The organism is Vibrio sp. Y51_MX_L26, assembly GCF_024181935.1.
GTDB classification, from domain to species: domain Bacteria; phylum Pseudomonadota; class Gammaproteobacteria; order Enterobacterales; family Vibrionaceae; genus Vibrio; species Vibrio diabolicus.
Window position 1 is genome coordinate 223,254 of record NZ_JAMZAS010000002.1, and the last position, 57,353, is coordinate 280,606.

Annotated in this window: 58 protein-coding genes, 1 riboswitch and 1 other annotated feature (1 of these 60 only partly in view); of the genes, 34 read left to right on the forward strand and 24 right to left on the reverse strand. The window is 44.4% G+C overall.

Annotated elements, in window-relative coordinates; translation table 11 throughout:
- A protein-coding gene (gene bioA, locus NL645_RS07155; RefSeq protein ID WP_253651483.1) for an adenosylmethionine--8-amino-7-oxononanoate transaminase crosses the window boundary here: on the reverse strand, positions 1-884 show its 5' portion. The gene continues 397 nt to the left of window position 1, outside the view; 884 of the gene's 1,281 nt are visible here — the first part of the coding sequence; the start codon lies at positions 882-884; its stop codon lies beyond the left edge, outside the window.
- 130 nt (positions 885-1,014) lie between these two features.
- On the opposite strand from bioA, the gene bioB reads away from it, so the two are divergent.
- From bioB to bioD, 4 genes are read left to right on the forward strand one after another with little or no spacing between them, the layout of a single operon-like run.
- Positions 1,015-2,067, forward strand: coding sequence for a biotin synthase BioB (gene bioB / locus NL645_RS07160; RefSeq protein WP_253651484.1), 1,053 nt, complete (start codon positions 1,015-1,017; stop codon positions 2,065-2,067).
- Positions 2,054-3,205 carry an 8-amino-7-oxononanoate synthase gene (bioF, locus tag NL645_RS07165; protein ID WP_253651485.1) on the forward strand — a complete coding sequence of 384 codons (1,152 nt, stop codon included), beginning with the start codon at positions 2,054-2,056 and terminating at the stop codon, positions 3,203-3,205. The genes bioB and bioF overlap by 14 nt, the downstream gene beginning before the upstream one ends.
- Entirely contained in the window at positions 3,205-4,011 is an 807-nt protein-coding gene (gene bioC, locus NL645_RS07170; RefSeq protein WP_253651486.1) for a malonyl-ACP O-methyltransferase BioC, read from the forward strand. Before bioF ends, bioC begins: the two co-directional genes overlap by 1 nt.
- Positions 4,008-4,694 carry a dethiobiotin synthase gene (gene bioD, locus NL645_RS07175; protein ID WP_005390831.1) on the forward strand — a complete coding sequence of 229 codons (687 nt, stop codon included), beginning with the start codon at positions 4,008-4,010 and terminating at the stop codon, positions 4,692-4,694. Before bioC ends, bioD begins: the two co-directional genes overlap by 4 nt.
- A gap of 75 nt (positions 4,695-4,769) precedes the next feature.
- On the opposite strand, the gene NL645_RS07180 is transcribed toward bioD, so the two are convergent.
- Positions 4,770-4,937 (reverse strand): hypothetical protein, encoded by a 168-nt coding sequence (locus NL645_RS07180; RefSeq protein ID WP_005378215.1) that lies wholly within the window; start codon positions 4,935-4,937, stop codon positions 4,770-4,772.
- A gap of 508 nt (positions 4,938-5,445) precedes the next feature.
- Here NL645_RS07180 and htpX point away from each other — a divergent pair.
- From htpX to NL645_RS07225, 9 genes are all read left to right on the forward strand, one after another.
- Complete coding sequence (gene htpX / locus NL645_RS07185; RefSeq protein WP_005390832.1) at positions 5,446-6,315, forward strand: protease HtpX; 870 nt, start codon at positions 5,446-5,448, stop codon at positions 6,313-6,315.
- Positions 6,316-6,539: 224 nt separating this feature from the next.
- Entirely contained in the window at positions 6,540-6,959 is a 420-nt protein-coding gene (locus NL645_RS07190; RefSeq protein WP_253651487.1) for a nuclear transport factor 2 family protein, read from the forward strand.
- On the forward strand, positions 6,956-7,681 hold the full coding sequence (locus NL645_RS07195; RefSeq protein WP_253651488.1) for an SDR family oxidoreductase: 726 nt from the start codon (positions 6,956-6,958) through the stop codon (positions 7,679-7,681). Before NL645_RS07190 ends, NL645_RS07195 begins: the two co-directional genes overlap by 4 nt.
- 12 nt (positions 7,682-7,693) lie before the next feature.
- Positions 7,694-9,004 (forward strand): NAD(P)/FAD-dependent oxidoreductase, encoded by a 1,311-nt coding sequence (locus tag NL645_RS07200; RefSeq protein WP_074191108.1) that lies wholly within the window; start codon positions 7,694-7,696, stop codon positions 9,002-9,004.
- 1 nt (position 9,005) lies between these two features.
- The gene (locus NL645_RS07205) at positions 9,006-9,824 is read left to right on the forward strand and encodes a DUF1365 domain-containing protein (protein ID WP_065645363.1); all 819 of its coding nucleotides are present in this window, start codon (positions 9,006-9,008) and stop codon (positions 9,822-9,824) included.
- Positions 9,818-11,074 carry a cyclopropane-fatty-acyl-phospholipid synthase family protein gene (locus tag NL645_RS07210; protein WP_253651489.1) on the forward strand — a complete coding sequence of 419 codons (1,257 nt, stop codon included), beginning with the start codon at positions 9,818-9,820 and terminating at the stop codon, positions 11,072-11,074. The genes NL645_RS07205 and NL645_RS07210 overlap by 7 nt, the downstream gene beginning before the upstream one ends.
- Positions 11,075-11,080: 6 nt before the next feature.
- Entirely contained in the window at positions 11,081-11,593 is a 513-nt protein-coding gene (locus NL645_RS07215; protein ID WP_046874769.1) for a DUF2878 domain-containing protein, read from the forward strand.
- On the forward strand, positions 11,553-12,146 hold the full coding sequence (locus NL645_RS07220; RefSeq protein WP_046874770.1) for a chalcone isomerase family protein: 594 nt from the start codon (positions 11,553-11,555) through the stop codon (positions 12,144-12,146). The genes NL645_RS07215 and NL645_RS07220 overlap by 41 nt, the downstream gene beginning before the upstream one ends.
- Before the next feature lie 11 nt (positions 12,147-12,157).
- A complete protein-coding gene (locus NL645_RS07225; protein ID WP_047008804.1) occupies positions 12,158-12,679 on the forward strand; it encodes a DUF3833 domain-containing protein in 522 nt (173 codons plus the stop codon).
- A 115-nt stretch (positions 12,680-12,794) separates the two neighbouring features.
- Here the strand turns inward: NL645_RS07225 and purB are convergent, their stop codons facing one another.
- From purB to mnmA, 3 genes are all read right to left on the reverse strand, one after another.
- A complete protein-coding gene (purB, locus tag NL645_RS07230) occupies positions 12,795-14,165 on the reverse strand; it encodes an adenylosuccinate lyase (RefSeq protein WP_005390853.1) in 1,371 nt (456 codons plus the stop codon).
- Between the two features lie 147 nt (positions 14,166-14,312).
- Positions 14,313-14,930: a high frequency lysogenization protein HflD gene (gene hflD, locus NL645_RS07235; protein ID WP_046874772.1), complete on the reverse strand. Its 618-nt coding sequence runs from the start codon at positions 14,928-14,930 to the stop codon at positions 14,313-14,315.
- Between the two features lie 10 nt (positions 14,931-14,940).
- Entirely contained in the window at positions 14,941-16,065 is a 1,125-nt protein-coding gene (gene mnmA / locus NL645_RS07240) for a tRNA 2-thiouridine(34) synthase MnmA (protein ID WP_005390857.1), read from the reverse strand.
- Between the two features lie 188 nt (positions 16,066-16,253).
- Between mnmA and NL645_RS07245 the strand changes: the two genes are divergently transcribed.
- Positions 16,254-16,523, forward strand: coding sequence for a hypothetical protein (locus NL645_RS07245; protein WP_005390859.1), 270 nt, complete (start codon positions 16,254-16,256; stop codon positions 16,521-16,523).
- Positions 16,524-16,640: 117 nt separating this feature from the next.
- Positions 16,641-17,945 carry an inosine/guanosine kinase gene (locus NL645_RS07250; RefSeq protein ID WP_005390861.1) on the forward strand — a complete coding sequence of 435 codons (1,305 nt, stop codon included), beginning with the start codon at positions 16,641-16,643 and terminating at the stop codon, positions 17,943-17,945.
- Positions 17,946-18,074: 129 nt separating this feature from the next.
- On the opposite strand, the gene NL645_RS07255 is transcribed toward NL645_RS07250, so the two are convergent.
- Entirely contained in the window at positions 18,075-18,482 is a 408-nt protein-coding gene (locus NL645_RS07255; protein WP_005390863.1) for an H-NS family nucleoid-associated regulatory protein, read from the reverse strand.
- 582 nt (positions 18,483-19,064) lie between these two features.
- Positions 19,065-19,247, forward strand: a riboswitch (Lysine riboswitch).
- 109 nt (positions 19,248-19,356) lie between these two features.
- Between NL645_RS07255 and tet(35) the strand changes: the two genes are divergently transcribed.
- A complete protein-coding gene (gene tet(35) / locus NL645_RS07260) occupies positions 19,357-20,958 on the forward strand; it encodes a tetracycline efflux Na+/H+ antiporter family transporter Tet(35) (RefSeq protein WP_005390865.1) in 1,602 nt (533 codons plus the stop codon).
- A 324-nt stretch (positions 20,959-21,282) separates the two neighbouring features.
- On the opposite strand, the gene NL645_RS07265 is transcribed toward tet(35), so the two are convergent.
- On the reverse strand, positions 21,283-22,236 hold the full coding sequence (locus NL645_RS07265) for a sigma-54-dependent Fis family transcriptional regulator (protein ID WP_005390867.1): 954 nt from the start codon (positions 22,234-22,236) through the stop codon (positions 21,283-21,285).
- A 365-nt stretch (positions 22,237-22,601) separates the two neighbouring features.
- Positions 22,602-22,739 (forward strand) — a sequence feature (His leader region).
- Between the two features lie 53 nt (positions 22,740-22,792).
- On the opposite strand from NL645_RS07265, the gene hisG reads away from it, so the two are divergent.
- From hisG to hisIE, 8 genes are all read left to right on the forward strand, one after another.
- On the forward strand, positions 22,793-23,689 hold the full coding sequence (gene hisG, locus NL645_RS07270; protein WP_005390869.1) for an ATP phosphoribosyltransferase: 897 nt from the start codon (positions 22,793-22,795) through the stop codon (positions 23,687-23,689).
- 5 nt (positions 23,690-23,694) lie between these two features.
- Positions 23,695-24,987: a histidinol dehydrogenase gene (hisD, locus tag NL645_RS07275; RefSeq protein WP_253651490.1), complete on the forward strand. Its 1,293-nt coding sequence runs from the start codon at positions 23,695-23,697 to the stop codon at positions 24,985-24,987.
- An 18-nt stretch (positions 24,988-25,005) separates the two neighbouring features.
- Positions 25,006-26,046: a histidinol-phosphate transaminase gene (gene hisC / locus NL645_RS07280; RefSeq protein ID WP_253651491.1), complete on the forward strand. Its 1,041-nt coding sequence runs from the start codon at positions 25,006-25,008 to the stop codon at positions 26,044-26,046.
- Between the two features lie 65 nt (positions 26,047-26,111).
- Positions 26,112-27,185 (forward strand): bifunctional histidinol-phosphatase/imidazoleglycerol-phosphate dehydratase HisB, encoded by a 1,074-nt coding sequence (hisB, locus tag NL645_RS07285; RefSeq protein ID WP_006743043.1) that lies wholly within the window; start codon positions 26,112-26,114, stop codon positions 27,183-27,185.
- 26 nt (positions 27,186-27,211) lie between these two features.
- Positions 27,212-27,826, forward strand: a complete 615-nt coding sequence (hisH, locus tag NL645_RS07290) for an imidazole glycerol phosphate synthase subunit HisH (protein WP_047008596.1) — start codon at positions 27,212-27,214, stop codon at positions 27,824-27,826.
- Positions 27,827-27,838: 12 nt separating this feature from the next.
- A complete protein-coding gene (gene hisA / locus NL645_RS07295; RefSeq protein ID WP_005390889.1) occupies positions 27,839-28,576 on the forward strand; it encodes a 1-(5-phosphoribosyl)-5-[(5-phosphoribosylamino)methylideneamino]imidazole-4-carboxamide isomerase in 738 nt (245 codons plus the stop codon).
- The gene (gene hisF, locus NL645_RS07300; protein ID WP_004749837.1) at positions 28,558-29,331 is read left to right on the forward strand and encodes an imidazole glycerol phosphate synthase subunit HisF; all 774 of its coding nucleotides are present in this window, start codon (positions 28,558-28,560) and stop codon (positions 29,329-29,331) included. The genes hisA and hisF overlap by 19 nt, the downstream gene beginning before the upstream one ends.
- Entirely contained in the window at positions 29,328-29,963 is a 636-nt protein-coding gene (gene hisIE, locus NL645_RS07305) for a bifunctional phosphoribosyl-AMP cyclohydrolase/phosphoribosyl-ATP diphosphatase HisIE (protein WP_104969276.1), read from the forward strand. The genes hisF and hisIE overlap by 4 nt, the downstream gene beginning before the upstream one ends.
- Positions 29,964-30,245: 282 nt before the next feature.
- Here the strand turns inward: hisIE and NL645_RS07310 are convergent, their stop codons facing one another.
- The 4 genes from NL645_RS07310 to NL645_RS07325 all read right to left on the reverse strand — a co-directional run bounded on the left by NL645_RS07310 (position 30,246) and on the right by NL645_RS07325 (position 33,453).
- Positions 30,246-30,761 carry a YchJ family protein gene (locus NL645_RS07310; protein ID WP_253651492.1) on the reverse strand — a complete coding sequence of 172 codons (516 nt, stop codon included), beginning with the start codon at positions 30,759-30,761 and terminating at the stop codon, positions 30,246-30,248.
- Between the two features lie 86 nt (positions 30,762-30,847).
- Complete coding sequence (locus NL645_RS07315; RefSeq protein WP_005378158.1) at positions 30,848-32,062, reverse strand: EAL and HDOD domain-containing protein; 1,215 nt, start codon at positions 32,060-32,062, stop codon at positions 30,848-30,850.
- Positions 32,063-32,160: 98 nt separating this feature from the next.
- Entirely contained in the window at positions 32,161-32,898 is a 738-nt protein-coding gene (lpxH, locus tag NL645_RS07320; RefSeq protein WP_006743038.1) for a UDP-2,3-diacylglucosamine diphosphatase, read from the reverse strand.
- A 60-nt stretch (positions 32,899-32,958) separates the two neighbouring features.
- Complete coding sequence (locus NL645_RS07325) at positions 32,959-33,453, reverse strand: peptidylprolyl isomerase (protein WP_005390900.1); 495 nt, start codon at positions 33,451-33,453, stop codon at positions 32,959-32,961.
- Between the two features lie 203 nt (positions 33,454-33,656).
- On the opposite strand from NL645_RS07325, the gene cysS reads away from it, so the two are divergent.
- Together cysS and NL645_RS07335 are read left to right on the forward strand one after the other, a co-directional pair.
- Positions 33,657-35,039 carry a cysteine--tRNA ligase gene (gene cysS / locus NL645_RS07330; protein WP_150918431.1) on the forward strand — a complete coding sequence of 461 codons (1,383 nt, stop codon included), beginning with the start codon at positions 33,657-33,659 and terminating at the stop codon, positions 35,037-35,039.
- An 87-nt stretch (positions 35,040-35,126) separates the two neighbouring features.
- Positions 35,127-35,705 carry a thymidine kinase gene (locus tag NL645_RS07335; RefSeq protein ID WP_005378154.1) on the forward strand — a complete coding sequence of 193 codons (579 nt, stop codon included), beginning with the start codon at positions 35,127-35,129 and terminating at the stop codon, positions 35,703-35,705.
- Positions 35,706-35,766: 61 nt separating this feature from the next.
- On the opposite strand, the gene NL645_RS07340 is transcribed toward NL645_RS07335, so the two are convergent.
- From NL645_RS07340 to NL645_RS07350, 3 genes are read right to left on the reverse strand one after another with little or no spacing between them, the layout of a single operon-like run.
- A complete protein-coding gene (locus tag NL645_RS07340) occupies positions 35,767-36,405 on the reverse strand; it encodes a YdcF family protein (protein ID WP_253651493.1) in 639 nt (212 codons plus the stop codon).
- Positions 36,402-37,229 (reverse strand): NAD-dependent epimerase/dehydratase family protein, encoded by an 828-nt coding sequence (locus NL645_RS07345; RefSeq protein WP_161445668.1) that lies wholly within the window; start codon positions 37,227-37,229, stop codon positions 36,402-36,404. Before NL645_RS07345 ends, NL645_RS07340 begins: the two co-directional genes overlap by 4 nt.
- Before the next feature lie 22 nt (positions 37,230-37,251).
- Positions 37,252-38,130, reverse strand: a complete 879-nt coding sequence (locus tag NL645_RS07350; protein WP_005390908.1) for a LysR family transcriptional regulator — start codon at positions 38,128-38,130, stop codon at positions 37,252-37,254.
- A gap of 89 nt (positions 38,131-38,219) precedes the next feature.
- On the opposite strand from NL645_RS07350, the gene NL645_RS07355 reads away from it, so the two are divergent.
- A complete protein-coding gene (locus NL645_RS07355; RefSeq protein WP_005390910.1) occupies positions 38,220-38,678 on the forward strand; it encodes a PACE efflux transporter in 459 nt (152 codons plus the stop codon).
- Between the two features lie 36 nt (positions 38,679-38,714).
- Here the strand turns inward: NL645_RS07355 and NL645_RS07360 are convergent, their stop codons facing one another.
- Positions 38,715-38,948, reverse strand: coding sequence for a TIGR02647 family protein (locus NL645_RS07360; RefSeq protein ID WP_005378148.1), 234 nt, complete (start codon positions 38,946-38,948; stop codon positions 38,715-38,717).
- Between the two features lie 299 nt (positions 38,949-39,247).
- On the opposite strand from NL645_RS07360, the gene focA reads away from it, so the two are divergent.
- Positions 39,248-40,108: a formate transporter FocA gene (gene focA / locus NL645_RS07365; RefSeq protein WP_005393324.1), complete on the forward strand. Its 861-nt coding sequence runs from the start codon at positions 39,248-39,250 to the stop codon at positions 40,106-40,108.
- Between the two features lie 83 nt (positions 40,109-40,191).
- On the opposite strand, the gene NL645_RS07370 is transcribed toward focA, so the two are convergent.
- Together NL645_RS07370 and NL645_RS07375 are read right to left on the reverse strand one after the other, a co-directional pair.
- Positions 40,192-40,329, reverse strand: a complete 138-nt coding sequence (locus NL645_RS07370) for a hypothetical protein (RefSeq protein WP_005378145.1) — start codon at positions 40,327-40,329, stop codon at positions 40,192-40,194.
- A gap of 354 nt (positions 40,330-40,683) precedes the next feature.
- Positions 40,684-41,496: an ABC transporter permease gene (locus tag NL645_RS07375; protein WP_253651494.1), complete on the reverse strand. Its 813-nt coding sequence runs from the start codon at positions 41,494-41,496 to the stop codon at positions 40,684-40,686.
- Between the two features lie 462 nt (positions 41,497-41,958).
- Here NL645_RS07375 and torE point away from each other — a divergent pair, with 462 nt between their 5' ends.
- The 4 genes from torE (at position 41,959) to NL645_RS07395 (ending at position 47,800) form a co-directional block, all read left to right on the forward strand.
- Positions 41,959-42,138, forward strand: coding sequence for a trimethylamine N-oxide reductase system protein TorE (gene torE, locus NL645_RS07380; RefSeq protein WP_005378141.1), 180 nt, complete (start codon positions 41,959-41,961; stop codon positions 42,136-42,138).
- Between the two features lie 50 nt (positions 42,139-42,188).
- Positions 42,189-43,373, forward strand: a complete 1,185-nt coding sequence (torC, locus tag NL645_RS07385) for a pentaheme c-type cytochrome TorC (protein ID WP_006742852.1) — start codon at positions 42,189-42,191, stop codon at positions 43,371-43,373.
- A gap of 25 nt (positions 43,374-43,398) precedes the next feature.
- Entirely contained in the window at positions 43,399-45,861 is a 2,463-nt protein-coding gene (torA, locus tag NL645_RS07390) for a trimethylamine-N-oxide reductase TorA (RefSeq protein ID WP_041156583.1), read from the forward strand.
- 199 nt (positions 45,862-46,060) lie between these two features.
- On the forward strand, positions 46,061-47,800 hold the full coding sequence (locus tag NL645_RS07395; protein WP_253651495.1) for a glycoside hydrolase family 36 protein: 1,740 nt from the start codon (positions 46,061-46,063) through the stop codon (positions 47,798-47,800).
- Positions 47,801-47,877: 77 nt separating this feature from the next.
- On the opposite strand, the gene NL645_RS07400 is transcribed toward NL645_RS07395, so the two are convergent.
- Positions 47,878-49,092 (reverse strand): putative manganese transporter, encoded by a 1,215-nt coding sequence (locus NL645_RS07400; protein WP_085343077.1) that lies wholly within the window; start codon positions 49,090-49,092, stop codon positions 47,878-47,880.
- A 186-nt stretch (positions 49,093-49,278) separates the two neighbouring features.
- Here NL645_RS07400 and NL645_RS07405 point away from each other — a divergent pair, with 186 nt between their 5' ends.
- Together NL645_RS07405 and NL645_RS07410 are read left to right on the forward strand one after the other, a co-directional pair.
- The gene (locus NL645_RS07405; RefSeq protein WP_005393312.1) at positions 49,279-50,184 is read left to right on the forward strand and encodes a manganese-dependent inorganic pyrophosphatase; all 906 of its coding nucleotides are present in this window, start codon (positions 49,279-49,281) and stop codon (positions 50,182-50,184) included.
- Positions 50,185-50,252: 68 nt separating this feature from the next.
- Entirely contained in the window at positions 50,253-50,642 is a 390-nt protein-coding gene (locus NL645_RS07410; RefSeq protein ID WP_012841946.1) for a DUF2750 domain-containing protein, read from the forward strand.
- Between the two features lie 82 nt (positions 50,643-50,724).
- Here NL645_RS07410 and NL645_RS07415 read toward each other — a convergent pair whose 3' ends face one another.
- The 6 genes from NL645_RS07415 to pspF form a co-directional block, all read right to left on the reverse strand.
- Positions 50,725-51,516, reverse strand: coding sequence for an ATP-binding cassette domain-containing protein (locus NL645_RS07415; RefSeq protein WP_005393308.1), 792 nt, complete (start codon positions 51,514-51,516; stop codon positions 50,725-50,727).
- Positions 51,513-52,508 carry an oligopeptide/dipeptide ABC transporter ATP-binding protein gene (locus tag NL645_RS07420; protein ID WP_005378126.1) on the reverse strand — a complete coding sequence of 332 codons (996 nt, stop codon included), beginning with the start codon at positions 52,506-52,508 and terminating at the stop codon, positions 51,513-51,515. Before NL645_RS07420 ends, NL645_RS07415 begins: the two co-directional genes overlap by 4 nt.
- Positions 52,508-53,395, reverse strand: coding sequence for an ABC transporter permease subunit (locus tag NL645_RS07425; RefSeq protein ID WP_005378123.1), 888 nt, complete (start codon positions 53,393-53,395; stop codon positions 52,508-52,510). Before NL645_RS07425 ends, NL645_RS07420 begins: the two co-directional genes overlap by 1 nt.
- Positions 53,382-54,344, reverse strand: coding sequence for an ABC transporter permease subunit (locus tag NL645_RS07430; RefSeq protein ID WP_046874787.1), 963 nt, complete (start codon positions 54,342-54,344; stop codon positions 53,382-53,384). The genes NL645_RS07425 and NL645_RS07430 overlap by 14 nt, the downstream gene beginning before the upstream one ends.
- Positions 54,344-55,963 carry an ABC transporter substrate-binding protein SapA gene (gene sapA, locus NL645_RS07435; RefSeq protein WP_005393298.1) on the reverse strand — a complete coding sequence of 540 codons (1,620 nt, stop codon included), beginning with the start codon at positions 55,961-55,963 and terminating at the stop codon, positions 54,344-54,346. The genes NL645_RS07430 and sapA overlap by 1 nt, the downstream gene beginning before the upstream one ends.
- Positions 55,964-56,168: 205 nt before the next feature.
- Positions 56,169-57,179 carry a phage shock protein operon transcriptional activator gene (gene pspF, locus NL645_RS07440; RefSeq protein ID WP_253651496.1) on the reverse strand — a complete coding sequence of 337 codons (1,011 nt, stop codon included), beginning with the start codon at positions 57,177-57,179 and terminating at the stop codon, positions 56,169-56,171.
- Between the last annotated feature and the right edge of the window lie 174 nt (positions 57,180-57,353).

Genomic DNA, 57,353 nt, shown 5'->3' on the forward strand with positions numbered 1-57,353 from the left:
CCACAAACAGTGTCTGCTACGTGTTTGCTCGCGAGGGTCGCAGAGAGGGTCATGTAGCCGCCAGTGAGTGCTTTCCCGACACACAGAATGTCTGGTTGAATATCTGCATGTTCGCAGGCAAACAATTTGCCTGTGCGTCCAAAACCGGTAGCGATCTCATCTGCAATCAATAACAAACCGTATTTGTCGCAAAGTCTACGCACGCCTTTGAGAAATTCGGGATGGTAGATGCGCATGCCACCTGCGCCTTGAACGATAGGCTCAAGGATCACCGCAGCAAGTTCTTGATGGTGCGTTTCAATCTTGTGCTCGAAGTCGGTAAGGTCTTCTGGCTTCCATTTATCCCAATAACCACAAGTTGGTGACTCCGCAAAGATATGCTCAGGCAAAAAGCCTTTGTAGAGAGAGTGCATTGAGTTGTCAGGATCGGTAACCGACATCGCCGCAAACGTATCGCCGTGATAACCGTGTCGCAAAGTAAGAAACTTCGGTCGGTGTTCGCCTTTTGCATGCCAATATTGCAGTGCCATTTTTAAGCTGACTTCTACGGCAACGGAACCTGAATCGGCAAGGAATACATGTTCAAGATTACTTGGGGCTAGGGGTAGCAACTTCTTACACAAACTGATTGCTGGCTGGTGGGTAATCCCGCCAAACATCACATGAGAGACCTGATCGATTTGCTGGTGAGCGGCTTGATTTAAGTGCGGATGGTTGTAGCCGTGGATCGTCGACCACCAAGAAGACATGCCATCGACCAGCTCAGTACCGTCTTCCAATTTAATGTGAACACCATTTGCCGATGCCACTGGGTAGCAGGTCAGAGGTGTCAATGTTGAAGTGTAAGGATGCCAGATATGCTGGCGGTCGAAGGCGAGATCCATGTGCGATTCCAATAATAGCCTAGAATGAAAAGTATACAGATGTAAACTTTGTTGTTTTGTGTTGTGTTGACAGTTTATCGAGACTCAGTAGACTGTCAACACAACAACAAAAGTGACTAAAGGAATACACGTGGAAGTTCGTCATAACTGGACGCATGCTGAAGTGCGCGATCTCATGGAAAAACCATTCATGGATCTCCTATTCGAAGCGCAGCTTGTACATCGTCAATATCAACAAACCAACCATGTTCAAGTAAGCACGCTTCTGTCGATTAAGACAGGTGCTTGTCCAGAAGATTGTAAGTACTGTCCTCAGAGTGCTCGTTACACCACAGACATAGAGAAAGAGCGTTTGATGGAAGTAGAACGCGTACTCGATGCTGCGCAAAAAGCCAAAAATGCTGGTTCTACTCGATTCTGTATGGGTGCAGCATGGAAAAACCCGAAAGAGCGTGACATGCCGCATTTGACCGACATGATCAAAGGCGTGAAGGGCATGGGTTTAGAAACGTGTATGACATTAGGCATGCTGACGCCAGATCAAGCAAAGCAATTGGCAACCGCAGGTCTGGATTACTACAACCACAACCTAGATACCTCTCCTGAGTTTTACGGCAACATCATTACCACACGTACTTACCAAGACCGTTTAGATACGCTTTCTCACGTTCGTGATGCTGGTATGAAGATTTGTTCCGGTGGCATAATCGGCATGGGTGAGAGTGCCAATGACCGAGCTGGTTTGTTGGTTGAACTGGCTAACTTGCCGGTACACCCTGAAAGCGTGCCAATCAACATGCTGGTTAAGGTGAAGGGTACACCATTAGAAGAAGTGGACGACGTTGAGCCGTTCGACTTTATTCGTCTGATTGCAATAGCACGAATCATGATGCCTCAATCAGCCGTTCGTTTATCCGCTGGCCGTGAAAACATGAACGAACAAATGCAAGCGCTATGTTTTATGGCGGGTGCAAACTCCGTCTTCTATGGCTGCAAACTTCTGACGACACCAAATCCTTCTGAAGATAAGGACATGATGCTGTTTAATAAGCTTGGCATTAACAGACAAGAAGTGTCTCAAAAACCTGATGAAATCGAAGAAAACGAGTTGCTGGATCGCGTTCTAGAGCGCGTTGCTGCTCGTCCGACAAAAGACGACCTTTTCTACGATGCCAGCGTTTAAATCTCGTATCGAGTCCGCCCTTGCCGATCGTAAAGCGCAGGGGCTGAATCGTTCGATGAATGTGGTGTTTTCCGGCAACCAATCGATTTTGGAATACGAAGGCAGACGCTACATCAACTTCTCAAGTAATGATTATTTAGGCTTGGCTAATGACCAAGCGCTTGTTCGTGCTTGGCAGCAAGGTTTAAGCGTATATGGTAGTGGCAGTGGAGCATCACCGATGGTGACTGGTTTTAGTGCCGCGCACAGCAATTTAGAAGCGGCACTAACCGAATGGCTGGGTTACGAAAGGGCAGTCCTGTTTGGCTCTGGATTCAGTGCTAACCAAGCTTTGTTATTCACCTTGCTAGAAAAGTCAGACGTACTCATCCAAGACCGTTTGAACCATGCCTCGTTGATGGAAGCGGGGGCGTTGTCACCAGCTAAGATGAAGCGCTTCAAGCACAATGACATCGAACACCTGAAGTCGCTGATTAATAGCGAAGACAACCATCTAGTTGTGACTGAAGGGGTATTCAGCATGGACGGTGATTGTGCACCACTTGCTGATATCGCTGACGTCACCGGTAATCATGATGCATGGCTTGCTGTAGACGACGCTCATGGTATCGGTGTTCTAGGGGAATCTGGCGGTGGCTCATGTGAATTAGCGGCGGTTAATCCTGAGATACTGATCGTTACTTTCGGCAAAGCGTTTGGTATGTCCGGCGCGGCTATTTTATGTGACCACGCAACGGGGGACTTTTTAACTCAGTTTGCTCGTCATCATGTGTATTCCACGGCGATGCCTCCGGCACAAGCCTATGCGCTCACGCATGCTGTCTCGATGGTTCAAGAGCAGTCTTGGCGACGTGAAAAGCTCACAGAGTTAAGTGAAGTGTATCGAGATAGCCTCAGCGACGTTGAGGGCTTTGTTGATACTCAAACTTCGATTAAGCCGTTTGTGATTGGTGAATCTGATTTGGCTTTGCGAGTAGCAGGTGCTTGTCGCCAAAACGGTATTTGGGTTACTGCTATTCGTCCTCCAACAGTTCCGAAAGGGACGTCTCGTCTGCGAATCACACTCACTGCTAATCACACTAACGAACAAGTTAAAACGCTTTCAATGGCATTGAAGCAAGCATTAGGAACGCAGTAATGGATAATGCAGAGCAAATGAAGTTGGATTGCTTACTGCCTAATAAACAAGCGATCGCCGCTTCCTTTAGTAAAGCAGCTAACACGTACGACAAACATGCCGCTTTCCAGCGTGATGTCGGCCATCGCTTACTAGACAAACTTCCGAATGACTTAACTCATAGACGTGTTTTGGATTTAGGATGTGGTACGGGCTATTTTTCTCAACTTCTTCAAGAGCGTGGCGCTGAAGTGTTTTGTGTGGACATCTCTCAAGAGATGTTAAGCAAAGCTATGGTGCGCTGTGGCCATGAACGAATGAATTATGTGCTAGCCGACGCAGAAAACTTGCCTTTCGACGATACAAGCTTCGACTACGTATTCTCTAGCTTGGCTTTGCAATGGTGTGCCGATTTAAGTTACCCCCTGAGAGAAGTTCGTCGTGTACTAAAAGCTAATGGGAAGGCGGCTTTTTCTACCCTAGCTGAAGGGTCACTGTGCGAGTTGCGAGCATCATGGAAAAAAATTGATGCATATCAACACGTCAATAACTTTCTATCGCTCAATCAGGTAAAAATTGCGTTAGCGCAATCTCGATGTGACAACCATCAACTAGACTTGACCACCATCACAGTTTGGTACGACTCAGCATTTTCAGTTATGCGTGACCTCAAAGGTATAGGTGCAAATCACGTAAGCGGGCGCTCACATGGTTTAACCAGTCGAGAGACTTTGTTGCAAGTTGAGCATGAGTACCAAGCGTTTAAAAATGATCAAGGTCTTCTACCTGCAAGTTATCAGGTTTGTTTTGGAGTAATACATCTATGATTGATGCTTTTTTTATTGCTGGTACGGATACTGATGTAGGAAAAACGGTAGCGTCTAAAGCCATTTTGCAAGCGTTGGCAGCAAAAGGACTAAACACTATTGGTTATAAACCAGTGGCAGCAGGGAGTGATAAGACTGAAGCTGGATGGCGTAACTCTGACGCCTTACATTTACAAGCGGCCGCGACACTTGATGTCGCTTATGATGATGTGAATCCATACGCTTTAGAATTGCCAGCTTCTCCTCACATCGCGGCAAAACATGAACATGTCGAAATAAAATACGAACTCCTCAGTGAAAAGCTGGCTCAACACAAGCAGCAAGCTGATGTCGTTCTCGTTGAGGGCGCTGGTGGTTGGCGTGTGCCTGTGTCAGATACCGACTGTTTATCTACTTGGGTACAAGCAGAGCAGTTACCCGTGGTCTTGGTGGTTGGTATTAAATTAGGTTGTTTGAGCCATGCTTTACTCACGGCTGAGAGTATTAAAGCGGATGGCTTGAATCTTGTTGGTTGGGTGGCAAACCGAGTGAACCCTGGCACCGAGCACTATGCTGATATTATCGAGATGCTTGAAGCGCGTATCGGTGCGCCTAAGCTTGGCGAAATCCCATACATTCCAAGTGCTAAGCGCAAAGAGCTGGGCAAGTACATTAATGTCGAGCCTTTGCTAAATACTGACTGATTGTGTTTAAAATACTAAAAACCAAAGGGCTGCGTAATGCAGCCCTTTTTTATTGGTGTAATCTATAACATCAGATTACTTATCTTGGCTAAGCCCCATCAATGCTTGCTGAGTTTCTGCAACACGCTGAGACATATGATGATCGGTTGAAATACCAAGTTGTTGCTTCGCCTCATCCTCTGAGATGCCTAGATGACAACGTAGTAAATCAATAGCCATTTGATAGTCGTTAGTTTCTACCATGGTTTTTCCCTCAATACATGGAAGTTTTGAGCTCGCCTAATGTACCTTTTTAATGTACTTAGAGTGGCTCTGTTTTGTTCATCTCGTTTGAATCTAGCATGTCCATGTCACCGCACAATAAGACCAAAGTCTATAGCGGGGCTAACATACTGTTTTTGGTCTAGTAAAATATTTCTAGCTAAGTTGCCTAGAGGTGATAGATTTAACATCAAGGTCATCCATTGATAGATGAGGTGCGATTCAAAGTACTTTTCATTACGGAAAGGAATGAATATGAATGGAGGTAATGGCTCTTATCAGAACGTGCCTAGAAATCGCTTGAACATAATCTTTCAGTCTCGAAAACAAATGTTGCAATTTATTGCTTAACCTTGTTTTTATCGCGGATAGACTATATCTATAACGCACGGAGCATGAAACTTAGCGGAATTGGCTTTTACAGCGATTACCACCTGTTCCTTATAACAATCCGTTTTAAAAAAACGATAAGCTTCCTCGGAGAAAAGTAATGAAGCGAATTATGTTATTCCTAGCAACTAACCTAGCTGTCGTGCTAGTGCTTAGTGTTGTTCTGAATATTGTTTACGCTACCACTGGAATGCAACCTGGCAGTCTTTCTGGTTTGCTAGTTATGGCCGCCATATTTGGTTTTGGTGGTGCACTGATTTCGTTGATGATGTCAAAGGGCATGGCACTGCGCTCGGTTGGCGGTATGGTCATTGAAAGTCCGCGTAACGAAACTGAGCATTGGTTAGTCGAAACTGTGGGTCGTCAAGCTCAGCAAGCGGGTATTGGTATGCCAACGGTGGCTATTTATGACTCACCAGATATCAATGCATTCGCTACGGGTGCAAAGCGAGATGACTCTCTTGTCGCGGTTTCCACTGGCCTTTTACACAATATGACTCGTGATGAAGCAGAAGCGGTACTGGCCCACGAAGTGAGCCATATTGCAAATGGTGACATGGTCACGATGACATTGATGCAAGGCGTTGTGAACACGTTTGTTATCTTCCTATCCCGTTTTATCGCCAATATTGTGGCATCGAACGATGATGAAGAAGGTCAAGGTACAAACATGATGGTTTACTTCGGTGTATCTATGGTGCTTGAGCTAGTGTTTGGTTTCTTAGCAAGCTTTATTACCATGTGGTACAGCCGTCATCGCGAATTCCATGCCGACGCAGGTGCTGCTCACTTAGTTGGTAAAGAGAAAATGATCGCGGCATTGGAACGTTTGAAGATGAGTCACGAATCTCAACTTGATGGCACAATGATGGCATTCGGTATCAATGGCAAGCAGTCATTGACTGAGCTACTGATGAGCCACCCTCCGCTAGATAAACGTATTGCAGCGTTACGTAGTCAGCAATACTAGTTGTAAAAACTGACAGCGCACGCGAAAGTAATCGTTAATTTCCTGAAAAGGCTTGGTTTTGACCAAGCCTTTTTTTTGATCGATTGATCGCTTGCGAGATCCATCACGTATCTACCTACAGAAACAAAGTTATACAAAATTATTTTTGTACAACTTTTAAAGAATGAACTATCTTGTACATATAATAATTTTGTACAACTTGATGGGCATGTAGGAGTAAACACATGGACATACAGTCTGTTGGCAATATCTATCAAAAGCTGAATAAAGCGAACTTACATCTGCTTAAAGACGCATATCACCAAGATGTCGTCTTTGAAGATGCTGCTCATCGTTTAGAAGGGTGGCCTGCACTTTCAGATTACTTCACATCATTATATGCCAACGTCATAAGCTGTGACTTTGTTATCCACGAACATCAACAAGTCGGAGATACTGGCTTCCTAACGTGGACCATGGATCTTCAGCATCCCAAACTTCAAAAAGGTGCACCTATTCTCGTTAATGGTGTGTCGCATCTTAAGTTCAGTGAAGGCCAAGTTATTTATCACCGAGATTACTTTGATCTCGGAGAAGTGCTTTACGAAAACTTACCTTTACTTGGCTCAGTCGTAAAAACCATCAAGCAGAGGTTAGGACAATGAACAATACTATCTTAATCACTGGCGCTACCTCCGGAGTAGGGAAGCAATTGGCTTTAGATTACGCGAACTCTGATTGGAGCGTTATTGCTTGTGGACGAAACAAAGACGTTCTTGCTGAATTGGGGGCTGCTTCTTCTAATATCCATACATTACAGTTTGACGTGACAAACCATGAACAAACTCAGCATGCGCTGTCCAGTTTGCCTTTCACGCCGAGTACCTGGGTTTTTAATGCAGGGGATTGTGAGTATATGGATAACGGTGTGGTTGACGCGAAACTCATGGCGCGTGTGATGAATGTAAACGTCGTTGGTGTTGCTAACTGCGTAGAAGGTTGCCAACCACACTTAGATAAAGGGCATCGCATCGTTATCGTGGGTTCTATTGCTTCAGAAGTTGCGTTGCCAAGGGCTGAAGCCTACGGCGCTTCTAAGGCTGCTGTGAGCTACTTTGCTCGCACATTAGCTGTTGATTTGAAGAAGAAGGGCATTCAAGTGGTGACCGTGTTCCCAGGCTTTGTGGAAACCCCGTTAACTGACAAAAATGACTTCGAAATGCCGATGATTATTTCTACGCGGCAAGCCTCGAACTCTATCAGAAAACAGTTGGCTGCCAACAAGACTCACATCTATTTCCCCGCGAGGTTTACCAGTATTTTACGTTTTATCTCGTTACTTCCATACAGTTGGCAAGCTCGCCTAACTGCTAAACTCGTGTCATAAGAAGGAATAAAAATGAAAACAGCAGGAAGAAAGAAGATAGCGATTGTGGGGACCGGAATTTCTGGCCTTACGTGTGGTTACTATCTACATAAAGAGCACGATGTCACCGTATTTGAAGCTAACGATTACATTGGCGGGCACACCGCGACGGTGGATGTAAAACTCGATGGTAAAGAATATGCGATTGATACGGGATTTATCGTTTACAACGATCGCACTTATCCTAATTTCATCAAAATGATGAACGAGATTGGTGTCGAAGGATTGCCAACCCAGATGAGCTTCAGCGTAAGAAACGACGGCAATGGCTTGGAATATAATGGTCACACCGTGTCGACATTATTTGCTCAAAAGCGCAATTGGGTAAATCCTAAGTTCTATCGTTTTATCTTTGAGATCCTTCGTTTCAACAAACTTGCCAAAAGCGTCGCTAGCAAACAATCGAGTCATTCTCAGACGCTAGGTGAGTTTCTTGATGAGCACAACTTCAGTACTTTCTTTTCAGATAACTACATTTTGCCGATGGGCGCTGCAATTTGGTCTTCGACTTTAGCGGATATGCGCGCATTTCCGCTGATGTTTTTCCTTCGCTTTTTCTTAAATCACGGATTGCTTGATGTCACTAACAGGCCGCAATGGTATGTAATTAAAGGTGGCTCTCGTGAGTACATTCCACCTTTGACTCAAGGTTTTATCGATAAAATTCGACTCAATAGTCCGGTAGAAAAAGTGCTACGTAGTGAGAATGGTGTGGGTTTAAAAGTCAACGGTGAAATGCATTGGTTTGATGATGTCATCTTTGCTTGTCACAGTGATCAAGCGATGAACATGTTAGGTGACATTAGCCCAGTCGAGCAAGAGGTGCTGGGTAATATGGCTTATCAAGCGAATGAAGTGGTGCTTCACACTGATACGAGTTTACTTCCAAAGCGTAAAGCGGCGTGGGCTTCGTGGAACTACCTACTGGAGGGCAGTGAAGACGAACAGCAACGTCTCCCTTCGCTTACTTACAACATGAATATTCTCCAACATGTTCAATCTGAGCACACATTCTGTGTCACGCTAAATAGCACTGAGCAGATCGAACCGAGCAAAGTATTACGGACGTTTACCTATCACCATCCAGTGTTCTCCACCGACTCTATCGCTGCACAGCAACGTAAAGAAGAGGTGCAAGGGCTGAACAATACTTGGTTCTGCGGCGCTTATTGGTACAACGGTTTCCACGAGGATGGCGTTCGCAGCGCATTGGACGTAGTGAAAGGGCTTGAAGAGAAATATCGCGTTCAAACTGCTGTCAACTTAGAAAAAGGTGCAGCGTGATATGGATAGCCAAATGAACAGCCAGTTGTTTGTTGGCAACGTTCGACATCGCAGGTTCACGCCGATAAAACATGAATTGAACTACTCATTGTTTATGCCAGCTATTGACGTCGATGAGCTAAAAAAACTAGAGGAAAAAGTTTGGGGTTTTGGCTCTCGTTGGTGGCATTGGGCACGCTTTAAACGCAGTGACTATGTTGGTGAGGGCTGCTTAAAGGTGGCCGTGCACGACAAAATTGAAGAGTTAACAGGTGTTCGTTGTACCGGCAAAGTCATCGCTGTTTGTCATTTGCGCTATTTAGGACTTTATTTTAGTCCGGTGAATTTCTACTACGTTTATAACAAAGAAGGGGAATGGAAATACCTCTTAGCTGAAGTCAGCAATACACCTTGGAACGAGCGTCATTACTACGCAGTCGCTGCTGAGCAAAACGATGAAAACTTTGGATGGGAACAAGAGAAAGCCTTTCATGTTTCTCCGTTTAATCCAATTGACCAACAGTATCACTGGAAGATTAAACCACTGACGGACAAGTTAAGGATTCATCTTGAATGCCACAAAAGCGAAAAGCACTTTGATGCGACGATGACAATGAAAGCTCAAGTGTTTTCGAGCAAAAGCTTATCGAAGTGTTTGATCGTTACGCCAATACAGACGGTAAAAGTAATGGTTGGTATTTATTGGCACGCATTAAAACTTTGGGTGAAAGGCGCGCCTTTTTATTCTCATCCTAAATATTCAACACACGACGAAATAGAAGCCGACACTAAAAAAACAGACAAAAAAAATAAAAAGCACAAGGAGAATTCTGCATGTTAAATACCAGTTCTATGACATTGCCGCGCAAATTGACGACAACACAAAAGGCGGCTCGCGGAGTTATTTTTCAATGTCTGCAAAAAATGGAAATCGGCAGCTTAACTGTTATTGAAAGCTTTAAGACGGAAACGAAAGAAAGAAGCGAGCGCTTTAATGCGCCCAACGGTGAATACAGCGGTCAGCCTGTTGTGGCGACGATTGAGGTAAAGCATCCTGGCTTTTACTCGCGAATCTTGCAAGGTGGCAGCATTGCGGCGGGTGAGGCTTATATGGATGGTTGGTGGGACAGCCCGGATCTAACCTCGTTAATGAAACTTATGGCTCTCAATATGCGAGCGCTAGATAAACTTGAAGAGAAAGGAAGTTGGCTGACTAAAATACTGTACAAGTTCAGTCATTGGACCAACCGCAATTCTCAAGAGAACTCTCGTAAAAACATTCATGCGCATTACGACTTGGGCAACAATTTGTACGAGTCATTTTTAGACGACAACATGCTGTACTCATCGGCCTTATATGTGCAAGACAACGATACTTTGGAACAAGCGCAAATCAACAAAATGGATCGTTTGTGCCAGCAACTTGAGCTTCAACCATCCGATCGAGTGATTGAGATCGGTACAGGGTGGGGGGCTATGGCCATTTACATGGCAGAGCAATATGGTTGTCATGTAACGACAACGACGATTTCTGAAGAGCAGCATGCTTACGCTGAACAAAAAATTAGAGAGCGAAATTTGGGCGACAAGATCACTCTATTAAAACAAGACTATCGAGACCTTTCGGGTCACTACGATAAGTTAGTCTCGATAGAAATGATCGAAGCGGTTGGAAAACAATTTTTGCCTTCCTACATCAAGCAATGCCAATCATTACTCAAGCCGGGTGGTTTAATGGCAATTCAAGCCATCACTATCGCTGACCAGCGTTATGATTACTACAGTAACAACGTTGACTTTATCCAGAAATACATCTTTCCAGGTGGGTTCTTACCTTCGGTTACATCTTTAACTCAAGCTGCGACCAAATACAGTGACTTGGTGGTGAGAGACTTATTTGATATTGGCTTGGACTATGCGAAAACCTTGAGCGAGTGGCACTCTAGATTTAATCAAGCTGAAGAGCACGTACGCTCTCTCGGTTATGACGACCGCTTTGTCCGCATGTGGCGCTATTACCTGAGCTATTGTGAAGGCGGCTTTTTAGCTCGAAGTATCAGTGCCGTTCACATGACATTCCAGCGACCTTAAACCGTTATGAAGTTGCTGATTGCCTCTACATGGTTCCAGCTCTGTTGGTTCTCTGCAGTGCTTGGGACCTATCAATGGCAGTGGCTAACACTGATCTTAACATTTATTACTCTTGTCTATTGTTGGAGGACGGACGCTTCTGCCTTGAAGCACATCGCGAGTATCGTTTTGGCGGGTGTAGTGCTCGATACGCTCAATCAACAGTTTTCTGTTTTTGTCTTTCCAACACAATGGTTACCCATTTGGTTGTTGTGCCTTTGGGTTCTGTTCTCTTGGTATGCCTATCAGCTCAAGCCTGTTTTGTACCGTTTCCCAAAAATCTACGTATCAATTGTAGGTGGCGTTGGAGGAACCGTCAGTTACTACGCCGGTTACAAGCTCCAAGTCGTTGAATATGGATTTAATACCAGCGTTACGTTGGTCATTCTATTTGCTGAATGGTTTGCCATGACGCTTTTGATACTCAAGGTATACGGATATGAAAAGCTTGAAGAGAGATTTAACCCAGAGGCTGATTAAGGTAGTTGCTTCTCTAGTAGTTATGGGCTCCTTTGCTCTACAAGCTCAGCCAGTTGGAAACAGTGAAAACGCAGATAAGATGTCGAGTTGGGAGGGGTGGAAAACTGTCGGTGAGGCACAACTCACATGGTTCATCTTCGATATATATCAGTCTCGACTAAAAGCACCCGATGGAAAGTTCATTGTAAATGGCGATGTATCACCACACCCTCTGGCATTGGAAATTAACTATCAAAGAGACATCAGCAAGCAGCAGTTGCTTGATGTAACTGATGAGCAATGGGCAAAACTTGGTTTTACTGAATCATATCGAAAAAGTTGGATCAGTGAACTAAACCGTATGTTCCCTGATATAAAAAAAGGGGATGAGCTTACTTACTTAACCGATGGTAAAACTGGTCAGCTTCTTTACCGACAAGCTGGCATTGCACAAATCAAGACAGTCGGCTTCGTTCAAGATGAGCGAATGAACGATGCGTTTTTGTCTATATGGTTGTCACCTAATACAGAGTTCCCAAAACTTCGAAAACAATTAATAGGGCAGGTTAGATAGTGCTTAAACGAATTTTAAAATCAGTCGCCTTGGCTGCTGCGGCCTTACTTTCAGCATGCTCAGCAGGTATCGATAATTATCAATCATCTACACCGACTTTTGATTTATTCGGCTATTTTGAAGGCGAAACAAAGGCGTGGGGGATGGTCCAAGATTACACTGAACAACAAACTCGTCGTTTTGAAGTCGACATCGTGGGTACTGTGGAAGGTAACACGTTGACGCTGGTGGAAGACTTTGTGTTTGATGATGGAGAAGTTGACCAGCGAATTTGGGTTATTACCAAATTAGAAGATGGACGCTATGAAGGTAAAGCAGAGGATATTATTGGTGTAGCAACAGGGGCTGAGCAAGGCAATGCGTTGCAGTGGCGGTATGACTTTGAGTTGCAAATGGATGACTCAACAGTAACGGTCGCTTTTGATGATTGGCTTTATCGTCAGGACGAGAAGCATGTTTTCAACCTCACCAAAATTAAAAAGTTTGGTATAGAGGTCGGGACAATAACCTTATTCTTCCAAAAACAGCCATAATAGTTGAGGGGTTTATCCTCTGTATTACTACCAAATAACCGAAATTATTTCTTCCTAACTAAAAAGGTTGACGCTTTCACGTCAACCTTTTCAATTGCAGATCATCAAGGTGTGATTACAGCTTATCTGTCAGCTCAACCGCTTGACCAATGTAGTTCGCTGGCGTCATCTCTTTCAGACGTGCTTTCTCGTGCTCAGGGAGCTCAAGCCCGTCGATGAAGTTGCGCATTGCTTCGCCGTCTACACGCTTACCACGAGTTAGCTCTTTTAGCTTCTCATATGGCTTCTCGATGCCGTAACGACGCATAACTGTTTGTACTGGCTCTGCTAGTACTTCCCAGTTTTTATCTAGTTCAGCAAGAAGCGCTTCACGGTTTACTTCTAGCTTGCTGATACCTTTTAGCGTAGAAGTGTAAGCGATGATTGCGTAGCCAACACCAACACCAAGGTTACGTAGAACCGTTGAGTCAGTCAGGTCACGTTGCCAACGAGAGATAGGCAGCTTTTGTGCTAGGTGGCCGAATACTGCGTTCGCAAGACCTAGGTTACCTTCAGAGTTTTCAAAGTCGATTGGGTTAACTTTGTGCGGCATTGTTGAAGAACCGATCTCACCAGCAATGGTTTTTTGCTTAAAGTGGCCTAATGCAATGTAACCCCAAACGTCACGATCGAAGTCAATCAGGATAGTGTTGAAACGAGCGATAGCGTCGAACAGCTCAGCGATGTAATCATGCGGCTCGATTTGTGTTGTGTAAGGGTTCCAAGTTACGCCTAGAGACTCTGTAATGAATTCTTCAGAGAACTTGTGCCAATCTAGCTCTGGGTAAGCAGAAAGGTGTGCGTTGTAGTTACCTACTGCACCGTTGATTTTCGCTAGGATCTCAACGTTTTCGATTTGCTTGAATTGACGCTCCATACGGTACGCCACGTTTGCCATTTCTTTACCCATTGTAGATGGAGAAGCAGGCTGGCCGTGTGTACGAGATAGAAGAGGAATGTCGCGGTATTCAACTGCGAGTGCTTTGATAGCGTCAATTAGGTTACGGATTTCTGGAAGAATCACTTGCTCACGTGCTTCTTTTAGCATTAACGCATGAGAGGTGTTATTGATGTCTTCAGAAGTACATGCAAAGTGGAAGAACTCATTAACAGCGTGCAGTTCAGGAACGTCTGCTACTTTCTCTTTTAAGAAGTACTCAACCGCTTTAACGTCGTGGTTAGTTGTACGCTCGATTTCTTTAATACGGCGTGCATCTTCTTCAGAGAAGTTAGCAGCAAGGTCGTCTAGGAATTGGTTAGCTTCTGCGCTGAATGCTGGCACTTCTGCAATTTCAGCAGTAGCCGCTAGCTTCTGTAGCCAACGAATTTCTACGATAGTACGGTATTTTAGTAGACCGTACTCGCTGAAAATTTCGCGTAACGCAATCGTCTTACTTCCGTAACGGCCGTCTACTGGTGAAACAGCAGTCAATGCTGACAGTTCCATGATGTTCTCCTGAATTGGGTTTCTAAATTTCGTGAGCGTTATACCAATAACTGTGGCAATTGTCACGAATATTGCGCAAACGTTTGCGCGGGATTTGTTTTATTCGAAAAAAAGTAGCTCGCGATAAACGCGAGCTAGCAGAGTATTCTACATTCTGGCTAACAGGATTTGAGCCTGTTCGACCATTTTCTTTCGGCCAAAAATTAGATGACGACGTTTACCGCCTACTTGGCGCCACAGAACAGCACTACGAATGCCAGATAGCAGTAGAGCACGGACTTTGTGTTGGCTGGCCGTTTGTTGCAGTACAGAAGGCGTGCCTGTTACTTGAATGCGTGGTCCAATAGGGCTAACAACATCCAAGTAGATGCTCGCTAAATTGCTGATCATTTGATCATCGAGCAGTTCAAAATGCTCTGACTGACGTTTGGCCATTTGGATACGGTCACCAAGCTGGGACATGGCATCGTTGCGAGCGCTTAACTTACGTTCTAGTGCCATTAAGCTAATGATGTAACGAGTGATCTCACTGCCTGATGGGGTGCTATCAATCCCTTTAACCAGACACTCCAGACCGAGCTTTAGATCGGCTTCGCGACCGAATACGCCAACGGTGTTAGCAGGGTTTGTGTTCAAAATAGCGTTGATTGATGTTTCAAAAGCATCTTGATCACAATGCCCGTTTCTCGCAACTTGTTGAACCAAAGCGACAGCTTGGCAAATACCAGCGAAAGCGATAGTACGGTCATAAAGTGTATTCGCCACGTAACGACTCCTAAGCTTGAGAATATTTAATGCGTTGCTCGATGATGCCGCCACCTAGACATACGTCATCTTTATAAAACACTGCTGATTGACCAGGCGTCACTGCAATTTGTGGTTCATCAAAGATCACTTTAATGTTTTCATCATCGATCGGGATGATTGTACAAGGAATATCTTCCTGACGGTAACGAGTTTTCACTGTGCACTTCATAACATCGCGAATTGGCTCACGATCTACCCAGTGAAGTTGTGACGCAAGTAGACCTTCTGATTTTAGCATCGGGTGGTCTTTACCTTGGACTGCGATTAGCACGTTACGCTCTAGGTCTTTTTCACCAACAAACCACGGCTCTTCATTACCACCGCCGCCTTTACGGCCACCGATGTGTAGACCTTTACGCTGACCTAGTGTGTGGTACATCAAACCTTGGTGTTGACCGATCACTTCGCCTTCTGGCGTTTCGATATTACCAGGCTGAGCAGGAAGGTAACGACCTAGAAAGTCGGTAAATTTACGCTCACCGATGAAACAAATACCTGTCGAGTCTTTCTTCTTCGCTGTTACTAAACCTTGCTCTTCCGCAATACGGCGTACTTCAGGTTTCTCTAAATCACCAACAGGGAAGAGGCTACGGCCAATTTGTTCGTGGCTTAGTGTATATAGAAAGTAGCTCTGGTCTTTGTTGCCATCTAGGCCACGCAACATCGCTGGTTTCTCACCGTTATCCGGGAAAGAGCGACGTACGTAGTGACCCATTGCAATGTAGTCAGCATCAAGCACTTCATCAGCGAATTCTAGGAATGCTTTGAACTTGATTTCTTTGTTACAAAGAATGTCAGGGTTCGGTGTACGACCCGCTTTGTATTCAGCAAGGAAGTACTCAAATACGTTATCCCAGTATTCGGCAGCAAAGTTGATGGTGTGTAGATGAATGCCTAGCTTGTCACATACTGCCTGAGCATCAGCAAGATCTTCTGCTGCTGTACAATATTCTTCGTTGTCATCTTCTTCCCAGTTCTTCATGAACAGGCCTTCTACTTGGTAGCCTTGTTGCTTGAGAAGATACGCAGAAACAGATGAATCAACGCCGCCGGACATACCGACGATGACTTTCTTTTGGCTGTTATCAGACATTACTAAACACCACTTAAATAAACGGGATGCAGATTCTATCAGAATCCACAGACCGGTGACAGATCCGAGATCGAAATCACAATTCGTTTCGCTGCATTTTTCTTCAACAGAAATTCGAACGGGCAATTTCGCAAGTATAGAAGAGGTATATATGGCATAGTTGGCAAAAATCCAAGAGGAAAGTCCAAATGACCGAAGAAAACCAGTTTATGCAAGAAGCCGAGTTGATTGAAATTGTTGAAAACCAACTTGAGGACGGCAATCCATTAAAAGTTAAAGAGACGCTAATGCGCTTAATGATGACAGGGACACCTAGAGAAGAAGCGGTTGCAATGATGGCATGTGCCATGTCGATTGAAATTTTCGATGTGATGAAAAATGAAGGTGAGTTCAACCTAAAGCGTTACTGCGAGCACCTTGAGCAACTGCCAGATCTAAGTTTTATGGAAGGTGAATAAGGAGTCTAGAAGAAAAAAGTGGCTAGCAAACGTTTGCTATAATTGCTTTTATTGCCGCTTTATTATTAGCGGTATAGAATCCGTTCTCCTTTTCATCCCCTTACTCAGACTGACAATATGAAATTTCCTGGACAACGCAAATCGAAGCACTATTTTCCTGTTCATGCTCGTGACCCGCTGGTGAGCCAAGCACAAGAAAGCAAGAAGATGACGCGCACTCACATCATTGGTATTGACCAAACTTTGGTTGATATTGAAGCTAAAGTTACAACGGATGTGATTGAAAAGTACGGTCTGAGTAAAGGTCACTCTTTGGTTATTGATGACGAAAGAGCAGAAGAGTTGTACCAGCAACTTAAAGAAGAGAACTTAATTACCAATGAGTATGCGGGTGGCACAATTGGTAACACGCTACACAACTACTCTGTGCTAGCAGATGATCGCTCTACGCTGCTTGGAGTGATGAGCCAGGATATCAAAATTGGCAGCTATGGCTACCGTTACCTTTGTAATACATCAAGCCGCATGGACTTGAACTATCTACAAGGTGTTGATGGCGCTATCGGTCGTTGTTTCGCTCTTATTACAGAAGATGGTGAACGTACTTTTGCGATCAGTGAAGGGCAAATGAACCAACTGCATCCTGATAGCATTCCAGAAAAAATCTTTAAAAATGCATCGGCGCTTGTACTAACGTCATATTTAGTACGTTGTAAAGAAGGCGACCCAATGCCTGAAGCAACAATGAAAGCGATTGAGTACGCGAAAAAGAATGATGTACCTGTTGTTCTGACTCTTGGGACGAAGTTCGTTATTCAAGATGACCCGAAATATTGGCAAGAATTCATTCGAGATAACGTTTCAGTCGTTGCGATGAATGAAGATGAAGCAGAAGCACTGACGGGTGAGTCAGACCCACTTGCTGCATCTGATAAAACACTGGAGTGGGCAGATCTAGTATTGTGCACCGCGGGGCCTGTAGGCCTATTTATGGCGGGTTATACGGAAGACAGCGCGAAGCGCGAAACTTCTTTGCCATTACTTCCGGGGTCAATCGCTGAATTTAATCGCTATGAATTTAGTCGTCCGGCGAAAAAAGATACATGTGAAACACCAATAAAAGTGTACTCACATATCTCGCCATATATGGGTGGTCCAGAAAAAATCAAGAATACCAATGGTGCAGGTGATGCTGCGTTATCTGCTGTTCTTCATGATATGGCGGCAAACAAATACCATAAAGAAAATGTGCCTAATTCAAGCAAGCACAGTAACGAATATTTAACTTACTCTTCTTTTTCTCAAGTATGTAAATACGCAAACCGTGCGAGCTACGAAGTTCTCGTGCAACACTCTCCACGTTTGTCACGTGGGCTTCCTGAGCGAGAAGATAGCCTAGAAGAAGCATACTGGGAACGTTAATACACAGTAGTTTAATTAACCATTCTATAACTAAAGTAAAAGGCGCATTTTTTAATGCGCCTTTTTTTATTTGTAATGAACCAAATAAAAAAGGCTCCCATTGGGAGCCTTTTAAAAAATAGCGCGAATTTAGATCAGGAAATCATCCAGAGATTTACCTGCATCAAGTTGCTCTTGAATTGCAGAAGGTGTACGACCTTGGCCTGTCCAAGTCTTCTCATTACCGTTTGAGTCTGTGTATTTGTATTTAGCTGGACGAGGTGCACGCTTCGCTTTGCCTTTCGTCTTAGTTTCGCCAGATAGCGCAGTAATAAGCGCTTCTACGTCAATACCGTCTTGAGCAATTTTCTCTGCGATCTCTGCTAGCTTAGCTTCTTGCTCAGCTTGTGCTGCACGTTCTGCTTCTTCTGCTTCACGACGCTCTTCTACGACAGTAGTTAGTTTATCTAGAGCTTCTTCCAATTGTTCTAGAGTCAGCTCACGAGAAAATGCACGAAGGCTACGGATATTTAGAAGGGTTTTAGTCAGCTCTGACATAACGATTCCTATTAAAAGGTTAATGTGTTGGGCACTTTTTATCGTTACGATTAAATAATGCCAATCTATAAATAAACAAAGAGTCCTTATATTTAACTTTATCTTTTCCTTATGTGCAAATACTAAATCAAGATTTTGTTTAAATTTAGCTATTTTTTTAAAGCAATAAATATTATTACACTCGAAATAAATCTTATTAGATGAGAATTGAAATCAACACTCGTTATTGTATAGAGGTAGAGCTAGCTTGGTTTTTATAAAAAAAGTTGAGTTATTACTTAAAAATATGAAGCGTCCATCTTTGATGGAGTGTCATATATCCTTAATTTATTGATACAAGATAAACCATGATATTTTTAAGGTAGTAATAATGTTTCATAAATAACAAAATTGATGTGATTTCAGTTGCACAAAACTAACTTGAAGTAGACAAGGTTTATAAATTATCTCAGTCATTATTTATTTGTTTAATTTAGTTTGATGTGTTGCATTGACTCTCATCATAAGTACAATGGCTGCTACCTGATGCAATATTGCAGACAATTTGTTGTTAATTTGTACAGTTAGTGGTTAATTGTTTGTTGTTGCCGTAGAGGCGCGGTCTCGAAGAGTAGCTATTATTGGGGTGATGCCAATGAATAATAGTGGAAGGCGAAGATTGCCGAAGTAAGTAACTCATCAAAGTTACTTGCTGGGGTTGTATCTGAAAGGAACAACACTGCCATAGTATATATTCACATTAAACTATGGAGCGCTACTGTAGGGTTGGGTGGAGTGTTCGCTTCCCTGTCGCTAAGTTCAACATGAGCACGTATCGTATGCTACGTGACTTGTCTGCAGTAGATCTCTAGCCAAACTTTGGTTTTTGAAGATCATGAATTTAATAGATTTTTCTAGTTCTCCTGTTTCATTATTGCCACCTATTGTCGCTTTGACTTTGGCGATCTTGACTCGACGTGTATTAGTTTCCTTAGGTGTAGGTATCGTGCTGGGTGCGGTTCTACTTAATAGCTGGTCTATCGGTGATACCGTTAGTTACGTGAGTTCTCAAGTTTCTTCTGTCTTTATTGAAGATGGCGGAATTAACACTTGGAACATGAGCATTGTTGGTTTCCTAATCTTATTAGGTATGACAACTGCATTATTAACGCTATCTGGTGGTACTCGTGCATTTGCCGAATGGGCACAATCTCGAGTGAAGAGTAAACGCGGCTCCAAACTTCTTGCTGCCTTTTTAGGCGTATTCATTTTTGTCGACGATTACTTTAACAGTCTTGCTGTTGGTGCCATTTCTCGTCCAGTGACCGATCGTTTTTATGTGTCTCGCGCGAAGCTTGCATACATTCTAGACTCAACTGCTGCACCAATGTGTGTGATCATGCCTGCTTCTAGCTGGGGTGCTTACATTATTACGATTATCGGCGGTATCTTAGTCTCACATGGGATCACTGAGTATTCGGCTCTTGGCGCGTACGTTCGTCTTATTCCAATGAACTTCTATGCAGTTTTTGCACTGCTTATGGTGTTTGCTGTGGCGTGGTTTGGCCTCGATATCGGTAAGATGCGTGAGCATGAAATCTCTGCATCTCAAGGTCGCGGCTTTGATAAAGACAAAGAAAACGACTCGCAAGAAGCGCATGATCTAAACGAAGAGCTAGATATCCGTGAAAGCGAAAAGGGTAAAGTGTCAGACTTGGTACTTCCTATCGTGACGCTGATTATTGCGACTATCGCTTCTATGCTTTACACGGGTGGCCAAGCATTGGCTGCTGACGGCAAAGAGTTTGCGCTTCTAGGTGCGTTTGAAAATACAGATGTAGGTACATCACTAATCTACGGTAGCTTGCTTGGCTTAGCAGTTGCACTGTTTACTGTTGTGAAGCAAGGTCTTCCAATGGGTGAAATTGCACGCACACTTTGGATTGGTGCGAAGTCTATGTTTGGCGCGATTCTAATCCTGGTATTTGCCTGGACTATCGGTTCGGTTATCGGTGACATGAAGACGGGTTCTTACCTTTCTACAATGGCGCAGGGCAATATCAATCCACATTGGCTACCGGTTATCCTATTCTTGTTGTCTGGTCTAATGGCATTTTCAACCGGTACTTCTTGGGGGACGTTCGGCATTATGCTTCCAATCGCGGGTGATATGGCTGGTGCAACCGATCTTGCGCTAATGCTCCCAATGCTAAGTGCAGTTTTAGCCGGTGCCGTTTTTGGTGACCATTGTTCACCTATCTCCGATACCACTATTCTGTCGTCGACTGGTGCACGTTGTAATCATATTGATCACGTATCGACCCAGTTGCCTTATGCATTGTCCGTGGCGCTAGTTTCCTGTGTTGGCTTCATTACTTTGGGGATGACTGCGTCAATTGCATTCTCATTCATCGCTGCATCAATCACATTTATTATTGTATGTGGAGCACTTTCTTGGTTGTCGAAGTCTAAAATGGCATCGTGTCAAAATGTCTAGTACAGCTCAGTGTTTTTAATAAAGAGGAAGCTCCGCTAAATTTAGCGGAGCTTTTTTTAACGCGATTTAGGTGAGGGGGGCAATCGCGTTTTTGGGGATAATCGTTTCGTGTTAAAGCGAGCTATTTGTGTTCTGAGCACTCCTTTCTGTGCTGTGATAGAAAATCTATCAACCGACTTCTTCTTAGCTCCAAGCAAAGACTGTGCCTAGTTTAAGTTGTTGATTTTAAAGGCGGTAATATCAAGAGGTTTATGATGAGGGGCTAAGTAAATGATATATGATGTGTTGTCTGTTACACAGTGTCACGTTACACCTGTACAGCAACTAAACATTTAAGTTGTATTTCTTTATTAGGCGATAAAGCGTTGTTCTTGAAATACCAAGATGACGTGCAGCCGCACTCATATTGTGCTTATTTTCTTCGATAGCTTGCAGTAGGTAGTCGAGATCAATTTGGTCCACTGAAGGGAGTAATTGCCTTTCATTATTATCAAGGCCCAAGTCAGCGACGAGAAGCGTGTGATCTTCACACATGACAATCGCTCGTTGAATTACATTTCGCAGTTCTCTTACGTTACCTGGCCAACGATGCTTGAGGAGCTTGGCTTTCACTTTATCCGACATTTTTTGTACCTGACCATGAGACAAATCTGTCAAGAAGTGTTCTGATAACATGAGGATATCTTTCCCACGCTTTCTCAGTGGAGGAATAGTTAATGGCAAGATATTAAGCCGATAGAATAAATCTTCACGGAATCCACCTTGTACAACCTCATTTTTCAAATCCACGTGGCTCGCAGCAATGACTCTACAGTCCACGTCAATGAATTTATCAGCGCCGACTTTATGGATTTGCTTACTCTCTAAAAAGTGCAGAAGGTGGATTTGTAGATCCGGCGGCATATCACCAATCTCATCTAGGAATAGGGTACCTTTATGTGCTTTTTGAATAAAACCGATACGATCTGAAATCGCTCCTGTAAATGCTCCTTTTTCGTGACCGAAAAGTTCGGACGCAATAAGACCACTTGGAATTGCGCCGCAGTTAACTTCAACAAAAGGTGCCGAGTGTCTGTTCGACAACTGATGAATAAGACGAGCACAGAGACCTTTGCCCACCCCTGTTTCACCCTGAATGAGTACTTCAGCATCACATTGAGCGTACTTTTGGATTGCCGTGCGAAGTTCTTGGATACATGCACTATTGCCGATTAATGGGTATAGTGTTGTATCGCTGAAATCCACAGCTTGTTTGTTACTACCGTTACGCAGTTTCATGGTTAATCACTATTTTTTGCCCCACTCAAATAATAGTTTTGAATGAGTCGTCTCAAACGTGAGTGGATGTCTCTTTATTGAGAATGATGTCAATTACTAAGAGCGGTGAGATCTAAATAGTTGTTTTGATGAAAATTCATACTATTCTTCTTTTTCTTTAAGAATAGGGTTGAATAGAAACCTAATTTCTACCCATATACTCAACTGAAATTAAATTTAAATCCTTTAAAATCAAGCTATTATAAAAAATAGTTAGAAAATGCTAAATTCAGTATTGAAAAATATAGAATCCTTGGTTAGTGTGGTTACTAACGAAGCAACTCAATAGAGCCTTAAATAAGTATGCGTAATTTTGTAATGAACATTCATCACCATCATCACCCAATCTAGTCTTTCGGGCGATGCACGCATACCCGGGAGGCAGGAAACTCCCGGAGGTGAAATCAAAGTAAAAGCAGATTTTAAACCCTCGGGAGACTCCAATCTCTCGAGGGTTTTTTAGTTTTATTAATTCAAAAATTACTTAGATATCAAAATCTTGCACAGGGAAAAAGCAATGCAAACACAACGCTTAAGAATCGCAATTCAGAAAAAAGGTCGCCTTAGCAAAGAGAGCCAAGCTCTGCTAAAACAGTGCGGCGTAAAATTTAATGTAATGGGTGAGCGTTTAGTGGTTCACTCGGAGAACATGCCAATTGATTTGCTTTTGGTTCGTGACGATGACATCCCTGGCTTGATCATGGATGGTGTTGTTGACTTAGGTTTCATTGGTGAAAATGAATTGGAAGAAGTTCGTCTAGATCGTAAAGCTCTGGGTGAACCATGTGAGTTTGTACAACTTCGTCGACTTGACTTTGGCGGTTGTCGCTTGTCTATCGCTATCGACAAGGATGAAGAGTACAACGGTCCACAAGACTTAGCCGGTAAGCGTATTGCCACAACTTACCCTCAACTCCTAAAAGCTTACATGGATGAAGCAGGCGTTCCATTCTCCACATGTATGCTAACGGGCTCTGTAGAAGTTGCACCTCGCGCAGGTCTAGCTGACGCTATTGCTGATTTGGTATCGACTGGCGCAACGTTAGAAGCGAATGGCTTAAAAGAAGCGGAAGTGATCTTTAAATCTAAAGCGACGCTGATTCAACGTATCGGTGAGTTTGATGCAGACAAAACAGCACTGATTGAAAAACTACTGACTCGCATGCAAGGCGTACAACAAGCGAAAGAGTCTAAGTACATCATGCTTCACGCGCCAGCTGAAAAGCTCGATCAAATCAAAGCACTACTTCCTGGTGCTGAGGATCCTACGGTTCTTCCTCTTTCTGCAGATAAGCAGAAAATGGCTGTTCACTTAGTGAGTTCTGAAAACCTGTTCTGGGAAACCATGGAACAGCTAAAAGAGTTAGGCGCTAGCTCAATCCTAGTGCTACCAATTGAAAAAATGATGGAGTAAACATCATGAGAACAGTCGTTTGGCAATCTTTAAGTGAAGAGCAGCAAGATTCGATCTTAGAACGTCCTGCTATTGCAGAAGGTGCAAATATCACTGCAGCAGTGTCTGAGGTTATCGCTAAAGTTAGAAATGAAGGCGACTCTGCTCTCAACGAGCTGACAGAAAAGTTTGATCGCGTTAAACCTGAGTCCATTCGTGTTTCTTCTCAGGAAATTAAAGCTGCTTCAGAGTGCTTGTCTGAATCAATGAAAAATGCATTAGAGCAAGCTTATGCCAATATTTCTAAATTCCACAAAGCGCAAAAGCCACAGCCAATTAAAGTTGAAACTCAACCGGGTGTGCTTTGTGAACAGGTAACACGTCCAATTCAAAAAGTGGGTTTGTACATTCCTGGTGGTAGCGCGCCATTGCCATCGACGGTTTTGATGCTGGGCGTGCCTGCGAAAATTGCCGGCTGTCGTAAAGTTGTGCTTTGCTCTCCGCCTCCAATCGCTGACGAGATCCTTTACGTAGCAAAACTGTGTGGCATTGATGAAGTGTACAACGTCGGTGGTGGTCAAGCTGTTGCTGCAATGGCATATGGTACAGAGACCGTATCAAAAGTTGATAAGATTTTTGGCCCGGGTAACGCTTATGTGACGGAAGCAAAGCGTCAGGTGAGCAATGATTTCCGTGGCGCAGCGATTGATATGCCAGCGGGTCCTTCGGAAGTTCTTGTGATTGCGGATGAAACAGCGGACCCAGATTTTATTGCGGCGGACCTTCTAAGTCAGGCAGAGCATGGACCTGACTCTCAAGTTGTACTTGTGACGCCATCAGCCATTATTGCAGATCAGGTGACAGATGCCGTTCGTCGTCAATTGAAAGAGTTGTCTCGTTCAGAGATTGCAGAAAAAGCGCTCGCATCGAGTTTAATCATTATTGCTGAATCGATCACCCAAGCGATCTCTATTTCTAATTATTATGGCCCTGAGCACTTAATTGTTCAGACTAAGAACCCACGCGAGCTTCTGCCTCTATTAGACAACGCAGGTTCGATCTTCCTTGGTGATTGGTCGCCTGAATCTGCAGGTGATTACGCATCGGGCACTAACCACGTTCTTCCTACTTACGGTTACACACGGACATATTCAAGCTTAGGTTTGGCTGATTTTTCTAAACGAATGACGGTTCAAGAGCTTTCAGCTGACGGTCTTAAAAATCTTGCGCCAACGGTTGTCACCATGGCTGAAGCAGAAGGTCTGGACGCCCACAAACGTGCTGTTACTATCCGTGTAGAAAAATTAGCAAGTAAGTAAGAATAAGAGAGTAAAGAGATGGAAAAGCTAGCGCGTAAACAAGTCCAACAACTAACACCTTATCTTTCGGCTCGCCGAATTGGTGGTACAGGTGACGTATGGCTGAACGCCAACGAATCGCCATTCAACAATGAATACAAAACAGATTTTGCTCGTCTTAATCGTTACAGCGAATGCCAGCCGAAAGAACTGATTTCTGCTTACGCCGCGTATGCTGGAGTGAAGCCAGAACAAACGCTGACTTCTCGCGGTGCAGATGAAGGTATTGAGTTATTGATTCGTGCTTTCTGTGAACCGGGTGAAGACGCGATTTTATACTGCCCACCGACTTACGGTATGTACGCCATCAGTGCAGAAACCATCGGTGTAGAGCGCAAAACGGTGCTGCTAACGTCAGATTGGCAACTAGACCTTGCAGGCATCGAAGCGAATCTAGATAACGTGAAACTGGTTTTCGTATGCTCGCCAAACAACCCAACGGGTAACTTAGTTAAGCGTGACGATATTGTCTCTCTGCTTGAGATGACAAAAGACCGCGCAATCGTGGTCATGGACGAAGCGTACATCGATTTTTGTCCAGAAGCATCAACAGTAGATTTATTGGCAGAATATCCAAATCTAGCGATTCTGCGTACTCTGTCGAAAGCTTTCGCGCTTGCTGGTCTTCGTTGTGGATTTACGCTTGCGAACGAAGAGCTGATTAATGTACTTCTTAAAGTTATCGCACCATATCCAGTACCGGTGCCAGTGGCAGAAATTGCTACTCAAGCGCTCTCAGAAGCAGGATTAGCGCGAGCGAAGTTCCAAGTTCTCGATTTGAACGCGAACCGAGCTTACTTACAAGTTGGTTTGTCGATGATTCCGGGTCTGGAGGTTTTTGAAGGGTGGGGGAACTACTTATTGGTGAAATTCCCAGATGGCGATGCTCTTTTCAAAGCCGCTTGGGATACGGGCATTATCCTGCGTAACTCGCCAATTGAGAACTGCGTGCGTATCAGTATTGGTAACCGCGACGAGTGTGAAAAGACACTGGGTTTCATTAGAAACTACTATTCATAAATAGAATTCTCAACGTTCTCGGTTTATGCCGAGAACGAAACAAGATTAGTAATAAGGAAGTTCGAGTGAGCAAGCAACAAAAAATCCTATTTATCGACCGAGATGGCACCTTAATTGTTGAGCCGCCAGTTGATTTTCAAGTAGACCGTTTAGATAAGCTAAAACTAGAGCCATTTGTTATCCCAAGCCTGTTGTCGTTGCAGGATGCTGGATACCGTCTAGTGATGGTCACTAACCAAGATGGTTTGGGTACTGACAGCTACCCACAAGCTGATTTTGATGCACCGCACAACATGATGATGGAGATCTTCGAGTCTCAAGGTGTGAAGTTCGATGACGTGTTGATTTGTCCTCACTTTGAAGAAGATAACTGCTCTTGCCGTAAGCCTAAGCTAGGCATGGTGAAAGAGTACCTTCAAGGTGGCAAAGTTGATTTCCAAAACTCTGTCGTGATTGGTGACCGCCAAACCGATCTTCAACTTGCAGAAAACATGGCAATTCGTGGAATTCAATACAACCCAGAAACCATGGGCTGGAAACAGATCCTGAAAGACCTCACGGTGAAAGCTCGTATTGCTGAAGTGATTCGTACCACGAAAGAAACGGACATCAAAGTTGCGGTTAATCTTGATGAGCAAGGAGGTAATGACATCTCAACGGGTCTTGGTTTCTTCGATCACATGTTGGATCAAATTGCGACGCACGGTGGATTCCAAATGGTGTGCAAAGTAGAAGGTGATCTACACATTGATGATCACCACACAGTAGAAGATACCGCGCTGGCCTTGGGTCAGGCGTTGAAAGAAGCGCTGGGTGACAAGCGTGGTATTGGTCGCTTTGGTTTCAGCCTGCCAATGGATGAGTGTTTAGCACAATGTGCGCTAGACCTGTCAGGTCGTCCTTACCTTAAGTTCGACGCGCAGTTTAGTCGTGAGCAAGTGGGGGACCTTTCAACAGAGATGGTGGTTCACTTCTTCCGTTCTTTAACTGACACACTAGCATGTACACTGCACCTTTCTTCTGCGGGCAACAATGATCACCACATCATTGAGAGCCTATTTAAAGCGTTTGGTCGTACTCTGCGCCAAGCAATCAAAGTAGAAGGCACTGAGCTACCGAGTAGTAAAGGCGTACTTTAAGGCTAACCTTAGCAAGGAGAAAAACAGTGACAGAACAGAAAGTTGTCATTATCGATACTGGCTGTGCCAACGTCTCTTCGGTGAAGTTTGCTATTGAACGCCTAGGCTATGACGTAACGATTTCAAAAGATCCACAAGTTGTATTGGCGGCTGACAAGCTATTTCTACCGGGAGTGGGAACCGCCAGTGAAGCGATGAAGAACCTAGAAGAGCGTGACCTTATCAGCTTGGTCAAACAGGTAGAAAAGCCACTGCTAGGTATCTGTTTAGGCATGCAATTGCTGGGCAAAGTGTCTCAAGAAAAAGGCCAGAAAGCAGACGAGTTAGTTGAGTGTCTTGGACTTTGTGATGGCGAAGTGAAGCTGCTTCAAACCGGCGATTTGCCACTGCCGCACATGGGGTGGAATACCGTTTCTGCAAAAGCAGGCAATCCGTTATTCAAAGGTATTGAAGAGGGTGAGTACTTCTATTTTGTGCACAGCTTTGCGATGCCAGTTGGAGACTACACCATTGCCGAATGTGATTACGGAAATCCATTCACTGCTGCGGTTCAAAGCGGTAACTATTATGGTGTGCAATTCCACCCAGAGCGTTCTTCAAAAGCGGGCGCGAAGCTTATTCAAAACTTCTTAGAATTATAAAAGGGATTTAGTGTGATTATTCCAGCTCTTGATTTAATTGAAGGACAGGTGGTTCGCCTTTATCAAGGTGATTACGGCCAAGTAACCGAGTACAAAGTCGACCCAGCAGAGCAGTTCAACTTGTACCACCAAGCAGGTGCCAACTGGCTGCACTTGGTGGATTTAACTGGCGCGAAAGACACGACAGCACGTCAGCTTGATTTGATTGCAAAACTATTAGCAAGTACGCCAGCGAACATCCAAATCGGTGGTGGTGTGCGTACAGAGCAAGACGTGATTGATCTGCTAGAAGCCGGTGCTCAACGTGTTGTAGTTGGTTCTACAGCAGTAAAACAACCGGAGCTTGTGAAAGGTTGGATGGAAAAATACGGCGCAGAGAAAATCGTTCTCGCTCTAGACATCAACATCGATCAAGACGGCACGCGTAAAGTGGCGATCTCTGGTTGGCAAGAAGACTCAGGCGTGACTATCGAAGCTCTGATCAACGATTACCTAACGGTAGGTCTACAGCATGTGCTTTGCACGGACATTTCTCGTGACGGTACGCTAGAAGGCTCAAACGTTGAGCTTTACGTCGACTTATGTAAACAGTACCCACAAGTGCAGTTCCAATCTTCAGGCGGCATTGGCTCATTAGCGGATATCGAAGCACTAAAAGGCAGCGGTGTGGCTGGCGTTATTGTTGGTCGTGCGCTGTTAGATGGTAAGTTCACAGCAGAGGAGGCATTTGCATGTTGGCAAAGCGAATAATTCCATGTCTTGATGTTCGTGATGGACAAGTGGTAAAGGGCGTCCAGTTCCGTAACCACGAGATCATTGGCGACATCGTCCCTCTGGCGCAGCGTTATGCTGAAGAAGGCGCTGACGAGCTTGTGTTCTACGATATTACCGCTTCAAGTGATGGTCGTGTCGTCGATAAAAGTTGGGTCGCTCGCGTTGCAGAAGTGATTGATATTCCGTTCTGTGTGGCTGGTGGCATTAAATCAGCAGAAGACGCAGCGCGCATTCTTGAGTTTGGTGCAGACAAAGTGTCTATCAACTCACCTGCATTGGCGAACCCCCAACTGATTACTGACCTTGCTGATAAGTTTGGTGTGCAATGCATCGTCGTTGGTATCGATTCTTACTACGATAAAGAGACAGGTAAGTATCAGGTTTACCAGTTTACTGGCGATGAAGAACGCACCAAAGCAACCCAATGGGAAACGCGTGATTGGGTGCAAGAAGTACAAAAACGCGGTGCTGGTGAAATCGTACTGAACATGATGAACCAAGACGGCGTGCGTAACGGCTACGATATTGAACAACTTAATATGGTGCGTGAAGTGTGTAACGTGCCATTGATTGCATCGGGTGGTGCAGGTGCCATGGAGCACTTCGCAGAAGCCTACCAAAAAGCAAATGTGGATGGCGCGCTTGCCGCGTCGGTATTCCACAAGCAAGTCATCAATATTGGTGAACTAAAGCAGTATTTGAAACAACAAGGCATTGAGGTACGACTATGAGTGTGAAAGCCGCCGAAGTAAGTTCGCTAGCTGAGCGAATCAACTGGGAAAAGGTGGATGGTCTGGTACCTGCCATCGTACAAGATTTTCAATCAAGCCAAGTGCTGATGATGGGTTACATGAACCAAGATGCGTTGGCAAAAACGGGCGAAACGGGTCAAGTGACGTTTTTCTCTCGTACCAAAGAGCGTCTTTGGACCAAAGGGGAAACCTCAGGCAATGTATTACAATTGGTGAACATGCAGCTCGATTGCGACAATGACACACTGCTAGTTAAAGTGAATCCTATTGGTCCGACTTGCCATACTGGAACAACAACTTGTTGGGATGGAGATCCGCAAGAGGAGTCACAAATGGTGTGGCTTCATCAACTTGAGCAGCTATTGGCTGCCCGCAAGAGTGCCGACCCAGATTCCTCTTATACTGCCAGTCTTTATGCCCGTGGCACCAAGCGTATTTCGCAAAAAGTGGGCGAAGAAGGCGTTGAAGTCGCGCTTGCGGCGACGTCGGGCGATAAGGCGGAGTTAGTGTGTGAATCAGCAGACTTGATTTACCACTTAATGGTATTGCTTCAAGACCAAGGCTTATCGATGAATGACGTAGTGAACAAGTTGAAAGAGCGTCATAAGTAAACTTGCTTATAGATAAGTGAAAGCCCCTATGCTCTCAAGTCTAGGGGCTTTTTTAATTTAGTGTTCTTGATTCGGGGGTAAAAACCGGCAACAGTGCTGGTGGCGATTAGATTCTGAATCACGCTCGTCCCTCGCTGTTCAGAATGACGGTATATTTTCTAATGGTATTTGAAGTCGCGTTATCTATTTCAAACGAAAGTACATATTCACGTTATTCCGACGAGCTTAGGTGAGATCAGGAATCTCATTAAAGCGGGCTCAATAAGCTAAGCGTGGGTGCGATTACCCACAACACTTCTTGAATTTCTTACCACTTCCACAGATACACGGGTCGTTACGGCCGACCTTGAGACTGCTTACTGTTTGGTTCAAACGTGAATCCTGTTCTGGTTCTTCTTCTGGCTCTTCTTCAGGAAATGTGCCGTCAATGTAGTACCAAAGCCCATTTTCTTTTACGAAGCGAGAACGTTCTGTCATACAGTAGCGTTTGCCGTCTTCATCAAAATAAGCGCTAAACTCGACAAAGCCTTCATTGTCATTACTGCCAGCTTCTGTTTTTAATACTTCAAGTTTGCACCAATCGCTGTCGATAGATTGGGCAATGCCTTCTCGTTGTTCTTCTGCATTACAGCTTGGGTGGTACGTGTTCACCACGTAATCTACTAGACCTAGCACATGCGCACTGTAACGAGAGCGCATTAACTGCTCCGGAGTGGTAACGTCAGCATGGTTATTGTGGGCAATTTCACAACACTGTTGGTAGGTGCGGTTAGAGCCGCAAGGACAAGAAGAAGCCATAAAATGAAATCTCGATTAATTAAGCGGTAAAAACAAACAACCTCACATAAGTGAGGCAGCAGTATTCTTTGGGGCATTATAGCGATTTAGGGCGTTTGAGACAGCAGTTCTTGAGCCCACTCAGTAGATTGATTAAAAGCGTCTGCTAATTGAGGCTCGGTTAATTTAAGAACGGTGCAATACCGCTCAGCTAATTCCCAGTCTGCTTGTTCGTAGGCGATCGTCATTGAAAGTAAGTGGCCAAGTACGCCTTTTCGACTGGTTAATGCGAGTTTTATATCTTCGTCAACGGGGATATCTTCAATGACATCCGAGAGCGGTTGATCGAGCAAAGATCCGAGTAAAGAAAACATGCCTGTCAAAAAAGCCTGCCCAGGGTCATACCTAGTGTTCATTTGACTAAGTAACAGTTCACACATTCTTGCACGCTGAATCGCTAAAGAGTAAAGAGAGTCAGGTTTATCCTCTTGAACGGATGCAATTGCAACTAAGGAAATAAAGCGTCGTAGTCGCTCTTCACCCAGATAAATAAGTGCCTGTCTGAACGATTTGATCTTAGTCGTTAATGTATATCCTGAATTTACGTAAGTAAGCAACTTGTATGACAGCGTCACATCAATCGAAAACAGACGTTCAACCTCATTGAAGTCGATGGGCTTATCTGCAATCTCTTTACACAGCTGTATGACGGTAAGAAACGCGGGGTTCAACCGTTTTTTCTGGATCATCTCAGGCTTGCTGAAAAAATATCCTTGAAAATAGTTAAAGCCGGCTTCTAAAGCTTGCTCAAATTCTTCATAGGTCTCAACTTTTTCAGCAAGAAAGTCGATTTTAAATGGGCTTAATGCCTGAATAAAAATAGCGGCTTTCTTGATCGGTACGAGTCGAATGTCAAACTTGATCATGGAAACGTATGGAAGAAAACGTTTCCAAGCCTTCGTCGGCACAAAATCATCTAAAGCAATTTTGTATCCGCACTCATGAAGGTGCTTGATGGCTTCTAGCAGCTCTTCTGTCGGTTCACAATCTTCAAGGACTTCAATGACGAGAGACTCTTTGGGAAACAGAGTTGGGACTAGATTCACCAAGCTTTGATGCGGAAAGTTAACAAAGCCAAGTTTGTTCCCTAATGTGTTGTAATGCGTCGACAAAAAATGATCGGATAGCAGTCGACTAGTAGCCAGCTCTGGTTCTACTTCAGGGAAGGTATTTTTAGGACCGTCTCGAAAGAGAAGTTCGTAACCTATGGTTCGTTTTTCTCTATCCAGAATCGGTTGGCGAGCTACGTAAGAATACTTCAATTAGGTACTTCGTTCTGTTTAACTTAGTATTATGATAATAGCGATTTTTTACAAAATATCTACGACTTGAGCGTGAATCTTCTACACGCTCTACATGCTTAACGCAAATTCTGTATGAATGGTCTCGTTTGTAGGTCAAAGCCATCAGAATTTACTTGTAAAACTGAGCCTTGCGTATACCAATCCCCTAAAACTATCCGGGTCTTTTTAACGCCATCGACGTCAAAAAAATGTGTATTCGGGCGATGAGTGTGACCATGAATCATTAAGTTGACGCAATTCTGAGACATCACTTTCTCGACTTCATTTTGATTGACGTCCATGATGTCTAAAGGCTTGCTCATTTTATCATCACGAATATCGGATTGAACTTTTGAGACAATTTTCTTCTTAATAAACCAAGGAATGTGATTAAACAGCCATTGCAACCAAGGTTGATGAACAGTCTTACGGAATTTTTGATAATCAATGTCGTCAGTACACAGGGTGTCACCGTGGAGAATAACTGCTTTAGTACCATAAAGGTCTATGAGGCTAACTTCATCTAATAATGTAATGCCTGTCTCTTTACAAAAGCGTTTTCCCAATAGGAAGTCGCGATTGCCCTGAATGAAATAAACAGGAACGCCAGTCTTTGTTAGTTGCTGGAACTCAGTACGGATTTGATTGGCAAAAGGAGTTTTGTCATCGTCTCCAACCCAAAACTCGAACAGATCGCCTAATACATAAAGTGCATCGGCTTTCGTTGCTTCTGTTCGCATGAACGTCACAAAACATTCCGTAATATCCGGACGCGATGGGGTGAGGTGAAGATCGGAAATAAATAATGTTGTCATAGAAATAAGGGGAAGCGATGCCTCCCCATTAACTTATCTCTTAGAAATAATTCTTACGAATTATTCTTCAATTGTTGTACCAGTGATTACTACGTCCTCTAGAGGTACGTCTTGGTGCATGCCGTAAGAACCAGTGCTAACGCCTTTGATCTTATTTACGATGTCCATGCCTTCTACAACTTCACCGAATACACAGTAACCCCAACCATCTAGGCTTTCGCTACGGAAATCTAGGAATGTGTTGTTGTTTACGTTGATAAAGAACTGAGAGCTTGCTGAATGCGGTTCCATAGTACGTGCCATAGCAAGTGTACCCACTTTGTTGCTTAGGCCGTTGTTTGCTTCGTTCTTGATAGGTGCACGTGATGCTTTTTCACGTAGACCAGGTTCCATGCCACCACCTTGGATCATGAAACCGTCAATAACACGGTGGAAAAGAGTGTTGTCGTAAAAGCCATCGCGGCAGTACTGAAGGAAGTTTGCGCTAGTCTCTGGCGCTTTCTCTTCGTTTAGTTGAATCTTGATGTCACCAAAATTAGTGTGAAGGGTGATCATGCTACTTTCCTTTACTGTGTTGTGTTGAGCCCGAGATTCTAGCCTAAGTTCTAGTGCATTAAAAACTCAGGAAGAGGAAATTCTTCGTTTTGTGCTTGAAGTTTAGCCGATTATCGTTTTATCGGTTAATTGCTATTACCTAACCAGGTCGGAGTTGATATACTCGACCTTCTTTTATTCATTCACAATCATAGATAGAGATCATGTTAAAGATATATAACACACTCACAAGACAGAAAGAGGAATTCAAACCAATTACAGCTGGCAAAGTCGGCATGTATGTCTGTGGAGTTACCATCTACGATCTCTGTCACATCGGTCACGGTCGCACTTTTGTCTCCTTTGACGTGGTATCACGTTACCTTCGTTACCTAGGTTACGATCTAACGTTTGTACGCAACATCACAGACATTGATGATAAGATCATTAAACGTGCGGCTGAAAATGGCGAGTCTTGTGACTCATTGACCGAGCGCTTGATCGGTGAAATGCACGCAGACTTCGACGCATTAAACATGAAGCGCCCAGATATTGAGCCTCGTGCAACCCAGTTTATTCCAGAAATCATCGAACTTGTTCAAAAACTGATTGAACGTGGTTTTGCTTACGTTGCGGATAATGGCGATGTAATGTTTGAGGTTCGCAAGTTTGACGAATACGGCAAACTGTCTAAACAAGATTTGGATCAGCTGCAAGCGGGCGCGCGCGTTGATGTCGAAACAGCCAAACGCAGCCCACTAGACTTTGTACTTTGGAAGATGTCTAAACCAGGTGAACCTAAGTGGGAATCACCATGGGGCCCTGGTCGTCCAGGCTGGCACATTGAATGTTCTGCGATGAACTCTTCAATCCTAGGTGATCACTTTGATATTCACGGTGGCGGCTCTGATCTTCAGTTCCCACACCACGAAAACGAAATCGCGCAATCATGCTGTGCACACGACACTAAGTACGTAAATACTTGGATGCACAGTGGCATGGTGATGGTAGATCGCGAGAAGATGTCTAAGTCTCTAGGCAACTTCTTTACTATCCGTGACGTACTTGGTCACTACGATGCAGAAACGGTTCGTTACTTCCTTATGTCTGGTCACTACCGTAGCCAGTTAAACTACAGCGAAGAGAACCTAAACCAAGCACGCGCTTCGCTTGAGCGTCTATACACTTCTCTACGTGGTTTGGATCTAAATGCTGCTCCTGCTGGTGGTGAAGAGTATGTATCTCGCTTTACAGCAGCGATGAACGATGACTTCAATACGCCAGAAGCGTACTCAGTTCTGTTCGACATGGCGCGCGAAGTTAACCGTCTGAAAACAGAAAACCTAGAGAAAGCGAGCGAGCTAGGTGCGCTAATGCGTGAACTAGCAGATGTGATCGGTATTCTTCACCAAGATCCAGAAGCCTTCCTAAAAGGTGATGCAGGTAACGATGATGAAGTGGCTGAAATCGAAGCTCTTATCAAGCTGCGTAACGACTCTCGCGCTGCGAAAGATTGGGCGAATGCAGATATGGCTCGTGACAAGCTAACCGAAATGGGCATTGTTCTGGAAGATGGTCCAGAAGGCACAACGTGGCGTCGTAAGTAATTGAATTTTCAATTTTAAAGGGCTGATAATTCAGCCCTTTTATTTTCCATTTCCATAAATTAAAACTTTAACTTTAGGTAATGCTCTGTGGCTCAGATGTATTTCTATTACTCAGCAATGAATGCGGGTAAATCAACAACGCTTCTTCAATCCTCTTTCAACTATCAAGAACGCGGCATGACGCCAGTTATTTTTACGGCGGCACTAGATGATCGCTTTGGTGTCGGTAAAGTGAGCTCTCGTATTGGTCTTCAATCTGACGCACATTTGTTTCGTCAGGATACCAATTTATATCAAGAGATCGCAGCTCTGAATGAGGTTGAGAAACGTCACTGTATTCTTGTTGATGAGTGTCAGTTCTTGTCGAAAGAGCAGGTTTACCAACTTACTGAAGTTGTTGATAAACTACATATTCCAGTATTGTGTTACGGCCTTCGCACCGATTTTCTAGGCGAACTTTTTGAAGGCAGTAAGTACCTGTTATCTTGGGCAGACAAGTTGGTTGAGCTCAAAACGATCTGCCACTGCGGTCGCAAAGCGAATATGGTTATTCGTACCGATGAACATGGCGTGGCGATTAAAGAGGGCGATCAAGTTGCGATCGGCGGTAACGACAAATATGTCTCCGTGTGCCGTCAGCATTACAAAGAAGCACTCGGTAAATAATCCGTATTAATACAGAAAAGCCACCGTAATCGGTGGCTTTTTGTTGTCTGCTAGAAAGGGCTTAGACTAAGTCAAACCCAAATCTCTCTAGCAAAACCTGGTAAGACGATTCGACTTGCTGAGGGATGTTCTGCTCGGTTTGAAATCCTTTCTCTGGATAGCTTTTTACGCGAGAGAAATCTTCCATTAGTGCCTCTAGTACCATCATTAATGGCATGTCTTCATTAATATATTCAAAAAACGGATGAGCCGTAGAGCTTACCTGGAGCTGGGAGTAGGGTGACTGCCACTGTTTTTCAAATGTCGCTATGGCTCTGCGTTCCATAAATGGTTTTTGCACCAGAATAAACGATGAGCAATGTTTTCCTTCTTCTTTCAATCGTTGCTCAGTAAAGCGAACGTTTTCTCCACTGTTGGTGGATTCAGCTTCGAGCAAAATTGCTTCACTGGGCACGCCTGACATCTTGGCAATTTCGGCAAAAGTTTCCGCTTCGCTTTTTTCAAACAGTCCATCGGTAAAACGACCTTCTCCCCCTGAAAATACAATCAAAGGCGCTAACTTTTGGTGGTACAGATTTGCTGCATGTTCTGCTACACGCACATCGTTACTGCACATCACAAACAAACAGTCTGCGGGTTTCAGCTCATGTTTGAGTTGCATGTAATCCCAAAGTGTTTCTATGTGTCGATAGAGTTTCATAGCGCGTCCAAAGTTGAGTTGAAATGAAATTGATAGCCAAGTGAGAGTAGTTTGTCTGCGAGAATGCGTTTATCTGTTTGTTCTGTGACTGGTGGAAGAGGTATCTCACTTTCGCTCTTATTTATAGCGGCTTGGTAGAACTCCGCCTTGCTGACGGTATGCGGTGTGGTCACGTTAATAACTTGGTTACTTAAATTATCTAAAGCAAATTTGACCGCCGATACCGCATCATCTTGATGAAGCATATTAGCAGGCGCTTTACGACTGACTTGTTTTAGTCTCATTGCAAAGCGAGAAGGGTGCCTGTCTGGCCCAATTAGCCCGCTACAACGCATAATGACGAAGCTAATATTAGAATCGATAACATGCTGCTCGGCTTGCAGCATAATACGTGCATTGTCAGAGAAATAAGGGCTGTCGGCTGCTAAAGAGAGTGACGCATCTGCTTCTTCCATATCTGAAGCTAGGTTGGGATACACCGTTGTAGAGCTAATCATAACGAGCTTTTCAACGTTGTTTTGCTTTGCTGCGTTTGCGAGCATTTGCCATTGTTGGGCGTATTCTTGTCCGCGTCCTTTACGAAAACCAGGGGGAAAAGCACCGACAACGTGAGTAATTTGATGTTGCTTAAGCAACTCATCTAGCCGTTTCGCCGCGTTAAGTTGATTAAAATCGAATAATGCGGAGTGAGTTAATGAAGCGGGTAACTCGTTTAACCGAGCTTGGTTACGACGAGTAACGACAACGTGGTGTCCGTCTTTCATCAAAGTTTCTGCTAGCGGAGTTCCGAGCCAGCCTGCACCTACGATCAATGTATTTGCCATTTGGGTCTTCCTACTTACTTATTTATGTCTGCTCGAATAGATTGAGCAGCTCTGCTTTGGCTTGTTGATGGAGGGGATCTGAATGCCATTTCTGATGTTGAATAAGGTCAACATTGACTTGCCAAGCCAGCTTTGTGAAATCATCCCCAACTCTTTTCAGTGTGTTCGGTGAATACGCGACTAAATGCTCCGGAAGAAAGCACCAACCAAACCCTTTATTCGCTAATTCCAACAAAATATAGTAGTTATCAGCGTACCAGATATCCGGGCTGAATGCTTGATTGAGACCACATGGCTCTGCGTTTTTGGAGCGTATGACCAGTTGACGATGTTGTTTGAGTTGATCAATGTGAGTGACGCGTTGCTGTGCCAGAGCGTGTGTTGAAGAGACATAGACATCGAACGCAATGTTACCAAGATTAGTGAAATCGATATGTCTTGGCATTTGTAAGTCACTCAAAATAATCCCAGTAGTGGCGCGCTCCGATTTGACCAATTCAATGATATCCGGACTTGAAGCTGTTAAGCATTCAACTTGCAAGTGTGGAAAGCGTTGCTCTAAATTTTTTAGCACGTCGGGCAAGCGAGTCAGAGGAATCCCTTCATCAATGGCTAAAACCAATTTATTAGTTGGTGTTGAAAAAAGCTGTGATGCTCTGTTGTTCAATCGGTCGAGTTGGCTGATTGCCGCTTGTGCATAAGGTATGAGCGCGAGGCCACTCTCGGTTAATTTCGGATATCGACCAGAGCGATCAAATAGATCAACACCACAGTCGACCTCCATATTTATGATGTGTTGGCTGACTACGGATTGAGCTCGCCCCAGTTTTCTTGCCGCGCCTGAAAATGATCCGGTTTCTGATGTAGCAATGAAAGCTTGCAGTTGTTCGATGGTAAACATATCGCTTTTGTCGATGGTATCTAACTTTTTGTTATCTGAATAATAGATAAAATTCTAAGCATTGAGTAGAACTATTTGGACAGAGAAATATGACTCGTAACGAACGAATTTTTCATGCAGTACTTTTTGAGTTAATCGCACTCGCGATCATTGTGCCAGCGGCTTCATTGATCACCGGAAAGGGATCGAGTGATCTCGCGTTAGTTGGGATTGGGTTGAGCATGTATACCGTCGTGTGGAATTACATCTACAACTTGTACTTTGATAAGTGGTTTGGCAGCAATCGAACTGAGCGAAGTTTAGCGATGCGTTTTGGGCATACAATTGGATTCGAGGGAGGGTTGATCTTTATCTCTATACCCGTCATTGCTTGGTTCTTAGAAATTACGCTTCTCCAAGCTCTGGTGTTGGAAGCTGGCTTCCTAGTGTTCTTCCTATTTTATGCCACAGGCTTTAATTGGTTGTACGACAAGGTTCAGCCATTTAGCAAAATGAAAAAACGATTAGCACCGCAGGTTTCGGCAGGAACAAAATGCAGGGACCAATAAAAAACGCCACCGAATTCGGTGGCGTTTTTGTTCAAATTACACAGAAAGGACTCTTAAAATCTTATCCGCATGCTCTGCGACTTCAATACCTTCATCTGTTAAATAACCACCATCAGGCTGTGTACAAAGTTGCTTCTCGTATAGACGAGCAACGGCTGCCTGCATTTCTTCTGACGCGTCTGTATGAACTTTAATACCAGTTGCAGCACTACTTAGGTCGAACTGAAGAAGTAGGTTCAATTCGGCGATATGTTCAGCTGAATATTTCATAAATGATTCCTTTACGCTTTTTTTACCAAGCTAGTCTGAAAAGAAGAGTTGAGCAACATTAAACGATAAGAAGTGTTAAGTATGGCGCTATCAGGCTGATATAACGCAGGATCTTTGTTCGAAAGGCAGAATACTTGTTAAGTATCAATGATAGTTACGATTGCGAATGATAGTTGACCTTTATCGGTTGATCTCTCGATAACAACATTTTTAGTAAACATGTCAAATAGCGCTTGAAAAAGTAGGGAAATGGAGCGATTATCCGCGCCTCTTTAATTGTTTCTAAATGTTACACCACAATGAACTTCAATCAGTTTGACTCACTATTACCGCCTCAGGCTGCGGAACGCGCGGCTGAAGTGGGGGTAGGTAAAGCAACTAAAGCACCGATCAAATCTTTTTTATTGGCAATTTCTGCCGGACTTCATATTGGTATTGCGTTCATCTTTTACACCACGGTGACAACCGGTGCAGGCGACCTTCCATGGGGTATTACCAGGCTAATCGGTGGCCTAGCCTTCAGCCTTGGTTTGATTCTTGTTGTCGTTACAGGTGGTGAGCTTTTCACTAGCTCAGTATTAACATTGGTAGCGCGAGCGAGTGGAAAGATCTCGTGGCAAGCGCTCATCAAAAACTGGTTTGTGGTTTATTTCGGCAACATGGTTGGTGCTCTTTTGTTGGTAGCATGCATGTTGGTTACCAAGCAGTATATGTTTGATCACGGCCAAGTTGGCCTCAACGCGATGGCGATCTCTCAACACAAATTGCACCATGGTTTCTTTGCTGCTGTTGCGCTTGGCATCATGTGTAACGTGCTGGTGTGTATTGCTGTTTGGATGACGTTTAGCGGACGTACATTAACTGACAAAATAGCGGTCATGATTCTGCCAGTAGCTATGTTCGTGTCGGCAGGTTTCGAGCACTGTATTGCGAACATGTTCCAAGTACCCATGGCGATTGGAATCAAATATTTTGCACCGGAAGCATTTTGGCAAATGACAGGGGCGGATATTGCAAACTATGCGGACTTAAACATGATGGGGTTCATCGTAAATAACCTTATCCCTGTAACGATAGGGAACATCATTGGTGGCGGTGTATTCGTTGGTATGTGGTATTGGATGATTTATCTACGTGATGAAGACAAGCATTTACGATAAATCTAAAAGAATAAAAGAAAGGCGAGCCAAATGGTTCGCCTTTCTTTTATTCATGTCGATAAGTTTCACACAAATCGAGTGAGTTAAATCAGCTCTTCATTGATGCCAAAATCGGTTGGGAGCCAATGAGAAGTCACTTCCTTTGGTTCTTGAACGAGCCAGTCCAGAGGTGCATCGGATAGGAGTTCATCGTAATTTTCTTTGATCATTAAGACATCCATGTACGTCTCTCCAAGTTTGTGGTCACTATCTTTACTCTAAAATTAGAATATGTCAGGCAAGTGATCAAAGCATGACGATTAGATTGATCACTTATACTGCTATGTTTCTGGTTGCGTATGGGTTTAGGGTGTTTATCCACATTTTCTGTGGATAACCTGTCTCAAAGGCCGTGCGTATCTAAACTTGCAAAGAAAATTTCATAAAATTAGAGGCTTATACTCGAGAGAATTCTGTCTGACTTTTCTCCAGAAAGCGTCTTGATGAATGTTTAAAGAATGGATGAGTTACTCAGATAAAAGTGCGTTTGACTTGATAATACAAGCCCTTTCACTGGCTTTGTTCACACGCTTAAACTATCTATGAGTTTTGGTAGGTTCTGATTGTTGGATTTTTATTTTGATCCGGCCTTCTTTCGTTTGTACCCAGCTCAGTGTCATCTCCAGCGTAATAGCGACGGAGGTACTCAACATGACGAAAATAGCCAGCATAATCACCAACTGATATTTAATTGCGACCATCGGGCTTGCGCCACCTAGAATTTGACCAGTCATCATGCCTGGCAAGGTAACCAGCCCTGTAGTGGCCATAGAGGCTAAAGTTGGAGCAAGTGACTTTCTAAGGGCCTCTTGAATGAAGGGGAATGATGCATAACGAGGAGAGGCACCAAGTGAGATAGCAGCCTCGTATTCTGATTGTCTCTGTTCAAAAGCCGTAAATAAATTCTGCAGTGCGATGATGTTACTACTTAAGCTGTTACCCAATAGCATGCCCGCAAGTGGGATCATGTACTGGGCGTTGTAAATAGGGGATGGCTGCACTAGGCCTGCGGTAATCGCTATAAGAAGTGGAATTAGACCACAGGTTAAGCCTGTAAGCAGAGGAAGCATTAGTGGCTTTTTAGGTAGACGAGCTTTTCCTGCAATTGAGCTTGCACCAATCAGTAGCATGATGGCAAGCCAAAGTATATTGATAAGTAAGCTGTTTAATTGAAAAAGATATTCTAAATACACGCCAATTAATATGAGCTGAAGTGTCATACGAATAACACTGATTATCGTGTCTTTCGCAATCCCTAATTTGTAGCGGGCATTAATAAAGAAGGGAACTAACAAAATCAGACCAAACAATGCCAGTTTGGCCCAACTTATATCCACCACGCTATCCATAATCGCTCCTCGAAAATCCGCGAATAATTGTAACTAAGCCCCTCCTTTATATGAACATCAATGTGCATTTTTTGATGTTCTCAACGTAAACCTTTAGCGCTATTCTCGTCATTATTTTGCATCATTTTATTTACAATTGATTATCTTTTGACGGGTTTTTAAGCCAATTTATGACCCGTTAATTACTATCCAAATGTAACTTATGTTTGTTAAATGTTGTTGTTTTAACAATTGGTTAAAAGACTTATTTTGTCACATCTGTTCATGTTTTTTAATAAATAACATCAATCAATCACATCTCTGGATGAGCTCAAAAAAGTGTTGAATTACAAGGCCTGAGAGCTCTTATTTGATTGAACCTTACTATTAGTATGGTCTAACATTTTCCATTAGAGATTGTAAAAAACTTAAGCTCGGTTACGCGGGCTTTTCAATAACACTAGATACAAAATAGGCAAATGTATGAGTGATGTTAATAAAATTGAGAGTGGTGAAAAACGCTCCCTGGAGTGGAAGTCGTTCCTCTTCATTGCAGTTGTTCTCTTCCCAATTCTGAGTGTGGCTTTTGTCGGCGGTTACGGGTTCATCGTTTGGATGTTGCAAGTGTTCTTCTTTGGACCTCCAGGCGCGCACGGCATGTAAGCCTGTGAGCTCATAACCACACTTTTGAAAAGATTTTAAGAGAGCAAATAATGAAATCATTAATCATTAAACTGTGGCGTACCATGACGCGCCCAGCTGTACATATCAGCCTAGGTGTGCTGACTATGGGCGGCTTCATTGCTGGTGTTATCTTTTGGGGTGGCTTTAACACCGCTCTAGAAGCAACCAACACAGAAGAATTCTGTATTAGTTGTCACACAATGCGTGACAACGTGTACGTTGAGCTGCAAGAAACGGTTCACTGGAAAAACCATTCAGGCGTTCGTGCTACTTGCCCTGACTGTCACGTTCCTCATAACTGGACAGACAAAATTGCTCGTAAAATGCAGGCATCTAAAGAGGTATTTGCACAGGTATTTGGCAACTACGACGAACCGGGTGTGTTCGAAGAGCGTCGTATCGAACTTGCGAAACACGAATGGGATCGTTTCTCGGCAAACAAATCTTTAGAGTGTAAGAACTGTCACAACTACGAATCGATGGATTTCGAGCAAATGTCCCCAACCGCTCGTATCCAAATGAAGCAAGCAGCAGAGAAAGATCAAAGCTGTGTTGACTGTCATAAAGGTATCGCGCATAACCTGCCAGCAGGTATGGACAGCATCGGCGGTATCGTGGGTGACCTAGAAGGTATGACTTCAAATACAGATTACTCAGTAGGTCAGCAACTAGTGAGTGTTCGTCACCTACCTATTTACTTTGATGCACAAGGCACTAAAGAAGCCGGTCTTCTTAACCCAGCATCGACCGTTAAAGTTCTTGAAGACAAAGGCGAGTTTGTTGAAATCGAAATCGATGGCTGGCGTAAAGCGAAAGGCTTTGGTCGCGTAATTCAAGAAGACTTCGGTAAGAACATTGCGACTGCGTCTCTGATGAAAGAAGCAGCGACAGATAGCAACATTGTGACGACTGGTGAGAAAAAAGTGGATGAGCTAACGGGTCTTCCATGGGAAAAAGTGGCAGCGAAAGTATGGATTAAGAAAGAGTCTATGCTGAACGACATCAATCCTGTTTGGGAAAAATCTCGTGAAGCGTACAAAACCAACTGTTCAGTATGTCACACGCAACCTGCGGAAGCGCACTTCGACGCGAACACCTGGCCAGGTATGTTCGACGGTATGTTGGCGTTCGTTAACCTAGATACAGACAGTGAAGCCCTGATCTTGAAGTATCTACAGAAACACTCTTCAGATTATGCTGAAGGTCACCACTAATAAGCGTCGGATTGGAGTAATTTAAATGGCTATTACACGAAGAAGTTTTCTTAAAGGTGTAGCAACCACAAGTGCAGCGTCAGTTATTGGTCCTAGCTTATTGGCGTCAGCCTCTGCCAATGCTGTTGAGACGACAGGTACTTGGAAAGTAACAGGTTCTCACTGGGGCGCGTTCCGCGCCCACATCTACGCGGGTAAAGTTCAAGAGATCAAACCGCTAGAGCTAGACAAAAACCCAACAGAAATGTTGAACGGCATCAAGGGTATTATCTACAGCCCTTCACGTGTGCGTTACCCAATGGTTCGTCTAGATTGGTTGAAGAAACACAAATACAGCGCCGACACTCGCGGTAACAACCGTTTCATCCGCGTGACTTGGGATGAAGCGCTAGATTTGTTCTACCGTGAACTAGAACGTATTCAAAAAGACTACGGTCCATGGGCGCTACACGCAGGTCAAACGGGTTGGAACCAAACAGGTTCATTCAACAACTGTACCGCGCACATGCAACGTGCAGTGGGTATGCACGGCAACTTCATCACGAAAGTAGGTGACTACTCGACGGGTGCAGGTCAAACCATCATGCCTTACGTACTTGGTTCAACCGAAGTTTACGCACAAGGTACGTCTTGGTCTGAAATCCTAGAGAACTCTGACAACATCGTTCTTTGGGCTAACGACCCAGTGAAAAACCTTCAAGTAGGTTGGAACTGTGAAACGCATGAGTCGTTCAAGTACCTAGCACAGCTAAAAGAAAAAGTAGCGAAAGGTGAGATCAACGTTCTATCTGTAGATCCAGTGAAGAACAAGACTCAGCGCTACTTAGAGAACGATCACTTGTACATTAACCCGCTGACAGACGTAGCGTTCATGCTTGCTGTGGCGCACGTGCTGTACAACGAAGACTTGTACGATAAGAAGTTCATTGATACTTACTGTCTAGGCTTTGAAGAGTTTATTCAATACGTTCAAGGTAAGACAAAAGACAAAGTAGAGAAAACACCAGAGTGGGCTGCGGCTATCTGTGGCGTGAAAGCGGACAAGATTCGCGAATTCGCGCGTATGCTAGTAAGTGGCCGTACACAGATCCTGATGGGTTGGTGTATCCAGCGTCAAGAGCACGGTGAGCAGCCATACTGGGCAGCGGCTGTGGTTGCTGCAATGGTTGGTCAAATCGGTTTACCTGGCGGTGGTATCTCTTACGGTCACCACTACTCAAGTATCGGTGTACCTTCAACTGGTTTCGCGGGCCCTGGTGGTTTCCCTCGTAACCTTGACCAAGGTATGAAGCCGAAGTGGGACAACAACGACTTTAACGGTTACAGCCGTACTATCCCAGTTGCACGTTGGATCGACTGTCTGCTTGAGCCAGGCAAAGAGATCAACTACAACGGCGGTAAAGTGAAACTGCCAGACTTCAAGATGATGGTGATCTCGGGTTGTAACCCATGGCACCACCATCAAGATCGTAACCGCATGAAGAAAGCGTTCCGCAAACTTCAAACGGTTGTAACGATCGAGTTTGCTTGGACTGCAACATGTCGTTTCTCGGATATCGTTCTACCTGCGTGTACGCAATGGGAACGTAACGACATCGACGTATACGGTTCATACTCGAACAAAGGTCTGATTGCAATGCATCGTCTCGTCGATCCATTGTTCCAATCTAAGCCTGACTTCCAAATCATGAGTGAACTAACTCAGCGTTTTGGTCGCCGCGAAGAATACACTCGTGGTATGAGCGAGATGGAATGGATCGAAAGCCTTTACAACGATTGTAAAAAAGCGAACGAAGGTAAGTTTGAAATGCCAGAATTCAACGAGTTCTGGGAGAAGAGCGTACTAGACTTCGGTGAAGGTAAACCTTGGGTTCGTCATGCGGACTTCCGTAAAGACCCTGAGCTTAACCCACTAGGTACGCCGTCTGGTTTCATCGAGATCACGTCTCGTAAGATCGGCCGTTACGGCTACGAACACTGTCAAGAACACCCAATGTGGTTCGAAAAATCAGAGCGTTCACACGGTGGCCCTGGTTCAGATAAATACCCATTCTGGTTGCAGTCTTGTCACCCAGACAAGCGTCTGCACTCTCAAATGTGTGAATCTGAAGAGTTCCGTGCAACTTACGCGGTGCAAGGTCGTGAGCCTGTTTACATCAACCCAGCGGATGCGAAAGCGAAAGGCATCAAAGACGGTGACTTAGTGCGCGTATTCAACGGTCGTGGTCAGCTATTAGCTGGTGCTGTTCTTACTGACAGCTACCCACGTGGCGTTATTCGTATCGAAGAAGGTGCATGGTACGGTCCTCTAAACGAGAAAGAGGGCGCAATCTGTACTTACGGTGACCCTAACACGCTAACGCAAGACATTGGCTCTTCTGAACTTGCGCAGGCGACTTCTGCGAACACATGTATCGTAGACTTCGAGAAGTTCACCGGCAAAGTACCGCCAGTGACTTCATTCGGTGGTCCAATCGAAGTTGCTTAATTAATGCAATTCACATCAATCGAAATACCAGCCTTCGGGCTGGTATTTTTTTAACCAAAATTTCAGTGAGCGTTATCTCAATAATAAATTTGTGATGCTAAACGACAGTAGGATTCGTGACGTCGATAACGAATTGGGTGGGACAAGCAGGGGATAATGAACCAAGCTAAACAATAATAATTAAGTGAGTAGACTCTTTATGGCTCAGAGCATTCAATTGGCAAATCACATTGAGATCACTGTGAATAACAACGACCTCCAAGTTGAAGTTGAGGGTAATCAATTACACTTTTCTTTTGCTGGGCTTCACAATAAAACGTTTACCGACCGTGAAGTGTTGTTCGAGATGCCGTTTTTATACGAGCACGAGGCCAACGTGATTGGTGATGGCTTCCAAATGCTAGCGCAAACAGCGGGAACGGTTAGCCATCCCTTTGATATTGGTCGCTGTCCAGACAACAACCCTTCTTATCGAATCTATCCCAAAGATGCCCCTAAGCGTTACTACAACTATTTAGTGGTGGAAGGCTCGGCTGGCTATACCTTGTTTGGCTTTACTTCATGTCACCGTTTTGCGGGCTATTTTGATGTTGTCCTGCGTGATGGACATTGGGTTTTATCGGCCGCGATTGATGGTGAGTTTACTCAAGTGGCGGATTGGGAAAGTAATCAACTTGAGTCCGTGGCGGTACTCTGTGGCCAATCTCTGTCTGAGCTTTATCAAATCTATGGCGAGATGATTGCAGAGCATCATCCTGTTCGCCAAGGTGTGACACAAGATGCGCCTGTCGGTTGGTGTTCGTGGTATGCCTACTACGCAGACGTGACAGAGCAAAACATCATGCAGAACGTTGATTGCATGCAAGATAAGCTTGAAGACCTAGAGTGGGTACTTCTGGATGATGGCTATCAAGCCTTTATGGGCGATTGGTTAATCCCATCGGATAAGTTTTCTGGTGGTGTGAAAGAGCTCATTCATAGTATCCGTGCAAAAGGCAAAAAGCCGGCAATTTGGATGGCCCCCTTTATTGCTCAACCTGAGTCGGAGATCTTCAAACAACACCCAGAGTGGTTTGTTCGTCACAAAGATGGAAGCTTACTTAAAGCAGAAGATGTCACATACGGTGGTTGGCGCTGCACGCCTTGGTACATACTCGATACCTCAAATCCAGAAGTGCAAGACCATCTGACGAATGTAGTCTCTGTCATGAGACAAGAGTGGGGCGTTGAATTGTTCAAGCTAGACGCGAACTATTGGGGCACTTTGAAAGGTGTGCGTAAACAGTCTGGTATTACCGGCGTTGAGGCGTATCGCTTAGGAATGGAAGCGATTGCTAAAGGCGCTGGTGATGCGTGGCTTTTAGGTTGCAACGCGCCAATGTGGCCATCTCTAGGGCTTGTGGATGCAATGCGTGTTTCTGATGACGTAGAACGCCATAGTCGTCGTTTCGAGCAGATAGCCAAAGAAACCTTTTATCGTAGTTGGCAGCATCGAAAACTGTGGCAAATTGATCCGGATTGCGCGACATTCACGTCATTAGCTAATCAAGCCGCATCCAGAGAAGAGTATGAATTTCATCGCACGGTGTTATTGGCGTGTGGGGGTTTGCTGCTGTCTGGCGATCCGCTCCCTGAGATTACGCCATTTGCAAAGAAGACATTGGCTAAGCTCATGCTACGTCAACAACGTAACCAAGAGTCAGCAAAGTTCACGGCTTTGAGTTTAAATCATGCGTTTTTAAAACTAACGACGAAGAATGACCTTCATTGCTTGTTTAACTATGCCAGCTACGGGGCGATGGAATTTACGCTGACGTCTGATCAACCGATGGATTGGTATGATTACTGGACAGGAGAAAAGCTAAACCAAGAACCTTGTCAGTTATTAATGGTGAGCGTGGATAAAGGGTTAAATGCGAAAGCGATCGTCACGGCATAACGTGAAGCAAATCGTTCGATTATAAAAACAAGAAAGGAGCCTACTGTGGCTCCTTTCTTGTTTTGACGTCCTGAGCGTTAGAACTCGAATAAAAAGTAATACCCGTATCCAACGATAAAAGCAGGAATGGACGAATAAATAGTCGCGACCAAAGCGGCTTTCGGTGCCATAGCAATGGCGGGGAATAGGGCGTCACCATCATTGGAAATCGCATTTGCCAGCTGCGCCGAAAGTGGCGCTGCACCAGAGATGTACAAGCTGGTGACTAAAATTTGCGGACCACAACCAGGTAGCATACCAATGGCTAAGCCAGCTAATGGCATCCATATCCCCCAATGAGAAAAGGTTTCTACGAGGTCGAGCCCAGAAAAATAGGTCGTCAGTTCAAACGCTAGAAACGCCACGATCACCCAAGCACTGACGAAATTCGTATCTTGGGCTGCTTTTTGAATCGGGTGTGAGTCCACGATTTTCTCATCTTCAGAGACCGTTGACTGATAATCGCCAAGTTCTTTTGTCATCGCCCATAATGACATTGTGATCACTGCGAAGATAGCGCCCAGCCATTCAATGGTATTGGCCTGCAAAGACAACAGCTGATTAATATCGATTTGGAAAGACATCAACACAGCAACGACACTAGCAGGCACAATAAGCCATTTCCAAAATGCGCCTTGTAGATTGATTGCACGTTGTTCAAGAGGCGTGTGTCGGTCTGTCTGGTGTTGGCAACAAGCATGTGTCTGAAGTGCTTCTTTTGGCTCTGGGCGCAGAAAGTTATCAGCATGAAAAGCATTAACGACCAGCCCTGAAAGAGTACCCACGATTATGCCTAATCCAACCACGCCTAATCCAACACTTGGTTTGGCGGCAAGAAGTAAAAAGGCAGCGTCACCCATTGTTGAAGTAAGTACCGCGACAATCGCACCAAATCCCACTCGGCCACTAATAAATTGCGTTGTCACAACAATAGCGCCACCACAGCCAGGCAATGCGCCCAATAAAGAAGCAAAGAAAACCTGATGATTACGCGAGCGATGGTATAGCTCAGTAATTCGATTGGTTTTCGACATAAAGTTTGAAAGATAATGATAAATAGCCAATGTGGCAGCAACATAGCATGACACCGCCCAGAATGAGTCGGATAGCGTCTGTACGGCAACGTCACGTGTATTTTCATTGCCTAGCAAAATGAGCATGACGATAGGGATCAGCAATCGCTTATAAGCTAAACGAAACTGAGTAGGCTGAAACAACTGTTGTGCAGAGTGTAAAAATTGGGTCGCGTTCATCGTTTACTCAAATGCAAATAGGAATAATTATCATTATATGTAAATGAGATTTATTCGCAATAGCATTGTGAACTTTTCTTCGTGTCAAACTCTCTGAAATCAGGTAAAGTATCGGCCTTTGTGAGCAAACACGCCCTAATTAACTGTATTAGGCGGCGTATAAAATTGACTTGAATAGGAAGAAACATGATTCTAGTTGTAGGTCATAAGAACCCAGACAGTGACAGTATTTGTAGTGCACTCGTTGCAACTGAACTTCTAAAAGCGCGTGGCGTTGAAGCTATGCCAATTCGCCAAGGCGAAATCAACCGTGAAACTCAGCACATCCTAGAAGTTGCTGGCGCTGAAGTTCCTGAGCTTCGCACATCAGTTGCGGGTGAGACCGTTTGGCTAGTAGATTACTCAGATCTAGCACAAGCACCAGACGATATCGCAGAAGCTGAAATTGCGGGTATTGTTGACCACCACCGCCTAGGTGACGTGATGACAGTAAACCCAATGGAAGCATGGATCTGGCCTGTTGGTTGTACCAACACTGTTCTATTCAACATGTTCAAGATTGAAGGTCACGCGATTACTCCACAAATCGCTAAGCTAATGATGTCAGCAATTCTATCTGACACAGTAGGCTTCGCTTCTCCAACTTGTACACAAAAAGACAAAGATGCCGTTGCTGAGCTAGCGGTAATCGCAGACGTACAAGATGTTGACGCATTCACTAAAGATCTTCTAATTGCTAAGACAAACATCGAAGGTCTATCTGCTGCTGAGCTTGTTGAGAAAGACCTTAAAGGTTACCCATTCAACGGTCGTGACGTAGTAGTAGGTCAGGTTGAGCTTGCAACACTAGAGCAAGTTGACGGTATGATCGAAGCACTAGAAGCGGATCTAGAAGCGCGTTGCGAAAAAGACAACCTTGCATTTGCTGCTGTAATGCTAACAGACATCACGACTGCTCAAACTCGTCTTCTATACAAAGGTGAGTGGGCTGAGAAGCTTGTTAAGCACGAAAAAGACGGCATGCTAATGATGGAAAACACGCTAAGCCGTAAGAAGCAAGGTTGGCCTTGGCTTCAAACTGAGCTAGCTTAATTTTCTAGCATATACTTTAAATGCCCGCCTAGCTGCGGGCATTTTTCTATGGGAAATAGGAGACGAATATGTCTGAGCAACTGACCCAAGAGCAGATGGATACCATCAATCGTTACAACGAAGAGCAACGTTTAAAGTACTGCGTAAAAGAGATTGTGGCGAATCGTAAAGTTTGGATTCTGAAAGATGAACATGGCTGTGTCATGTTAAATACAGAAGATGATGATTGTGTACCAGTATGGCCAAACGAAGAGTTTGCTTTGCAATGGGCTAATGGTGATTGGGAAGATTGCGAGCCAGAAGCGATCTCTCTAAATAAGTGGCACAGTCGTTGGACATCTGGTCTAGAAGATGACGAATTATCTGTTGTTGTATTCCCAAATCAAAATGAAGAAGGGGTGGTTTTGTTTCCTGATGAGTTTGATTTCGAACTGCGCAAACAAGCGAGCCGCCGCTAATTTTTCGATTCGTGTCCATTTAATAAAGAAGCCTGCTTTAACGCAGGCTTCTTTACATTTGCACGATGACATCTTTGATAGGCTATTTTGTTTGGTGGCTTGGCGCCTTATAGAAGTGGCTTTCGACTAGGCGTTGAGTAATAGGATGCTCGGGATGAGTCAATACCTGGTTGGTTTCGCCAAACTCGACCACTTCACCTTCATGCATCACCATCACTTTGTCAGTAATGTGCTTAACAATGCCAATGTGTTGAGATACATACACAAATGACAATCCCATCTCTTCTTGCAACTCGAGGAATAAGTTAATGATCTGTGAGCGCATTGCCATATCCAAACCGTTTAACGCCTCGTCAGCGACAATGATGGAAGGTTGAAGAATAAGCGCACGAGCTAAACACACACGCTGTTTTTGGCCTGCCGCTAGCATTTGTGGGTAAAAATAGGCGTGTTCAGGCAACAATCCGACGCGGAGTAGGGTGTTCTTCACACGCTGCATGCGTGCATCTGGCGGCATGTTGGTGTTTCGCTTTAATGGACCTTCCAAAATACGGCCAATCTGGATACGCGGGTTGAGCGATGTGTTTGGATCTTGGAAAATCATGCGAATGAGCTTACAGCGTGTCGCGTAATCTTTGTGCTCCAACCGTTCGCCATTCACACGGATCTCTCCGGAGCTTGGCTCTACAACGCCTGCAAGCATACGGGCAAGAGTGGATTTTCCTGAACCGTTTTGGCCAATAAAACCGATAGTTTGCCCCGGCTCTAACGTAAAGCTCACCGGTTTGACAGCCTCATTAACCTGACGTTTGAATAGTCGGGAGCGCGTAACAAACTGCTTCGATAAATTATCGACTTCAAGTAACGCACTCATGACTTTTTCTCCGTGTTCAATGGAAAGTGGCAGTTAAATTTATGATTCTTAATTCGTCTGGTGTGTGGAATTTCAACACATTGTTTCTGCGCATACGGACAACGTGGACCGAGTCGACAACCGATTGGCAGATGCTGCAATGGCGGAATCGAGCCCGGTAGGGATTGGAGTTTTTGCTTGTGTGGTACCCAATCATTAAAGTCTGGCATCGCTTTAAGCAAGGCATCTGTATACGGGTGCTTGGGTGCCGCAATGATTTTACTGGTATCGGCAGACTCTACCGACTGACCACAATACATTACCGTAATGCGGCCCGCCCATTGTGTGATGGTCGCTAAGTCGTGACCGATAAGCAGAATGGTCGTGTTGTTGAGCTGGTTCATACGGCTCAATAAACGCAATATTTGCGATTGGGTAATCGGGTCTAAGTCGTTAGTTGGTTCATCTGCGATCAGCAATTTAGGTTTGGTCGCAATCGCCATGGCAATCATGACTTTTTGACACTCACCATCGGTCAGTTCATAAGGATAGCTACCCATTAAGCGTTTATGGTCTTTAATCCCCACTTTGTGCAAAAGCGCAATGGCCTGTTTTTTACGCCATTTAAATCGCTCCCACCATTTCCCTTCAAACGCACGAGATGGAATGGACTCGATCAATTGACGTCCCACTTCTTCTGAAGGGTCAAGACAAGTTGAAGGCTCTTGGAAAATCATCGCAATATCACGAGCAATGACGCGCCGACGCTCTTTTGGCGTAAGCTGAAGCAAGTCAATATTGCCAAGGCGCATACGGTCCGCGGTAATGCGCCAGTTATCTTTACTTACCCCGACAATCGCTTTTGCAACTAAGCTTTTCCCTGAACCAGACTCACCTACAAGACCACGAATTTCGCCTTCATTCAAAGTTAGGCTCATTCGGTCCACGGCTTTGACCAACCCTTGAGGGGTTTCAATCTCAATAGTCAAATGTCGAATATCTAACAACGGCATTATTCGATCCCCGCATTAAGCGCTTGACGTACACCTTCACCTACTAAGTTTAGGGTAATAACGGTAAACATGATGGTTAGGCCGGGTAGGGTTACGGTCCAAGGTGCAATATAAATCAACTCGACAGAATCACCTAATATCGCTCCCCACTCAGTACTTGGTGCTTGTGCGCCTAAGCCAAGAAAACCCAGCGCAGTAATATCTAAAATCGCAGCAGAGAGCGCGAGCGTGATTTCAGCAGCAATAACCGTCAATATGTTGGGAAGAATTGAACTCCACAACAAGTAGAAATCGTTCGCGCCATCAAGGCGTGCCGCCATGATGTAGTCTTTTTCAACTTCGGTGTGGACTGCGATATAAACAGAACGAATAAAACGCGGAATCAATGCCAAGCAGATCGCGAGTAAAATGTTGAACCCACCAAAGCCTAGAAATGCCACAAAAATGATCGCTAATAACAACGAGGGAATCGACATTACAGTATCGAGCAAGTGATTGAGAGTACTTGAGAGTAAGCCTTTCGTCATACCTGCTAATACGCCAATCAAACAACCTACGACCGCGGCAATCGCAGTGATGGCAACGGCTGCACCAAATGTAAGTTGAGAGCCCATGATCAAGCGTGACAGAATGTCTCGGCCTAAGTCATCGGTTCCCAAAAAGTAATCAACCGTTCCAGCTGGGGCCCATGATGGCGGCACAAGCAATTCGCCTGACTGTGCTTGGGCATCAAACGGCGCAAGCAGTGGCGCAAAAATGGTAATTAGGACGATAAATACCAAGCACCATAGGCCAAACATGGCTAGCCCGTTGGCGCGGTAACTTCGCCAAAATCGCTCAAACTGAGTTGGAATGCGTTCTTCCTGATAAACGTTATTTGTTAGCATACCATTCCTTTCGAACTAGAGGGTTAATCATCGCGCCAATCAAATCAGAGAGAATATTAGCGGTGAGAACCAAAGTCGCGAGTACCATCACGCCAGCTTGGATTGATGCATAATCTTGGTTTGCCAATGCATCTAACAACCAACGACCAATACCTGGCCAGTTAAAAATAGATTCAGTGATGATAGCCAAGGTAATCATACTGGAAAGTTGAACACCGACTTTGGGGATGATAGGCGGTATTGCATTACGCAAGACATGTTGAGTAACGATCTCGCGGTTAGAGAGACCTTTGATTCTCGCTGCACGAATGTAGTTTTGGCTCATCACTTCCGCCACCGAAGAACGCATTAGTCCGACAACCTGCGTGGTTGGAGCCAAAGCGAGCACCAAACATGGCAGCACCATATGCTCAATGACGCTTTGCAGTGCGTGAGCGCGGTATTCACCTTTCGCCATGAAAGCGTCGATAATGGCAAATCCGGTTACATGATCAATTTCGTAAAGCAGGTCATACCGTCCTGCCACGGGAAAGAGTTGGTATTCCAATGAAAAAACCATGATAAGTAGCAGAGCCACCCAAAAAATTGGGGCGGAATAACCAGACATCGACATGAATGAAATGCTGGTGTCGAGCCATTTACCTTGCTTCATCCCAGCCACGGTTCCAAGCGGAATGCCGATCAAAAGGGACACCAAAAAGGCAAAAAAGCACAGTTCCAAAGTGGCAGGGAATACGACGGCGAGCTCGTCATAAATCGCGTTGCCGTTTTTACTTATGCCAAAATCAAGCTGAGAAAGGTTGATTAAGTAAGTTTGCCAACCAGACCAAAAATCAACGTTTGCCCAGTGCGAGAGAGGGTCAAGGCGCAGCAGAGAAAAGCCCACTAATGTGAGGATCATCAAAGTGATGAAAAATAGGTTAAAGCGTCGAACGGTATACCAAAACATCAGTGAATTCTCTCAACTCTATCAAACGGTTGGGCATTGAAAGGGCTTGATTTGAAGCCTGTCAGTGATTTGTCGTGAACACGGAATTGCACACCATGTGCCAGAGGAATTACCGGGAATTCTTGATTTAAAATGTTCTGCGCTTGGCGATATAGGTTCAGACGGTAACGCGGTTCTTGAGTTTCCAATGCCAAATCGAGTAAGAAATCGAAATCATCGTTACACCACATAGATACGTTGAGGCCAACGCGATCAGACTCACAAGATAATAACGGGCGGAAAAAGTTGTCAGGGTCCCCGGTATCACCAATCCAACCAGTTAAAAGTAAATCGATGTCGTTGATGTTCTCTAAATCCACACGTTCGAATCTATCATCGGTTAGCAACGTTAACTCAACCCCAATATCGGCAAAATTCGCTTGGATTAGCTCCGCGGTCTTGCGAGGACTTGGGTTAAAGGCGCGTGGTTCAAGTGGTACCCACATGGTCAGCTCTAGACCGTCTTCATAGCCAGCATCACGGAGTAGTGCTAATGCATAGTTACGGTCATAACGAATTTTTACGCTGTCCTTTTGATAGGCCCATGAATTAGGCGGTAGCAATGTATAAGCTTGCGAGCCAGTTCCGTAGTAAACCGAATCTAAAATGTTCTGACGGTTAATCGCTAAGTTAAGTGCTTGGCGGACGCGAGCATCACTAAGTGCGGTGGTTTCAGTGTTGATCGCAATAAAGGAAACGTTGTTGGCTGGCGTAGCAGTTAGCTCAAGGTTGTCATTTTCTTGAATAACGGGTATTTGGCTCGAAATAGGCGAAGAGAGCACATCGCACTCGTTTCTTAAAAGTTTAGCTAATGTCCCCGTGCCTCTGTGAGAGATATCGAACACCACTTGTTCCATTTTTGCTGGTGACTTCCAGTAATTAGAATGACGTTCCAAACGAATCAAGTCGTTCACTTGGTACTCTTTTAGTTGATATGGGCCGGTACCGATAGGAAGTTGGTCGATTTCTTCTTTATGATCTTTTGCTGCCAGTTGCTGTCCGTACTCCGCAGACAATATGACAGCATGGCTGGTGGCAATATTTGCCAAGAAGGAAAAATTTGGCTGAGATAAGGTAAACCTTACCGTATGCTCGTCAATCGCAGTCACGTCTTGCAGCAGGTTTTGAAAATCTAACCCTGCAAACCATGGATAAAAACCACCACCTACTTGGTGAAAAGGATGGTCTACATCAATGATTCGCTTGAAGCTAAATACCACATCCTTTGCATTCAATGGGCGAGTGGGAGTGAACCAGGACGTGGTTTGGAATTGAACATTACGTTTAAGCTTAAACGTGTATTCCGTTCCTGACTCATTCACAGACCAACTCTCAGCGATATTTGCTACTGGCTGATGTGATTTAGGATCGAGCGTGAGCAGCGTATCGTACAACTGCGGGCTCAGTGCCTCTGCGGTAATACCGCTATCAATAAGCTGAGGGTTAAACGTAGTTGGCTTACCTTGTCCGCAAAACACAAAGCCAGCTTTGCGAATGTCATTGTGGTCAATTTCATCACCACAAGCGGTCAGTAGGCTAATCCCAATAAGGCTCAGCGATAATCTTATAAAAGCATTCATAATATGAAATGTTCATTGGATCTTGCTTGTTTCATTTGATCTTACTCTTTCAGAGCTAACAAGCGAAAATGATCTCGCTAATTTATCACCTTTGTGAACTCGCTCCAAACATAAAATCCATACACTGTAAGGTGTTATGCTTGAAAGACATACAAATTAGAGCGCTGTCACTCGCTCGCTAGCCGATCAAGCACCTTCGACCTAGCTAGCTTTGCCCGACTAAACCATATTTTCTAACCATCCCTCGTAATTGGTGGTAGCTCAAACCAAGTAGCTCGGCTGCTTGTCGTTGATTAAACTTGGCTTCTTCCAATGCGCGATTGAGTAAGTGGATGTCTTGCTCTTCTTGCCACTGTTTATAGTCTAGAGGGAATTGAACTGCGCTGCTTGGTGCTTCCTCTTCTTGCTGCTGTTCGGCTTGCTCGGCATTATGACCAAGCGTGTTATTCCAAACTGTTTCAAAAGGATTGAAAATCAGTTCATCAATTGGATCGGTATTGAGACCATGTTGGTAAATAGCACGTTCAATCACGTTTTTTAGTTCACGGACATTACCTGGCCATTCATATTCAAGAAGCGAATGCTGTGCTTTTGAGGTAAAACCGACAAAATATTCGAGCTGAAGTTCACGGCACATCTTCATCGCGTAGTGCTCTGCTAAAGACAGGATGTCTTCTTTTCGTTCACGAAGAGGAGGCAGCATGATGACGTCAAACGCTAAACGATCGAGTAAGTCGGCACGGAAATCGCCTTGTTCCGCCAATTTTGGTAAGTCCGCATTGGTTGCACAAACAAGTCGAACATCCGCATTGAGAGCGGTATGACCGCCAACTCGTTCATATTCACCATATTCGATGACACGCAACAGCTTTTCTTGAACTAAAAGTGGTGCGGTGGCCAGTTCGTCAAGAAACAAAGTGCCGCCTTCGGCGCGTTCGAAACGTCCTTTATGCTTGCCCTTAGAGCCTGTAAAGGAGCCGGACTCATGACCAAATAGCTCTGAATCTATTAGTCCTTCGCTTAAGGTCGCACAGTTGAGTGATAGTAGTGGCTTATCCCAACGTCTTGATAAATAATGCAAACGCTGAGCGATGAGTTCTTTACCCGTTCCTCGTTCACCGATAATGAGGACTGGACGCTCAATAGGCGCAAGTTGTGATACTTTATCTAATACGGCGAGAAAAGCAGGTGATTCACCAATCAGGTTTTGCTTCATAAAGTCCTTCTTATTTAACAGCCGAGCCATGATTTACATATGGAGTTGGTGAATTTCACCAACAGTTGGTGAAAAACATCATAGCATAATAGTGCATAACGACAACAAAATGCATAAGTTGCTGATTTTAAATGTAATATTAAGTTGGCATGCTACTTGTAATGTATTCAGGGA

Bases quoted from the DNA above. Each gene is read 5' to 3' on its own strand.
- NL645_RS07220 (WP_046874770.1), top strand. From the start codon at position 11,553: ATGAAAAGCTTGAAGAGAGATTTAACCCAGAGGCTGATTAAGGTAGTT.
- purB (WP_005390853.1), bottom strand. From the start codon at position 14,165: ATGGAACTGTCAGCATTGACTGCTGTTTCACCAGTAGACGGCCGTTAC.
- hisG (WP_005390869.1), top strand. From the start codon at position 22,793: ATGCAAACACAACGCTTAAGAATCGCAATTCAGAAAAAAGGTCGCCTT.
- pspF (WP_253651496.1), bottom strand. From the start codon at position 57,179: ATGAAGCAAAACCTGATTGGTGAATCACCTGCTTTTCTCGCCGTATTA.
- NL645_RS07205 (WP_065645363.1), top strand. From the start codon at position 9,006: ATGGATAGCCAAATGAACAGCCAGTTGTTTGTTGGCAACGTTCGACAT.
- NL645_RS07430 (WP_046874787.1), bottom strand. From the start codon at position 54,344: ATGTTTTGGTATACCGTTCGACGCTTTAACCTATTTTTCATCACTTTG.
- NL645_RS07310 (WP_253651492.1), bottom strand. From the start codon at position 30,761: ATGGCTTCTTCTTGTCCTTGCGGCTCTAACCGCACCTACCAACAGTGT.
- NL645_RS07355 (WP_005390910.1), top strand. From the start codon at position 38,220: ATGACTCGTAACGAACGAATTTTTCATGCAGTACTTTTTGAGTTAATC.
- cysS (WP_150918431.1), top strand. From the start codon at position 33,657: ATGTTAAAGATATATAACACACTCACAAGACAGAAAGAGGAATTCAAA.
- NL645_RS07415 (WP_005393308.1), bottom strand. From the start codon at position 51,516: ATGAGTGCGTTACTTGAAGTCGATAATTTATCGAAGCAGTTTGTTACG.
- hisC (WP_253651491.1), top strand. From the start codon at position 25,006: ATGGAAAAGCTAGCGCGTAAACAAGTCCAACAACTAACACCTTATCTT.
- bioD (WP_005390831.1), top strand. From the start codon at position 4,008: ATGATTGATGCTTTTTTTATTGCTGGTACGGATACTGATGTAGGAAAA.
- torE (WP_005378141.1), top strand. From the start codon at position 41,959: ATGAGTGATGTTAATAAAATTGAGAGTGGTGAAAAACGCTCCCTGGAG.
- NL645_RS07425 (WP_005378123.1), bottom strand. From the start codon at position 53,395: ATGCTAACAAATAACGTTTATCAGGAAGAACGCATTCCAACTCAGTTT.
- NL645_RS07200 (WP_074191108.1), top strand. From the start codon at position 7,694: ATGAAAACAGCAGGAAGAAAGAAGATAGCGATTGTGGGGACCGGAATT.
- NL645_RS07420 (WP_005378126.1), bottom strand. From the start codon at position 52,508: ATGCCGTTGTTAGATATTCGACATTTGACTATTGAGATTGAAACCCCT.
- NL645_RS07370 (WP_005378145.1), bottom strand. From the start codon at position 40,329: ATGGATGTCTTAATGATCAAAGAAAATTACGATGAACTCCTATCCGAT.
- mnmA (WP_005390857.1), bottom strand. From the start codon at position 16,065: ATGTCTGATAACAGCCAAAAGAAAGTCATCGTCGGTATGTCCGGCGGC.
- bioC (WP_253651486.1), top strand. From the start codon at position 3,205: ATGGATAATGCAGAGCAAATGAAGTTGGATTGCTTACTGCCTAATAAA.
- NL645_RS07350 (WP_005390908.1), bottom strand. From the start codon at position 38,130: ATGTTTACCATCGAACAACTGCAAGCTTTCATTGCTACATCAGAAACC.
- NL645_RS07255 (WP_005390863.1), bottom strand. From the start codon at position 18,482: ATGTCAGAGCTGACTAAAACCCTTCTAAATATCCGTAGCCTTCGTGCA.
- hisIE (WP_104969276.1), top strand. From the start codon at position 29,328: ATGAGTGTGAAAGCCGCCGAAGTAAGTTCGCTAGCTGAGCGAATCAAC.
- hisF (WP_004749837.1), top strand. From the start codon at position 28,558: ATGTTGGCAAAGCGAATAATTCCATGTCTTGATGTTCGTGATGGACAA.
- bioF (WP_253651485.1), top strand. From the start codon at position 2,054: ATGCCAGCGTTTAAATCTCGTATCGAGTCCGCCCTTGCCGATCGTAAA.
- NL645_RS07250 (WP_005390861.1), top strand. From the start codon at position 16,641: ATGAAATTTCCTGGACAACGCAAATCGAAGCACTATTTTCCTGTTCAT.
- lpxH (WP_006743038.1), bottom strand. From the start codon at position 32,898: ATGACAACATTATTTATTTCCGATCTTCACCTCACCCCATCGCGTCCG.
- NL645_RS07245 (WP_005390859.1), top strand. From the start codon at position 16,254: ATGACCGAAGAAAACCAGTTTATGCAAGAAGCCGAGTTGATTGAAATT.
- NL645_RS07265 (WP_005390867.1), bottom strand. From the start codon at position 22,236: ATGAAACTGCGTAACGGTAGTAACAAACAAGCTGTGGATTTCAGCGAT.
- NL645_RS07410 (WP_012841946.1), top strand. From the start codon at position 50,253: ATGTCTGAGCAACTGACCCAAGAGCAGATGGATACCATCAATCGTTAC.
- focA (WP_005393324.1), top strand. From the start codon at position 39,248: ATGAACTTCAATCAGTTTGACTCACTATTACCGCCTCAGGCTGCGGAA.
- NL645_RS07400 (WP_085343077.1), bottom strand. From the start codon at position 49,092: ATGAACGCGACCCAATTTTTACACTCTGCACAACAGTTGTTTCAGCCT.
- NL645_RS07345 (WP_161445668.1), bottom strand. From the start codon at position 37,229: ATGGCAAATACATTGATCGTAGGTGCAGGCTGGCTCGGAACTCCGCTA.
- torC (WP_006742852.1), top strand. From the start codon at position 42,189: ATGAAATCATTAATCATTAAACTGTGGCGTACCATGACGCGCCCAGCT.
- torA (WP_041156583.1), top strand. From the start codon at position 43,399: ATGGCTATTACACGAAGAAGTTTTCTTAAAGGTGTAGCAACCACAAGT.
- NL645_RS07405 (WP_005393312.1), top strand. From the start codon at position 49,279: ATGATTCTAGTTGTAGGTCATAAGAACCCAGACAGTGACAGTATTTGT.
- NL645_RS07210 (WP_253651489.1), top strand. From the start codon at position 9,818: ATGTTAAATACCAGTTCTATGACATTGCCGCGCAAATTGACGACAACA.
- sapA (WP_005393298.1), bottom strand. From the start codon at position 55,963: ATGAATGCTTTTATAAGATTATCGCTGAGCCTTATTGGGATTAGCCTA.
- htpX (WP_005390832.1), top strand. From the start codon at position 5,446: ATGAAGCGAATTATGTTATTCCTAGCAACTAACCTAGCTGTCGTGCTA.
- hisD (WP_253651490.1), top strand. From the start codon at position 23,695: ATGAGAACAGTCGTTTGGCAATCTTTAAGTGAAGAGCAGCAAGATTCG.
- NL645_RS07180 (WP_005378215.1), bottom strand. From the start codon at position 4,937: ATGGTAGAAACTAACGACTATCAAATGGCTATTGATTTACTACGTTGT.
- NL645_RS07215 (WP_046874769.1), top strand. From the start codon at position 11,081: ATGAAGTTGCTGATTGCCTCTACATGGTTCCAGCTCTGTTGGTTCTCT.
- NL645_RS07340 (WP_253651493.1), bottom strand. From the start codon at position 36,405: ATGAAACTCTATCGACACATAGAAACACTTTGGGATTACATGCAACTC.
- NL645_RS07395 (WP_253651495.1), top strand. From the start codon at position 46,061: ATGGCTCAGAGCATTCAATTGGCAAATCACATTGAGATCACTGTGAAT.
- NL645_RS07195 (WP_253651488.1), top strand. From the start codon at position 6,956: ATGAACAATACTATCTTAATCACTGGCGCTACCTCCGGAGTAGGGAAG.
- NL645_RS07375 (WP_253651494.1), bottom strand. From the start codon at position 41,496: ATGGATAGCGTGGTGGATATAAGTTGGGCCAAACTGGCATTGTTTGGT.
- NL645_RS07360 (WP_005378148.1), bottom strand. From the start codon at position 38,948: ATGAAATATTCAGCTGAACATATCGCCGAATTGAACCTACTTCTTCAG.
- NL645_RS07325 (WP_005390900.1), bottom strand. From the start codon at position 33,453: ATGATCACCCTTCACACTAATTTTGGTGACATCAAGATTCAACTAAAC.
- NL645_RS07190 (WP_253651487.1), top strand. From the start codon at position 6,540: ATGGACATACAGTCTGTTGGCAATATCTATCAAAAGCTGAATAAAGCG.